Here is a 57,671-nt window from a genome sequence, read left to right as displayed (position 1 = left end):
AAATCAGCATAATCCCATTGACCGAAATGTCGGTCCAACCGCCCTGCAATTCATTAACAAGTGCTGCCGCGCGGGTAGTACCATAACTTTCACCCGCCAAATATTTAGGGGAATTCCAACGTTTATGCTCAATCAACCAGCGACGAATAAACTCGGCAATTGACTGGGCATCTTCTTTCACGCCCCAAAAGTCTGCACCTTTTTTATCGCCTAAAGCGCGACTAAAGCCAGTGCCTACGGGATCGATGAACACGAGATCGGACTCATCGAGCACAGAGTAATCATTTGATTCAATGCGATAAGGTGCTGCACCGTCATCCTTTGCATCCGGCACCACCACACGTTTAGGACCGAATAAGCCCATGTGCAACCAAAGTGAGGCCGAACCCGGACCGCCGTTAAAGATAAAAGTGACTGGGCGTGTACTGCTATCTTTAATATCGTTACGTAAATAGCTAATAGAGAAAATACTCGCCAGCGGCTCGTCTTTATCATCCTTTAAAATAGTCTCGCCACTTATCGCTTGGTAACTGACTTTTTGCCCTTGAATCGTCATCTTATGCTCAGTTTTGACGACTTCAGGGGCAAGCTTGTCGGCTTTATCCTCGGCCTTTTTGGCGGGTTCGGCATAGCTCAGGCTCGAGCAGAATACGATCAACGGCAACAGTAATAATGACCAAAGCGGCCTAGCCGACGCGCGTCGACACGATAGTAAAGGTGTCATCTTATTTCCTTTTATTTTTGTTATAGCGGTAACTATCATCCTGCCCAGCTTACAAAGACTCAACAGCAGGCGCAAAACACAATTGCAACTGAATGCGTCAAAGGACTGCTTAAATGAAATCCCATAAATTCACGCTGATTTAAGCCGTTAACCGCTAAGATAGGCACGAATCTAAGTCTGTATTCCTTAACCTCTATGGTTAATAAAGGCACGCCATTCTCCAGCAGGAAGTTTTATGAGCACTATTACTCTGATCAGTATTATCATTCTTTGTCTATTAATCGGCGCTATCTTGCTGCTGCTTTGGCAAAGACAAAAAGGAAAAACCATACCGCTGGCGGTGATATTTGTACTGGGATTTTTCGCCTCAGGACTCGGTGCGATTATTGGATTTGTACATAAAGGCGAGGATTATCAAGCCTATCAAAAACTGCAATGGCACACCTTAGCACCCGAGCAAATTGCCCCTCTGGTTGCCCAAGGCTATACAGTGTTTGTCGATATCACTTCAGATTGGTGCACCATCTGCCAAACCAATAAAGCCGAAGTCACCCACAGGGAACAAATAGTGAATGCCTTAATGGCAGACAATATTATCCTGATGCAAGGCAACTGGAGTGAGGCCAACAAAACGATTGAAAGCTATATGCGCCATGAAGGTGTTCCAGGTACGCCCTATAATAAAATCTACGGTCCAAGCGCACCCAATGGCATTCTTTTGCCGTCAAAACTCAGTATGAGTGATGTACTGAATGGCCTTGCTGCCGCACAAACGAATCGCAGCTAACGGAAAATAACCAATAAAAAAGGCTGCACAGCAGCCTTTTTGCTCACTTCAAATCTATAAAAGCCAAATTTCTTGAAAGGTGGGTTAGAAATCGCTTCTATAAATTGGCTTACCCATTAAAAACGGTAATTAACACGGCCATAGTAGAAGCCACCGTTGTAATCGAACGGCCCACTTTCATAGTAAACGCCACCAAGTTCGCCTAAGGTTCCGTCTTTCAGCTTTTGCGCTTTTTGGTCGAATAGGTTATTTGCCCCTACCGCCAGCGTTAAGCCATCAAATAACTCATAGCTCACTTCCAAATCTATGGTGACAGCAGCATCGGCCATTTCAGAACCCCAATCAGAGGTATCATCAGCATGAGTCGCATAATACTCACCGAAGTAGTTACCACGCAGTGACATGCTTAATTGATCCCATGACTGCGCCCAGGTCAAGGTTGCACGGTGTGCAGGAATACCATCTTCTAAACGGCGAACCTTGCCTTCATCAGTGGTTTCGGGATCGAATTTATCAACACTGGTATCGGTCCAACCATAGGCAAGACTGAATTTAGCATTACCCGACAGGATTTCCGCATCATAGGAGGCGACGATGTCGATACCTTGAGTGGTAGTATCAAAGTCGTTAGTGTAATAACTCACGCCTTGGATCAACTCTGGGAACTCAACGCCCGCTGCACGCAGTGCATCATAGTCTTTAGCTTCAACATCAATCTTACTCGACTGCGCAATACGACCCTCTACGCCAATGTTGTAATAATCGACCGTTAAGAAAAAGCTTTCGTACTCATAGACAGCACCTAGCGCATAGCTTATTGACTCTTCAGGCTTTAACACTTCCCCGCCATAAAATGCCGCAAGTGGATCGGTGGGTGGCGCAATAAACGTCTGGATCAGTTCACCATCGATAATTGATGTCTGCGTGTTGACGACGTTTTCTTGACCCACGGTTGGCGCACGGAAACCTGTGCTGTGTGACGCGCGGAACGACAACTCATCCGTTGCGGAATACTGCAATGTCAGCTTGTAATTTAACGTATCACCAAAGGTCGAAAAGTCTTCGTAACGCAGTGCTAAACCGAGTAACCAGTCATCACTTAAATAGGCTTCTAGATCAGTATAGATACCGATATTGTGGCGAGAGTTTTTACCCGCAGATTCTGGGCCAAAGCCTTTAAATCCGTGCGCACCAATATTGAAACCTTGGTTTGCATAAGGGCCAGCAATCCACGAGGCTTCATCACCTTGAGATATCTCAAACGACTCATTACGCCATTCAAAACCAGAAGCAAAGCTAATGTCTTCGATGCCGCCTATAGTAATGAAACGCGAGAAGTCTAAGTTAACTGTGGTTTCAACTTGCTCATAGGCACCCGTATCGAAATCAGTCGGTGTGTCTAATCCAAGTGATGGATTTAAAGAATTTTTAAGGCCAAAGCTAGCTTTGTTACTACCGGTACCGGCACTGAAATCATAATTCCACTCGCCGATATCGCCCTTTACACCGGCGAAGAAAGACATGTCTTCAATGGTACCAGTGAACTGCGGCGTATAACCCCCTGGGAATATCTGGTTCATGGCAAAGCAATTGGGATCGGCGACCATCGCCTTGTAAGCATCCGTATCGAGTACGTTGCCGTCACTACCATCAGCATTTTTAGGAATAGGTACGAGTCCACATGTTGATGGATCACCATTTACCGCGCCTACGAGTAAGTTCTGACCACCATCATTGGAATACACGTTGCTCCGATTTTGCGGGTAACGATAATAAAATCCCCCCACAGCATCGCGGGATGACAGGTTACCAAAGGCATAGGCATGCATATTGGCATTAATGTCTAAGCCTGAGTTGATAAACACTGAGTAGTCATCATTGATTTCAGGATTACCCCATACTTGAGCGGGGTCATTAATCGCAGTATTGCCCTGCACAGCTAAGTTAGCCGCATCGGGACGCTGCACACTACGACTGGTTGCATCGGCATTTTTATACTGGAAGCTTAAGTTAACAAAGCCATTATCCGTCAACGGTAAACCAACATCACCTTCGACTGTGGTCGTGGCACCGTCACCCTCGTAATATTCACCTTGGGTCACTGTGATGGAACCACCATCAGAATTATCTTTTAAGACAAAGTTCATGACGCCTGCTATCGCATCAGAGCCATATTGCGCCGCAGCGCCGTCGCGCAGCACTTCGACTTGCTTCAATGCAGAACCAGGAATAACCGAAATATCAGGACCTTGAGCACCATCGTTAATGCCGCCGCCTTGGAATGCAATCACAGCTGCGCGGTGACGACGCTTACCATTGACTAACACTAAGGTACTGTCGGAAGGCAAACCACGTAAGTTAACGGGACGTACTAAGGTTGCCGCATCACTGATGGGTTGAGCGCGCGAGTTAAACGAAGGTACTGAGGTCACCAACATATCAATCATGTCAGTGGAACCATTCTTTTTTAAGTCGTCACTACTAATAATATCAATTGGAACGGGGGAATCACCGATTGAGCGTGGTGCCGCACGTGAACCAACAACTGCAATCTTTTCCACGCCTTCATTTTTAACAGCAGCGTCTTCTTCCTCAGCCATGGCTTGCGGGCTAATGAAGCTACCAGACAAAGCTAATGTAATCGCCAAACTGACTGCACTTAATCCAAACTTCTGCTTCTTTGAGGTCATCATATTCATCCCAACTGCTTATTATTTTTTAGAATACCTGACCTGCTTTATGTGATTATCGTCCCTAAAACCTTGCTACCACGGTCAATACAAAGTTACTTTTTTTACATAACAAGAACATTTTTATAACATAAATAAGACAATATCCAATGTTAAATCAGACTTTTGAATGAATATTAGTCATTTCTCTTTTAGATCAGTTTGTTATAAGTGAATATTTTTTAGGGTTTGTCGTTAGGTAAAATGCACTTTAGGGCGCCAAAATGTAAAACCATAAGTCACCATAAAGTGGGAAATACTCACTAACTCAATCAAAGACACGATATATCGCGACATGCAACTTAAGGTATACTCGGGCAATACCAGCCAAGCTTGAGTACCGCAGATGACAAATAAGATTTCGGTCAATAATCAAAAATCCATCGATAAGCATTTCTTGCCTGAAAATCAGTTACTGCTTAACGCTGTCGGTGAAGGGATTTATGGATTTGATTTAAGCGGGAATGCGGTGTTCATCAATCCCGCGGCTGAACGCATGACAGGTTGGAAAAATGAAGAGTTACTGGGCAAAAATATCCATAACTGTCATCATCACAGCCATGCCGATGGTAGCCATTATCCCCAAGAAGATTGCCCAATTTACAACACATTAAAGGATGGCATTACCCGCGAAATCACCCACGATGTGTTCTGGCGTAAAGATGGGAGTAGCTTTCCCGTGCATTACAGTTCTACGCCCGTTTACCGTGATAATGAACTGATTGGCGTAGTCGCGATATTTCGTGACATTAGTATTCAAAAGCAAACAGAGCAGTCATTACGCCAAGCATTGGCGCAAGTGCAGGCGCTCTCGGAGCGACTTGCCTCGGAGAATCATTACCTACAGGCAGAGCTAGCTGACAAAACGGGTGATGTGGATATTTCGGGTGGCAGTAGCGTGATCCGCCACATGATCCAGCAATTGCATATGGTAGCCAATACCGACAGTACTGTGCTCATTTGTGGTGAAAATGGCACAGGCAAAGAACTTGTAGCCCGTAACTTACACCAACTCAGTCGCCGCAAAGATAAACCTATGATCAGTGTCAACTGCGCCGCGTTTTCGGCATCCTTGTTAGAAAGTGAACTCTTTGGTCACGAGAAAGGCGCATTTACCGGTGCCACCAGCCGCCGTAAAGGTCGCTTCGAACTTGCTCACCAAGGCACGCTGTTCCTCGACGAAGTGGCAGAACTCAGTTTAGAAGCCCAATCAAAACTACTGCGGGTCATCCAAGAGCAATCCTTCGAACGCCTCGGAGGCAGCGAAACCATTCAAGTAGATATTCGCTTGGTCGCCGCCAGTCACCACGACTTACTCAAGCGAGTCGAGCAAGGATTATTTCGGATGGATCTCTATTACCGCTTGAATGTATTCCCAATTCAAGTGCCACCGCTGCGTGCGAGGATCGAAGATATCCCCGAACTCGTCAGCCATATACTGCATAATTTGAATCGTAAGTTAGGTAAAAAAATCCGCGGCGTGAGCCAAAAAGGGTTACAAAAACTGATGGCTTACACATGGCCGGGCAATGTGCGCGAGTTGCAAAATATTCTCGAACGCGAAGCCATTCTTTCCCAAGGCGATATTTTGCAGATCCATGCGATGCCGAGCCATAACCCCTTAGCTCAGGCCCAAGGACAAACCTTAGCAGAAGCGGAAGCCTTGCATATAGAACAAACCCTTAAGCGTTTAAACTGGCGAATATCCGGCCCACTCGGCGCGGCAAATGTTCTAGGCGTTCCCGCAAGTACATTGAGATCGCGGATGAAAAAACTGGGGATCCAACGTCAATCGAGTGAAATATAACTCAAATCACACAACCAAAAAACGCGATATATCACCAATGTGTGATATATCGCGATCAACATCTAACCAAAGTATTAAAATAACCATATATATCATAATGTTGAATCAGTTAAAACTTGGCCTAGCGCTTGCTATAGGGAGGCGAATCTTATTTAAGCCGTTAGGACCCTTTATGCCCAAGAGCGAAGTTACCCCCAATTCTCCAAGTGTGAATAAGAGTGTGAGCGCGAAACCTTCCTCAGTCGAGCTGCACATTCCGATTAAAATCCTCTCCAACGAAACTGCAACAGGGAGCAATACGCCCTCAGGCAACATCCATTTTCGTGAGCAGAAAGGTGATTTTCAGCGCCTGCGAACCATGATGAATAGCCTGCTGATCGTGCTATTTTTCGCCCTACCGTTTATATCCATCGATGGCCGCCAAGCGATATTGTTAGATATCAGCCAGCAACAGTTTTTCTTCTTTGGCATCACGCTCTGGCCACAGGACTTTACCCTACTTGCATGGATTTTTATCGCCGCGGCCTTTAGTCTGTTTTTTATTACCGTATTCTGGGGCCGCGTTTGGTGCGGTTATCTTTGCCCACAAACGGCGTGGACCTTTATCTATGTGTGGATAGAAACGCGCATCGAAGGCAGCAGCAATAAACGCAAACAACTCGACAAAGCGCCCTGGTCTAGCAGCAAATTAGGTAAAAGAAGCACCAAGCATTTACTTTGGGGTCTTGCCGCTCTGCTCACCGGCTGTGGTTTTATCAGCTATTTCATACCTGCCCGCGAACTCTATATCGACATTTTTACGGGCAATGCCAGCTTTTGGGTGACTAGCTGGGTCTGGTTTTTCGCCATTTGTACTTATCTGAATGCGGGCTGGATGCGCGAGCAAATGTGTCTACATTGCTGCCCCTATTCACGTTTCCAAGCGGTAATGTTCGATGCCAACACTAAAACTGTGACCTATGATGCCAAGCGCGGTGAATCCCGCGGCCCACGTAAACGTAAGCAAGAAACCAATCTCAGAGAGAGTAATCTTGGTGATTGTGTTGACTGTAATTTATGTGTCGAAGTGTGCCCAACAGGGATAGATATTCGTAACGGCTTGCAATATGAGTGCATCAACTGCGGTGCCTGTGTCGATGCTTGTAATGAAACCATGTTGAAATTCGATTATAAACCGAACCTTATCGGCTACATGAGTGAGAATGATCTTAAGGGAGTCAGCTACTCCTATTGGCGCTCGCCGCGATTCTTAGGCTATGGCGCAGCGGTCGTGATCATGCTGATAGTGATAGGTTTAGATTTAAATAGCCGCAGCGAGATCCAGCTTAACGTGATCCGAGACCGTCAGAGCCTGTACCGCGAAACGGCTGACAATAAGATTGAAAATACCTATCAGTTGAAGATCCGCAACAAAACGCAGGACACTAAGCAGTATCAACTTGCCGTCGACAGTGAAATGCCCTTTAGTCTAATTGCCGATCCTATTATTACCTTGGCCGCGGGTGAACAGGTGGACTATCCCGTCACTGTATTAGCCGATAAGGATGCCATCCCGTCGGGGCGCAAAATGATCCAATTCTCGGTGACGGATGTGAAACAGCCAAGCCAGCAAGTGAGTCAAGAAACTGGATTCTTCAGTCCCTAGGCTTTTAGCGGTTAATATCGGTAACCGTCTACATTAACCGCTAAATCGGCGCTTGGGGAATCAACCTAAGCGCCGTTCTAAATCAACACTCATCCCCAAAAGACAGATCTCGAATGCTCTCCACTCACGCACTATTAGGCTTTATCGATGATACGATAATTACGCTATCGTTAACGCCTGAGCTTTAGAGTAAAAATACTATTTGTTACATAAAGATACCGATATTGGCGGAGTAATGTTTTTCGCGATAAGCATTGACCTCTAGTGCTAACACCCTCTAATCTAAACACCTGTTTAACTCCAAAATAATAACAACTAATAAACATCATCTTTGAGGTAGTTCAGCATGGCATACGATCAAGACTCTCAACTCAAACTAAACTACTCATCACTGGTCGATCTGATCGAGAAAACCAGCCTGCGTTACGGTGATAAACCCGCCTATGCCTGTCTCGGTAAAACCAGCAGTTTTAACGAGATAGAACGCGATTCTCGTTACTTTGCCGCCTATTTACAAAATACGACCACACTCAAACCGGGCGATCGCATCGCCATTCAATTGCCTAATATCACCCAATTTGTCATCGCGGCCTACGGCGCAATCAGGGCTGGGCTTATCTTAGTTAACACTAATCCCCTATATACCGAGCGTGAGCTCATCCATCAGTTCAATGATTCTGGTGCCAAAGCGATCGTGGTGTTATCCGATCTATTACCGACCTTAGCCAAAGTCATCGACAGCACCAAAATAGAATACGTCATTTCAACCCACCCTTTAGATTTGATCGATCCGCACGTACAGCCTAAGACAGGCCTGAAGAATGTGGAGTTTTGCCAAATTTTAAAACAAGGCGCAGAACTCCCCTTTAGCCGATTTATCTCAAATCTCGACGACCTCTCGGCGTTGCAATATACGGGTGGCACCACTGGATTATCTAAAGGTGCCATGTTGACCCACGGCAATATGCTCGCTAATGCGGCGCAGGTAAAATCCCGCATCGCGAGCGTGATCACCGAAGGAGAAGATATCTTCGTTGCACCGCTACCGATTTACCATATTTATGCGTTTATGGTGAACTTAGTGCTGTATTTCGAGTGTGGCGGCTGCTCGGTATTAATTCCAAATCCACGGGATATTAGCGGCTTAATTAAGACACTCGCCAAATATCCCTTCACTGGATTTGCAGGACTCAATACTCTGTTTGTCGCCCTATGCCATCAACCCGAGTTTAAAGCACTCGATTTTAGCCATTTAAAAATCACCATCTCGGGCGGCACAGCACTGACGGCCGCTGCGGCCAACATTTGGCAACAGACGACAGGCAACATGATCAGTGAAGGTTATGGGCTATCTGAAACTTCGCCGGTAATTTCACTCAATGCACCCGGTTATCAAAAACTAGGCACTATTGGTAAACCTGTGATTGGCACTGAGGTTAAACTCTTAGATGAAAACGACATTGAAGTACCCTTAGGTAAGGCCGGAGAATTAGCCGCACGCGGCCCACAAGTCATGCGGGGATATTGGAATAACCCGCAGGAAACCGCTAATGCTATGACTCAAGAGGGCTTCTTTAAAACCGGCGACATTGCCATAGCAACGGCGGAAGGTTTCCACCAAATAGTTGATCGTAAAAAAGATATGATCATAGTCTCAGGTTTTAATGTCTATCCCAACGAAGTGGAAAACGTCCTAGCGAGCCACCCTAATGTGATCGAATGCGCCGTGGTGGGAGTAAAAGATGAGCACTCGGGCGAAGCGGTTAAAGCCTTTATCGTGCTTAAGGATGATAGCCAAGATCATCAACAGGCAAAAGAGGCCATTCTAACCTATTGCCGCGAGCAATTGACCGCCTATAAATTGCCAAAAGTCATTGAATTTATGACGCAATTACCTAAGAGTACCGTAGGTAAAATTCTGCGCCGCGAGCTAAAAGATAAAGCTTAGAGACCGCACTTAAAGTGCCGTACTTAAAGACAAAGCTGAGTAACAGAGCTTAGCAACAAAAGCACAATAAAAGACCCAGTGACTGAGCTTAAGTGTTTAAGCTAGCGACTGGGTTTTATTTTATCTAAATGGTCTCATTCAAGGCGCTGGCATTGGCCTCTTCGGTTAACAATTGCAGACTGGCAAATTCATGATATAACGCATTGGATTGCATCAACTCCTGATGGCGCCCGCAGGCAACAATCTCACCCTTATCGAACACAAAAATCCTATCGGCATTAATTACCGTCGATAAGCGATGGGCAATAATTAAGGTGGTTTTACCCGCCATCAATACGTCCAGCGCTTGCTTCACTTTCTGCTCGCTCACCGCATCTAAGGCGCTGGTCGCTTCATCGAGTAACAATATGGGTCTGTCGGCTAAAATCGCCCGCGCAATGGCGATCCGCTGTTTTTGCCCACCAGAAAGTCGCACGCCACGCTCACCTAAATAGGTTTGATAACCGTCAGTAAATTCGCTAATAAACTCGTGGGCACGGGCTGCAATACAAGCATCAATCACTTCTTGCTCGGTCGCATCGACACGGCCATAGCGCACGTTTTCAAGTACGCTGGTCGCAAAAATCACTGAGTCCTGTGGCACCAGAGCAAACTGCGCCCGCAACTCCTGCGGCAGAAGATTAGCAATATCAATACCTTCCAGTCGAATACTGCCAGCGCTAGGCACATAAAAGCGTTGCAATAACTGGAACAAGGTACTTTTACCCGCGCCACTTGGCCCGACTAAGGCGACCCGCTCACCCGCAGTAATAGTCATATTGAGCTGTTTTAGCACTAAGGCATCATGCTCTGGATAGGCGAAATTGAGTCCTTCAATCGTTAACTCGCCACTGACCTTGGCGGGCAAACTCACTGGATGAGTTGCAACGGGAATATCCACTTGTGTTTCAGCCAGTTCGATTAAACGTTCGGCGGCGCCAGAAGCCCGCTGAATTTCGCCTATCACTTCGCTAATCGTCGCTACTGCGCCCGCGACCATCACAGCGTAAAACATAAAGGCAGATAACTCACCGCCCGTCATCTTACCCGCCATCACATCGTGGGCACCGACCCAAGTCACCATAGCAATCGCCGCGATACTTAAAAACATCACGGTTGAGATCAACAAGGCACGGTAACGGATCCGGCCACTGGCCGCAGACATGACATCTTCGACGCGGCTATTGAACAAGCTACGGTCTTTATCTTCATGCCCATAGGCTTGTACCGTATGGATTTCATGAAGCGTTTCATCCACATAAGCGCCGAGATCCGCAACCCTATCTTGGCTTTCCCGTGCTAACACACGTACTTTGCGACCAAAAAAGATCACCGGCCCCAGTACTAAGGGCACAGCCAACAACACCAGCAATGTCATCTTGACGCTAGTGATACCCATCATGACTAAACCACCAAGCACAGTTACGCTAGAGCGCAGCGCCATGGAAAGACTCGAACCCACCACAGTTTGTAACAAAGTAGAATCGGCGGTAAAACGGGAGATCACTTCACCGGTGCGCACCTTAGCGTAAAAGGCGGGCGAGAGTTTAAGCAGTTGATTGTAAACCGTGAGACGAATATCGGCGCTGACCCGCTCACCAAGCCAAGTCATCAAATAGAAGCGGCAAAACACCGCTGTGCCACTGACGGCGGTAATTCCGAGCACTAACAGTATGATTTCATTCAGCCGCTGCGCATTATCCCTTACAAAACCTTCATCAACCATTAGGCGCACACCTTGGCCCAATGATAGCCAAGCGAGTGACCCTATCATCAAGCAAATAATCGCCGCAACGACTTTCAGTTTGTAGGGTTTAAGAAAACCAACAATCCAAGGCAATACCGATCTTTGCTGCACCGAGGTCAATTTTGCCTTCGATATATCAGCGCTTGTTGTAGGCGTGACTGGAATTAACTTTTCGGGCAAGGGTTCTGCGCCCGCTTTAATGGGTTCGGAAGATGTAGCGAGTTCGGCTGTCGGCTCGGTCACGGGTGGCATCCTTAAGGTAGGTAAGGCAATTCAAATATAACATCAGCATGAATGGGATCATCAGCAGCCGTTAACCGCGCAGCATGACTTAAAGCATATAAGTGAGATGCTACCTCTTGCAGTGGAATTCAAGGGCTGTGTGGTTTTACTCAAAAGAAAAGCATAAAACAAACCCGCAGCGAGTGCGGGTTTGTTTTATTACAATAGCTTGACGCGGCTTAAGCGACTTGCTTGTTTTCCGGCGTTTTTGGCGTGCCGTGGTGGCCATCGCGCTTCCAATCCACATCTAACAACTCTGCGCCGCTCAGGCTAAATGCTTGGCCAAAACCTTTCACATAAAGACCCTGATGGGGCGCGAGCTTGTATAAGTTAAAATCGGTTAACGCCGCAAGGTTATCGGACATTTCGCCAAAACGTGCCGATAACACACCAACACCTTTACTGAAGGCGGGCGTATCGCGAGGCACTGCCTCGGCAATCGCATCGAAGGTTAAACGCTTGCGGGCAAAAACCGATTTGGCCGCAGTTTCGTCTTCAACTAACATCACAGAGACCTTAGATGAGTGCTTTAAATTATGACCGTGACGGGCTAAGTCACTCACCAAAATATAAAAACCATCATCAGCCAGAGCGAAGGGCGCATAGCTCGCATTCGGCTGGCCATCTGTACCAATGGTGGCTAGTTGTAAGGTCTCGCGCTGCTGTTTAAAGGCTTCGATTTCGGGTAAGAGTTTGTCTCTTAAACGCTGTTCTTGTTCGGTAATTTCAGGCTTCATTTACTGTTTTCCTTAATACTTTTGTTAATGCTGCAATTCAGAGGTGTGATTGCACCGAGGCAAAGGCTGTCGCGAGCGCTTTAAATTGGCGAACTTGCTCAGGAAACAGTGCTCTTTGTTTATCACGGCCTAAATACACTTTGAACACCACCTCACCTTCACTGCCGAAAAAGTTAATCGAATGGCTCTCGCTGCCTCTAAAAGGTCTGCTGATCAAGGCGATGCCGCGCATAGCATCTAATTTGAGATGACCATGCAAACCGTCCCCCTTGCTGTAGAGGTTGTAATAACCGTGGGCGTATTTTCCCTCGGGGAAATCCCCTTTAAATTCAAATACGCTGCCAGATAACATCACAATAGTGGTTAACTTTCCCCATTCGGGTAAGGCTTGCAGTAAGGTATCGAGCTGAGTTAACGGGACAAACACCACTTGTTCGGGCGGCAATGCAGCGACCACTTCAAGCTCGGCAATGCCTAATTCACTGGCGAGCTGTGCTGGCATTAAATCAGCTTGTTGTTCAAATCGTTGTCGCAATTGCGCCTGTTGCTCACTTAGCTGACGTTGCTCAGAGCTTAAATCTGGCGCAACATCGAGCTCAGTATCGAGTGTCATCTTCATTTTACTGTCTCCAGCGGTAGTGACTATTGAGTGGCTTAGAACATATAGCGCGCCGACAACTTCATATTACGACCCGGTTGATACAAGGTTTGCCACGCCTGTTGGTACTTTTCATCGCCGATATTTTCGATTGCGAAATCCACTCTCACACCCGCCATGGCACCCATAGTCGGCTCCCACGCAACATACACATCCCATAGGGTGTAATCGTCGTATTTCGCCACTTTAAAGCCGTCAGGTGTATTCGACTGAGTCGCCACATAAGTGACGCGAGTACCGAGTTTCATGTCGCCTTCCATAATGCCTTGGGATAAATCGACATTGAACTTATTGGCGGGTATATTTTCTATATCATCGCCCGTTTGACGATCTTCGCCATGGGTTTGGCCGTAATTCATCGCTAAACGAGTTTGGCCAATACGGTAACGACCGCTAATTTCAAAACCTGTTAAACGTGCATCTTCAACGTTATTCCATGAGGTCGTTTGCTCGAATCCAGGAATGCCACGCCAAGGATTAGACACTTGCTGCACGATAAAATCGTCCACATCGTTACGGAAAACGTTAAACGTTAGCGCCAGTTCATCATCACCCGCTAACTCACTGAAACGTAAGTCCGCTTTGATTTCTTTATTGCGCGCAGTCTCTGCTTTTAGATCCGAATTCACCGCGAAGGTGTTACATAAACCTTGGGGTAAAAATCCGGGGATTGGCGGGATACAATAATGGGTGCCGCTGGAGAACATTTCCTCTACCGTAGGTGCGCGGAAGGCTTGATCGTAACGTGCGCTTAAGGTCAACCAAGGCTGAGTCTGCCACACCAAGCCAAGCGATGGTGATAACTCATTGTCATCTGAGGATAAATTGAGGTTATTACTGTCATTTTTAAAGCTGTCATAACGCAGACCCGCATCAAGATTTAACGTCTTAGTCAACTCAATATCTGCCCGCGTAAAAGCGCCCCATACTGTGGTTTCGCCATCGATATTATCTGGACGCTGGCCCACTTGGCCCGAATCATCACGCGTCGTTTCTATGGTATCGCGAAAACCATCGACCCCGTAGGTCAACAGAGTATTGCCTAAACGCGAACTGTTATTAAGGTTAATCCCCACAGTGCGGAACTCAGTACTGTCTTGCTGACCTTTCGTAATACGGTCTTCATCGTAGTCGGTACTGTTCCAATACACTTGCATCTTAGTATCCAGATACGGGTTATTAGCAGGATTGAGACTGTAGTTTAGGGTGAGGTTTTTATCGTCAGTCTTGCGGCGCACCAAAGGCACTGAACTACTCACAGCAGCAGAAGGATTGCTCGGTACTAATTCATTGTTTTTGCTGGCTCTTGCAGATAACTCTAACCGTGATGCCTCGTCGGCTTGCCAACCGAATTTAGCTAAACCACTGCTGCCTTGGGATGCACTGTTGTTTAGAGTTTCGTCATTACCAGTTTTTATATTGTTTGAATCGTAATAGGAACCATTGAGTAACCAATCGATGCTGTCTTGTTGACCATAAATAGCGCCACTAGTTTTAGTGCGGGAGCCATTGGTCTCATAACCTTGTTTGAAATAGCCACCAAAGGTCTCGTCTGGTGCTAAAAAATCTTGTGCCGACTTAGTATTCTGCGCTACGACGCCACCGAGGGCACCACTGCCCCACAAGCTACTGGCAGGGCCGCGCAGCACTTCGATGGATTTGAGCAACTCAGGGTCCATAAAGTAGGTACCTCTGTGACCAGAGCTGGTATTTTGTCTTGCGCCGTCAATTGTTTGCAACACACGATCGCCACTTAAACCACGGATTTCAACCCCTTGAGATGACGCTCTTGGGCCATTGGTCAGCGTAATATTCGCCTCATTTTTAAGGGCATTGGCAACTGATGATGCTTGGGCGACCGTAAGTTGCTCTTCATCCACCACTGCCACGCTACGGCTGGTTTCGGAGGCTTTTTCACTGATGCGTGTTGCACTCACCAATACTTCATCAAACTCTGTTGTGACCAGTTTTTTATTCGCATCCTGTTGAACAACGGGCTTAACACTTTCCTCTGCCGCTAACGTAAAACTTAGGGCCGTACCACTCAGTGCTATCGCCATGGCGATCACTAACGGCTTTTTTTTCATCTCTTCATCCTCAAGTGATATTCAGCTGTTTCCGTACAATTTATTACTGAGCCTAGACTCTCTTTCCAGACGCCAATCCTTTCGAGATTGAGCCTCTTCCTGATCGAGCCCAAGGCAATCAGTCCCCATAAAGTAGGATAAATTGTCGGTTTAGCTGCTTTTTTAAGCAGCTCATTCGAGCTATTGCAGGCACTCTACCTGAGATAATAAAATAGATCAAATGCAAATCATTATCATTTGCGATCTTGTTTATATTGAGATATCTTAATTAGGAAAATGGCTTTCATTGGAAAAAGAGGTTGCTGTGACACCAAAACGATATCTTGCCTTTGGCGCGTTAACGGTTGCCATCCAGACGGGTGTTATCGCCTCCCAACCCGCTATGACTATGCAGCAAAGCGCCCAAACATCGAGCGTAAATCAAACATCACTCACTACCAGCGCGAATACAGTCACCCTTAATTTTTCTACCACGACTAGCGCTACAAGCAACACAGGTGCAGAGCCCATCAAGCAAACAGACACCAAAGTAGCCACTGTGAACAGTACAGTGCAAAAAAACAGTACAGCGCAAAAAGTATCAACTGTAGGATCTGTCGATAAGGTGGTTATCCCGAAAACTAAAGCTGATCAACGAATTGACAGCCAAATCGCCAAAAAATCTTCAGCAACAAAACCCACGGCTAACAATCATCCGAATGCGGACCCTTTAGCGACGAACGCTTTAGAACCAAGTGCTTTAAATTCAAGTGCTTTAAATCCAAGCGTTTTAGCACATAAGCGACTCGAACAAGTTGAACAACAAACAGAACCCAAAACTGCACAAATGGATTTAATCACTAACGCCGCCGAAGTTGATGCAAAAGCGACCCCAAATGTGGCCAGTGCAACAGCTGACAGTGCCCAAACTAACATAGTGGAATTAGCCAAACCGCTGTTCGCTGCAGCGCCACCGCAACCGACTTATCCAAAGATAGCGCGTAAAAAAGGGCTAGAAGGAACTGCAACCATAGAAGTGATGTTTAACGAACTTGGTGAGCAACTTGCACTGACGTTAGTAAAAAGCTCAGGGTTCAGTCTGTTAGATCAAGCCGCGTTAGATGCAGTTGAAAACTGGCAATTTGCGGCGCCAGCGCAAAGGCTAGCGAGTCATTATAAGGTCAGAGTGCCTATTCGCTTCGCGCTCAACTAACAGGCCCAATGTTGCCACTGAAAAGTTAGCTCGTGGAATGTTAGCCACCGCACAACTAGCCTGATTTTTGTTTTACTAACTTACATATAAAACTACTTTTTTCAATAGATTGGAGAGGCTTAATGCCCGTAACTGATTTTTCAACCCTACAGACTCAGCTTGGCGTGCTGACTTGGCCCTTGTTGTTATGTGCTTTTTTAGCTTTGATGATCTGCCTTGAACGTAGCGCCTTGTTTTTGCATCAAACTTTGCTATCAATCTGGCCCAAAAAACAGGCCTGGGTAAAAGCATTGCGTCAATCAAGCTCAGCGGCAACCACTGAAAACGTCAGCGCGCTGCTAGCGCAAACCAGCGCACAGCAAGATTTACTCGCCCGTGGCGCGACCTTGTTACTCAAACAAGTCCACCAGCCAAAAGTGCTAAGGGAAGAATTACTCAGTCTGTGGCTCAATAAGCAACAACGCGACTTGCAAGCCGGACTCAAGGTTTTACAAGTGATTGGCATCATTAGTCCACTACTCGGTTTGCTCGGCACAGTATTGGGACTCATCGAAATGTTTGCCCAACTCGGGCAATCACAAGGCCCCGTCACTCCAGCACAACTCAGTGCTGGACTGGGCCTTGCGATGAACACCACAGCTGCCGGACTCATGATCGCCGTGCCCGCCATTACCGCCGCCCATCTTTTTGGGATCTGGGCTCAAGGCCAATGCCTGCGTGCTGGGCATGTGCTCAATCAACTCAATCTCTGGTTAGCGGGTATCGAAGATATTTCAATTGATGCCAATCATTACCATGCATTCACCCGAGTCAGTAAAACCAGCGTCGAGCAAAAATTGGCATCCAAGCCCCATTCTCAAATTGAGCCACAGACATGATAAGTGCAGATAAACCATTCTTATCGCAGGCTGGCATTGCTTCGCCTGAGCAACTTCCGAGCCTAGATTTAACCGCGTTAATCGACATTATTTTTATCGTGCTGGTGTTTTTACTGCTGACGGCAAATAGCCAATTATTGAGTTTGCCGGTAGATGTGCCACAAAGCCCAAGCTCGGCCATCACGGCAATCGACAACAAACAAACAATTGCCATCAATATCATGGCAACAGCGCCTTATTGGGCTATTGATGGCAAAGAGTTTGATGACTTAGCCACTTTTACCACTGCATTTACTGCACATTTTCAGACTATGCCGAAGGCGACGGTTGTCATTGCCGCCGACAAAGCCGCGCCAGTGGAACCTTTGATGCAACTGCTTGCACTGTTACAGACGCAGTCCATCAGTCAGACCCAAATTTTGATGGAGCATTAGCGTATCCGAACCAGCCATTTAAACGAGAAAGCAAAAGTCTGATATCAAAAAACGGCATCTAAGCCTGTGGCGAACAAGTTGTATTAGGAGTTTAACCATGTTGTTTCAAGCAACTAAAATACTAGTAAAAAAAGGTCCCAGAGTTCAGCGTTATCAACATAAGCGCACATATAAGACATTAAAAAATTTGATGTTTTTCACATCAGCACTTACGGCCTTACTATCCTCAAGCGTTTTTAGCGCTGAACTGAGTGCCGAGCCAGAGATAAGACTCGTGAGTGCAGGTACGGGAGTTACAGAACTCGTGCTCGCCCTCGACGCAGGCAATGAGCTAGTCGCCATCGACTCCACCAGCTATGTGCCTGAAAGTTTGAGCCATGTGGCTAAGCTTGGTTATCACAGAATGCTCTCCGCCGAAGGCATTATTGCCCTCTCCCCAACGCTGGTTGTCGGTTCAGATGTGATGGGACCAGAAACCACACTAAAGGTATTAAAACAGGCGAATATCCAAGTTGTGCAATTACCCGCAACAAATGATGAACCACAACTGATGAACAATGTGGATACCTTAGGTCACTTACTCAATCGCCAAGAACATGCGGTTAAATTAAAACAAGATTTACATCAACAACTGCAAAGCTTAGCGGGTAAAAAACAACAAGTGCGCGATGCGGGCTCTCAGCCAAAAATTCTCTTCATGCTATTACAAGAAGGCCGCGGTGCTCGGGTTGGCGGTAAAGGCACAGCCGCAGATACTATTATCGAGCTGTCTGGGGCACAAAATATCGCCGAGTTTGATGGCTACAAAAGCATGTCTCAAGAAGGGATTCTGTCCTTGCAGCCCGACATTATTTTGCTGTCAAAGCGTAGCGATAAACCCACAGATCAAACCAATGCACAAATTGCCCAAGAACTGTTGAAAGAGATGCCACTACTCGCCCATACCCCAGCAGGGGAAAACGGCCATATTCAAACACTAGCACCGCAAGCCCTTCTCGGTGGTTTAGGCATCAGTGCCATAAGCGCCGCGGATACGCTCGCCAGCACATTGCTCAAGCAAAACCATTCACAAACGCAGCGATGAGTACAGTTAGCACTAATTAACCCCAGATAAAAATAGAAAGGATATTTGAGATGTTCCTCAACCGCTGGCTCTGGCCGAGTCTAGTCACACTGTTAGCCCTAAGCGGCTTACTCTCGGTCAGCACTGGCCCCGTTAGCATCAGCTTTATCGACGCCCTAAATGCAGTGCTCAATTGGGCTACCCAGCAAAATATCGGCAATATTGCGCCCCACGAGCAACTGGTAATCAACAATGTGCGCTTACCGCGGACATTACTGGCGTTAGCAGTAGGCGCTACGCTCGCACAGTGCGGCGCGGTAATGCAGGGGCTTTTTCGCAATCCCTTAGCGGATCCCGGTATTATCGGAGTGTCATCCGGCGCAGCACTTGGCGCAGCCATCTGTATCGTGCTGCTACCCAACGCGAATCCATTGATGATCCCCATCAGTGCGTTTGCATCGGGATTAGTGACCACCCTTATCGTCTACCGACTCGCCAGCAGCCCAACAGGTACATCGGTCGTATTATTACTTTTATCGGGTGTTGCCATAGCTGCGCTGGCAGGCGCAGGAATAGGTGTTCTCACATATCTTGCCAACGACATGGCGCTACGTGACTTAACCCTATGGCAAATGGGCTCGATTGCAGGTGCGCAGTGGCTATATGTCAGTCTGTGTCTTGTGACCTTAGCGCTACTGAGTTGGCGATTTCACCAAGATGCGGCGGCACTCAATGCCTTGCTGCTTGGCGAATCCGAAGCACGCCACTTAGGGATAGATGTCGATAGGCTCAAACTTAGGCTTATTTTGCTTTGCGCCTTAGGGGTTGGCGTAAGTGTAGCTGCAACAGGAATTATCGGCTTTATCGGCCTCGTCGTACCGCATTTAGTGCGCATGATGTTAGGGCCAGATCATCGCCAACTGCTGCCCATCAGCGCACTTTTAGGTGCCGCCCTATTATCCTTGGCCGATATCGGCGCCCGCGCCTTCTTACCACCAGCAGAGTTACCCGTTGGATTAGTAACCGCCATCATAGGTGCGCCATTCTTCATCTTCTTACTACTGCAACAACGCAGTAAGCTCATCTAAGCGAGGCGTTATGACTGCCACTTCCTATGCAAAATCAGAATCAAGATCAGATTCAATATTAGCCCCAAGAGCGCATCTAACTCATTCAACCCATGCGCAGTTTGAACGCACCAAGCTCAGCATTAGCAAGCTCGATGTCAGCATTGGGCAGAAAAAGGTGCTCAGCGATATTAATGTGCAATTTAAACCCGGTGCAGTAACCGCCCTACTCGGCCCCAATGGCGCGGGTAAATCGACGCTACTCAAAGCCCTTTGCCAAGAAATCAGCACACCAAGGCAAAGTATCCGTCTAGGCCATAGCCAACTGGCGGATTGGCCTAGGGGCGAGCTGGCAAAATCCTTAGCCGTGCTGCCACAACACGCCAGTCTGACGTTTCCCTTCACAGTATCTGAAGTGGTCGCTATGGGTCTTTACCCCTTAACCATTAGTTATAAAGAGGGTGAAACCTTAGTTGCCGAGCAGCTGGCGCTAGTGGGCTTATCTCATCTGGCTAAGCGCAGTTATCCAACCCTCTCTGGCGGCGAAAAACAACGAGTCCAGCTCGCCCGCGTTTTGACTCAGCTCAGTCAATCGCCGTTCCCACCCATACTATTATTGGATGAACCCACATCGGCATTAGATCTCGCCCAGCAACACAGAGTGCTTGAGTTAGCCCAACACTTAGCTCATCAGCAGGCGTACACTGTGATAGTGGTATTGCATGATCTCAATCAAGCCGCTCGCTATAGCGATCAATTAATCGTATTAAAACAAGGGCGAATCGTAAGCGAAGGCGCGCCAGCTGAAGCCTTGTCGGTCAATACCATTCGGGAAGTATGGGACTATGAACCTGTGTACCTTGCTGCTCCACAGGGCGGGCATCCGCTGATTTTTTAATGAAATGAAGATATTGGCTGTAAGTTTTAATGTCTAATGTGGGTATAATCTGGCAATAACACTTTAGGCTCGCTTTTGACTAACGAATGAGCGAGCAGCTTCGCGGGCATATTGGCTCTTATATTCACGAGCCTATTTTAGCCGCAAGTGCGTTAACTCAAGCCACATTAACTCAAACGGCAACAATTTAGGCAACTTCCAGATGAAACCCACTATCTCGACAGAAACTCAGCAAGAAGCACTGGCCGCAGCCAAAGCCACTCAAAAGCCAGGACAAACTAAAGAGCAAACTAAGCTCATTGCCCAAGGGATTGAAAAAGGCATCGCCGAGTATAAAAAACTGCTTAAAGCTAAAGCCCGTGAGCGGGATAAAGCCCGTAAACAACAGTTGAAAGCAAAAGCTCGCACAGTGAACGACATAGATAATCTAGACGATGCTGACGAGATCATCGACTCCCAGAGTCAGTTCACCCGAGCCACTTGGGTTGCTATCGCTCTACTCGTGCTAAGTTGGGCAGGATTTGCCGCCTATTATGTTATGACGTGATTGCCGAACTCAGAACTTACCGCTTCATGCTGCCGTTTCGTCACTCTCAACAACACCAATCAGATCGGCGATTTCAGTGAGATGGGTATCAACCCATGCACTACTGATTGGGCCCCATGTCACTACGCGGTAATAACCTGCATTGTTACGACTGCCTTCCTGGACAAACTCGACTCGAATACCTATATCCTCAAATGCGGCGATGGCATCCTGTAAGGTGCGGCGCGGCATTCCAGTTAACTTATTGAGTGATAATAGATTATGGCGGTCATCATCCATCAAATGCGCTAAATAAAGCTTACGCAAAAACGCCTTATGCTGCTTCGTAACTTGTTGCGATACCGGCATTGAAGATGACATAGAAAGACCTGCCTAGAGACTGAAGTAATTATCATCAAAACTACTTTATATTCAGGCAATAAGGCAATAGCCAGCACTAAATACTTACGAAAGATGATCAGTTTTTCTGCTAACCTATCTCTCCTAAATCAAGCAAAACAACTTGTCATTATCCCCCAACAACTGTTATTTCTAACAGCACTCATCACCTATGAAGGGACGCTAAAATGAGCCAGACAATCACAGCCGAACAAGTACTGACATTTTGGTTTGAAGAAATTGAGCCAAAGCTTTGGTGGATTAAAGATGTTGAATTTGATGCACAAATCAAACAACGTTTCGGGGATGTATTAGTCCAAGCTAAGCGTGGAGAGCTTTCCCATTGGCGAGTCACGCCCCAAGGCCGATTAGCGGAGATCATAGTGCTCGACCAATTCTCCCGTAATATTTACCGAGATACACCTGCCGCTTTCGAAGCCGATGCCATCGCTTTAGTGCTCGCTCAAGAAGCTGTTGCCCAACAGGTTGATTTAGCACTCAAACCTAAACAAGTCCCCTTTCTCTTTATGCCCTATATGCACAGCGAGTCGGCAATGATCCATCAAGTTGCAGTTAAACTGTTTAATCGTGAAGCGGCGGTAGCCAACTTAACATTTGAACTGCAACATAAGGCAATTATCGACAGATTTGGCCGCTATCCACATAGGAACGCCATCTTAGGCAGAGAATCGACAGCAGAGGAAATCGCCTTTCTGCGCGAACCTGGCTCATCCTTTTAATTCGCCCATTGTTTAGCGTATTTGAATAAATAAAACCGTGCTGAGTTCACAGACACACTACACTTACTCAATAGAGTCATGGAAAGACTGGCGAGTAACAAACACAGCTGTAAGTGTGTACCGCGGAGGTATTGGTAACTTATGACGCAAAATCTAAATAAGCCAAATAGCTCAGTGGCTCGTTGTAACCGCTTTAAATTGATGGGGTTTCTCACCTTATGCGGCGCTCAGCTTTGCCAAGCAGCAGAAATTAAGATAGGTGTCAGCCTGTCTATTCCACCTTATATTATCCAAGAAACCAATAGCGGAATCGAACTCGAATTACTAAACCAAGCCCTCGCTGTTAAAGGCCATACCGCTTCTATCCAATACTTACCACTGGCGCGTACATTCCATGAACTCAGGGAAGGTAAACTCGATGGTATCATCAACATTAAAGATGGCATGCTCGACAACGTCTTTTACTCCAATGTTGCGATAACCTACCAAAACTGCGCTATTAGCCTAGAAGATAATAATTTTACTATCAACAACATAGACGACTTAAATAACAAGCAAGTCGTTTCCTTTCAGCGTGCATCATCGTTATTGGGGGAAGAATTTGCCAAAATGGCTAAGGCTAATAGCGGCTACCAAGAACAAGCAAAGCAAGTGCAGCAGGTTTATATGCTGATGAAGCACAGGGCCGATGTCGTAGTGATGGATAAAAACATCTTCAAATATTACTTAAAGCAGGCTTACCTTGAGGGAAAACTCACTGAGAAAGATTTAAAACAACAGGCCATTTGCCACAAAATATTTCCACCAACAGAATACAAGTTTGCCTTTCTCAGTGAACAAATTCGGGATGATTTTAATGTGGGACTCAAACAAATTACCCAAGATGGTAGCTTAGTGGCCTTGCAGGAAAAGTATCGACGCCTGATGTCCTTCGAGAGTGAAGCTGAGGCGTCGACCAAATTAACAGAACCTAAAATCATTAAAAACGATTCTTACTAGGTCTTATCTAAGCGCTTTATTTCACCACCAGCACAGGGCACTTAGCATACTTAACAATATCTTGTGTGACATGTGGCTTTAAAAAATCCGCTAAACCGCTGCTACCATGACTAGCAATCACCACCATACCCACATCGACGGCTTCCGCTAAAATCTCGTCAATCGCATCACCATGACGCACCACGAGCTTGATATTGAGCCCCTCGGTGAGACCTTGTTGCATTTCCTGCTGTATGCTTTGCATTTTTGCATCGACAAAAGCTTGCAGTTCATTTTCCAATGTGGCGGGAATATCAACCGCAATACCATAGCAATGGGCGCCACGGGCAGGACTTGTCACATGCAACAATCGAATATCGACATGATAAAGATTAGCCATTTCAACCGCATATTTGAGCGCATGGGCTGCGGTGGATGAAAAATCCGTAGGGCATAACACTTCTTGAGTACGCATAAGCTTATCCATCATTTGAGTTTTAATCAGGCTATCTATTAAAGCCAAAATACCACTAATTTATAGTAGTTAGCTATGCTTCTTGCGTACCCATTTCAATTAAATATTCTTTATCAATCAAAAAGAAAGGACGCAATAAGCGTCCTTCAGGTTTATTGAGTCAAGCTACTTACTCAGTTATTTCACCACCAGCACAGGACAAGCCGCACCGTTAGCGACCGCTTCTGCGACATTAGTATGTAAAAAATGCGAAATTCCAGTTCGACCATGGCTCGCTATCACTACCATGCCAATATCTTTACTGTTGGCCTCTTCTAAAATTTGATACACAGGATCGCCGCGGCGGATCAAGGTCGTGACAGGAAGCTCAGTGTTTAACCCGGCTAACAGCGCCTGCATTTTAATTGCGGCCGCGTCCTCCATGCTCTTAGCCAGCTCTTCAGGAGTGATCGATAGAATCATAAAGTTTTCATCACCGATCGGCTGTTCAACTACATGTAAAATTTTGAGTCCTACATGGTATAGATTAGCCATTTCAATGGCATAACTCAGTGCATGGGCCGCAGTTTCCGAAAAATCTGTGGGCCAGAGTATTTGACCGGAACGCATAATCTGTACTCCTTCTATGATGCTAATGGATTACTGAGTAACTAGTCTTTTAACCAAGCAACGGCGTCGCCATTATCAACAAAAAATCTGACTTCAGCAGGCGTAAACCAGTTTGCCAATTTAGCCAACACTTCCTGCAGAGTCGTCTTGCCGACTATGGCTATTTTCTCGAAATGACGAATATGCTTCACCCCAAGTTTCAGATCATCCCAAGCAGCCTGTAATTCCAAGCCATCTAACTCGGTCACATCCACTAAGGCGAAGATATCAGGATCTTTTACGCCCGCCAGTGCCGACTCCAACACTGGCACCATCATTTCGTAGTCTTGATGAGTTAAAGTACCGATGGCCTTAAAGGCAACAAAAAAATCATCATCACCATAGCGTTCAATACCAATCGTAATTCCGTGCTTTAACAATGCCATACATACTCCTTATGTAACAACCCTTGAATTAGTGTAAAAGCTAACGCCTGAATAAGCCGTGATCTTGCTCAAAAATACATCAGATAACTTGCACCATCTCACTAAGCAAGCTAGGATAAACCGACTAATCAGTCGGTACTGATTTAATAAAAGACTCAATCGAGACGATTAGTTAAATAAAGTGCCGAATAAGACTCAGCCTATAATCTCGCTTGGAGCAACCACAATGAATATGGCCACCGAACACCTTAATGCCTCGCCACTGACTCAGTTGCTCCAACGCCAACGCAGCAGTTATTTAGCGGCGCCGAATCCGAATTACGCTACGCGAGTGGAGCAATTAACTCGACTTAAAGCAGCCATACTGCAATTTAAAACGCCTTTAGTCGAAGCCTTAAGCCAAGACTATGGCCATAGATCGATTGATGACAGCCTGATATCAGACATTATGCCAGTCATCAACAACATCAATTACAGTTTGAAAAATCTAAAAAAATGGCTCAAACCCAGCGCTCGCCATGCGGGGTTGTTGCTCGCACCCGCCAAAGTCACTGTGCATTATCAGCCTGTAGGGGTTATCGGCATCATAGTGCCGTGGAACTTCCCCGTCATGCTATCAATTGGCCCGCTAGTGACCGCCATCGCGGCGGGTAATCACGCCATGCTAAAAATGTCCGAATTCACCCCTGCGACTAACCAAGTGATCAAACAACTACTGGCACACGTCTTCGATGAGTCCCACGTGGCAGTTGTAGAAGGTGAAGCCGATGTCGCCGCAGCGTTTTCAGCCCTACCCTTTGATCATTTACTCTTTACCGGCTCGACCACAGTTGGCCGTCATGTGATGCGCGCCGCAGCCAATAATCTCACCCCAGTGACACTCGAATTGGGCGGTAAATCGCCAGTCATTATCGCCCCCGATATGCCGCTTGAGATAGCAGTAGAACGAATGATTTATGGTAAGTGTTTGAATGCCGGACAAATCTGCGTCGCACCGGATTATGTTCTATGTCCAAAATCAAAAGTGGATGAATTTATTGCCGCCTACCGAACTAAATTTAATGCCATGTACGGCGCGATAAACCACAACAAAGACTACGGCAGCATCATTAATACCCGTCAGTTTGACCGCTTGATGACAGTGCTCGACGACGCGAAAGCTAAGGGTGCCCATGTTATTTCGGCGACAGACGAAGCTATCGATAGTCAACATCGTAAACTCGCCACTCAGCTAATCACTCACACCAGTGAAGATATGCTATTGATGCAAGAGGAAATTTTCGGCCCATTGTTACCGATTATTAGCTACGACACCTTAGATGAAGCGATTCAGTACATCAACCACAGAGCAAGACCGCTAGCGCTGTATGTGATGAGTTTCGATGAGCCAACTCAGCAAAAGATCCTCCAGCAGACCCATTCTGGCGGTGTGTGCATTAACGAAACCGTGTTTCATGTCGCCGCTGACGATGCGCCCTTTGGCGGAATCGGCCCGTCGGGAATGGGGCATTACCATGGCAAGGAAGGTTTTTTAACCTTCAGCCACGCTAAAACTGTGCTTAGCCGAGGCCGATTCAACACAGGCAAATTTGTGCACCCGCCCTACGGCACTGTTATCCAGCGCATCTTAATGAAGCTATTTTTGCGCTAGTCATTGGGGGATAAATCTTGAATCAGCCATCAACAACACAAGCCATTAAAACCATGACAGATAAACGCCAAGCCATTCTCGACACTGCCTTAGCGCTCTTTGTCAGCCAAGGATTTCATGGCACGTCCACCGCCTCGATAGCTAAGCAAGCAGGTGTAGCAACGGGCACCTTGTTCCATCATTTCTCTTCCAAGGAAGCCTTGATGGAATCTTTATTTCTAACAATAAAACAAGAGTTTGCCGATGCCTTGCTGCTAAACACTCATAATGGCAGCGATCTTAAACTCAATGCCCTACAGCTATGGCAAAGTGCAATTGATTGGTCGCTGGATAACCCTGTCAAACAGCTGTTTTTTCAGCAATATTCCATGTCGCCCATGATTGCCGCTAAGGTGCGCGATCAGGCGATGAACAGCATCTTAGGCTTTATTAGCGAGCTGATTAAGCAAGGACAAAGAGAGGGATTAATCGCCCACTATCCGCTGGAGCTGATGCTAGAAAACTGCCATGGCCAATATCTAGCGGCAACCCGATTCTTTATCGATAACCCGCACTTAGGCGTGAATAAAACGTACCGCGATGCCAGTTTTGAACTGTTTTGGAAGGCCATGCAAGCAGACTAACATCACACAATACACTACCCACAGCACAGCAAACGCCCACCCACTGTAGAAATTAATCCAATAAAAAACCGAGTCAGTTTAACTGGCTCGGTTTTCTTTTACGTCTTCACACAGATAGTGAATAAGAGATAAAGCAGAGGCCTGCTTTCTGCGATATCTAACTCCAACGTCTAACGTCTAACGTCTAACGTCTAACTTTGACTCAATTCCTGCGCTTTCTCTACTGGCTGGGTGACTTGAGTTGGACTCCAGTAGCCTTGCTTAATGCCCTTATCAATCAGCTCAGCGACCGCTAATTCAATGGCTTGCAACACGCAAAACTGTACTGGCTCGTTAGTGGTAAAACCGATTTCTGCCTCGGCGAGGCGATTTAAACTGGTGTAACGGAACAAGCCAGCGCGCATTTCTTGGGATAAAACACGTTTGCTGGTCGACACCGACATCATCACTTTACCTGTGTGCACATCGACGGCGCGCAAATAAATGGTCACCTGATCTTCACGATACATTTCCGAAGCGCCAATGCCGTAGTATTCGACACCGCTACCGCCTGTGCTGGTGTTAGTCTCATAGCTAATGACGCCACCTTCGAGTAACAATCTGGCGGTGGATAATACGGGCACTTCATCGCCCTTAGTACCGCTCTGTTTATTACTAATTTTGCGCTCGGTCAGCAGGTTTTGTAGCCCTTCACGTTCCACTGGGGTAAACCATTTAGAGTCGAGCAAGGTCTGCATCAACATAGAGGTTGCGCCCTGAGTCACGGCGGTAGAAAACGAACTCACGTTCGCCTGTGGTTTATATTGGCCAGTTTGATCGCGAAAGGAATACACAGCAACTGGAATGGGAAACTTAGGTCCTGGTTGAGTTTGCAGCCCACGCATCACTTCACTCAAGGGGTTAACCTCGGCAGGCGTGATATTCAAATCGGGTTTGGGGATCAAGCTACAGGCCGACATGCTTAACAGTAATAAACTCACTAACACTAGACGGGCCATTAGTTGACTCCTCCGAATGTTGGCATTTCAATCACAGTGACTTCACCGGTTTCAGTATTAGTAATAGTTAGCATCACGCCATTTCCCGTAGAAGCCACTTCAATCCGAAAATCACCTGTATCGTAAACACCATCGGTAATTTCACCATCAGCAACACCGCGGGTGATTGAGTTAATGATATTACGCTCTAGGGATTCTTTAAAACGGGTGACAAAGTCCTTCTCGGTCGAGGTAGATTTATTGTCATTCTGGGCTTGGGCTTTATTTAATAAGAAAGCCCCATTTTGTGGATTGCCGCCAAAACTGGGATTCACTGGCGTATAAATCAATTCAGTGGCTTGGCCACTGCTTGCCACACATAGCGTGACAAGAGCAAGTAACGTCCTGTATGTCATTATTATTATCCTAAAAGTCGTCCGATGTTCCTGAAAAATCACCTGTTATTGCATTGGCTCTGACTTGCGCTAAATAATCAATCGTAAGCAAAATCGCCTGCTCTGCGCTCTCTTTAATCGGATTTGCACGACGACCAAAATGGGTGGTGTAAATCCGAGTCCCGTTTACCTCTAAGGTTAAAACGGTTCCAGCCTGTGGAAACACTGTCTCATATAGAGTGACGTTAAAGCCTTGGGTAAAGGGCAGTTCGCGCCAATAGCTTGAGTAGTAAAAGCCAAAGTCCTTACCAAACCGAGTCAAGGTTCTATCTATTACTAAGCCACTAATTTCAATGTCGTTATCGGCAAGAGTGATAGGGGAAGCCAGCAGCAGGAATGGACATAAAACGTAAGTAAGCAGACGCTGTTTTAACTGTTTCACTTATCCCTCCTTTACCTTTTAATCGAACCTTAAAACCGCCGCTAACCTCCGTTTTAACAACGGGAGTTTTAGCGTCAATTTTCGATAAAGCAGGTTAACAGGGTTAAAGATCTCCCGTCATTATGCGAGGGGGCAAATTAGCCCGAAGAGCTAAGGTAAAATGGCAAAAATAGCCCATTTGGCTAATACGCTAAGAGGCGGTTAAGGCAAGAGTCATAGGGTAAACGAACGGAGCAAGAGGCAAAAAAATGCGACCCTAGGGTCGCATTGCTGTGCTGATACAAAACGTGAGGATTATTGTGGCCCCCATGGTGGTAACCATAGTCATTGTGGCAACCACAGCCGAACCAACAGGCCACCGTCACTGCGATTGTGCATACTAATACTGCCATCATGGGCTTCAATAATTTCACGGCACAGAGGTAAACCAAGCCCTGTACCCGATTGTTTAGTCGAGTAAAACGGCAACAACGCTTGCTCTAAAACTTCGCCTGACATGCCAGAACCGCGATCCTCGATAACAATACTAAAACCCACACCATCCACTAAGGTTTGTTGCCGAATCGACAGGGTGACATCCTCAGGGTTTGAACCCGATTCATGGGCATTTTTTAGCAAGTTGAGAAGCACTTGCTCCAATTGTCCTTGATCGAAATAGCCATCGTTTTCAGGCAAATCATGCGTAAGTTTAAAGGGATAATGCTGGGTTAACTGAGTCGTAAATTGTGTCCAATTGACCTGACGTCGCTGTGGGAGCGGCAACTTAGCAAAGCGGGCATAGTTAAAGATAAATTGACTCAGATGGCCAGTGCGATTCTCTATGGTATCGAAAATCAGCTTAAGTTTTGGATTATCCAGATCTTTAGTCAGTAAACGCCCCGAGTTCACCATAGAGGCGATGGGCGCCACTGAGTTATTGAGTTCATGGCTAATAATGCGGATGACTTTTTTCCATACTGCCACCTCTTGACGATTGAGCTCGCGGGTCATCTGCTTGAGTAATATCAAGTTATGCTGTTGGTTATTCAATAAAAAATGACCACGACTTAAATACCAAGTTTCCACATCATCTTCACCCATGGCGAAGAGTCCGTTCTTTTCATGTTTAAGCGCTAAGGCCAATACTTCGGGCAAATCCACCAGCAATTCATCTAAGCTCAAGCCTTCCATTCTGCCCTTTTTATGGAATAGGTGACGCGCCGCATCATTGGCGTAAATGAGCCGCTGATGATCGTCCAGTAACAACATTACATTGGGAGAACTTTGAATCACCTTATCCAGTAATAACTCCCGCTGGTAAATGTATTGCCTTTCTTGGCGTAATTTAGCAGCGCTATGGTTAAATAACTGCGCTAAGGTTTTGAGCTGACCTTCGCCATGTTCAGGAATACTCACACTAAAATCATTATCGCTAAAGTTCAGCAGACCTATTTCGAGGGAATCCAAGCTACGACCCAGATACCGTGTTAACCAAGCGACACTTAGGCCACACGCGCCACAAGCGAGCAATAACACCAGTAAACCTTCACCTAAAGTTAAACTCGAGACTCGCTCGTTGTCTGCTATTTCAGTGGGTGCCACAGGGGATGCTGGGGCTTTGGGCGGTAAAATCGAGAGCGGTTCTACTCGTAAAGGCTCTGCGATATGGGCGCTAAAATTAAACTGCCCTTCTTTAAGTTGTTCTAACTTGAAGAGTTTTATTTGTAACTGTTCTTGCTTAAGTTGTTCAAGTTTTTGCAGTTCAGCCTTAATCTGCTCAGTCCTCTGGCGCGCTTGCATTGCTGCCGCTAGCTGCAATTGTTCAGTATTTTTAAGGGCAAGCTCAACGGCAGCATTGGTTTTTTCCAGATCAGCAAAGTCGAGTTGTACATTCACATCGGGGATTTCGATTGCCTTAGATGTGGCGACAGCCGAAGTTTCAGGTGAGATATATTTCACCAAGGCAAAACTAAGCAAGACGCCAAACGCGCAGCAAACCATTGAATAAATGATAATTTTAGTTCGGATTAACACTGACATTCCTTAATCAATAGCCTTTCTCTCGCCTAGAAGCTGAAGCTTAGAATCTGTGACCTAGTATCTGAGACTTAGTATCTGTTGCCTAAAAGCTGTTGCCTAAAAGCTGTTGTCTAAAAGCTAAAAACTAGCATCTGCACTTGGCCTATGACTTATCTAAACCAAACTTATCCATGCGCCGATACAGCGCCTGACGACTGAGCCCAAGCGCTTTGGCGACCCGAGCAATCACGCCATGGTGCTGTTTTAGCGCCGCTTCGATATCTTCGCGGCTCACTTCTATCGCCTCATTAGCCGACTGTGTTTGGTCGCGGGCAGAGCTATCAGAAAAAGTGGCATTAGCGGTAATGGAACTTGGCACATAAACGGGCTGAGGATCAGATTGTCTCTGTTCAAAGCTGCGCGGTTCGAACTGTCGCTGATCTAAGCGTCGCGGCGCAGAAGCTGCAGAAATATGGGAAGTCGCAGATCTTGCAGCACTCACGACAGGTGCCAAGCCAAAGTCAGCCTCAGTCAATACATGGCTTTTTGCCAACAATACCGCTCGCTTACAGGCGTTTTCCAGCTCACGCACATTACCCGGCCAGCGATGGTGCAACAACGCCTGCAATGCGGGCTTACTCAAGCTAAAATCGCTACCGATAAAATGCTGTACTAAAGGCAATATATCGTCGGTGCGCTGATTCAGCGGCGATAGCGCCAGTTCAATCACATTTAAGCGGTAAAACAAATCTTCACGAAAACGCCCTTCGGCAATATCTTGGGCCAGATCCGCATTGGTCGCGCTAATCACCCGCACTTTCACTTTTTGAGTTTTATGGCTACCTAAGCGTTCAAATTCACCGGTTTGCAGCACGCGCAGCAGTTTTACTTGGCCAGATAAGGGCAAGTTACCGATTTCATCTAAAAACAGTGTGCCGCCGTCGGCCGCTTCAAAGCGGCCAATACGCGCTTTAGTCGCCCCCGTAAAAGCCCCCGCCTCGGCACCAAACAACTCTGCCTCTAATAAATCCATCGGCAAAGCGCCGACATTGACCTTGATAAAAGGCTTGTTTTTTAAGGGAGAATTAGCATGGAGAATATCGGCAAGCTTGTCTTTACCCGCACCATTAGGGCCAGTGATGAGGACCGACACATCGGAGCGTGCCAGTTGCAAGGCTAAATCAATGCAACGCTGCATCGCGCCACTACCAAAAACAATCCCACAGAGGTCCGCATCGGCGATCGCCACTTGGCGTTGATGATTCACCCGCTCGAGACGATGGTTAGCACGGGAGAGTTTATAAAGCGCGATCAAATTGGTAATGCTATTGAGCACCTTAGCGTCATCCCAAGGTTTGCCCATATAATCGGCAGCGCCCGCTTTGACTAATTCAACAGCCGTTTCGAGCTGAGTCCACGCCGTCATCAAAATAATCGGCAAATCCCCTTGGCGTTCGCGCAGGGCGTAAAACAGCTGCCGACCTTCCTCACCCGAGGTGGTATCTCGGGTAAAGTTCATATCTTGGATCACTAAATCCACATCTTGCGTCGTCAATAACCCAAGGGCGTCCTCTGGGCTATGGCAAATCAGCACCCGATAATCATTGAGTTCTAGCATCAAACCTAGGGCTTGGCAGATGGCATGATTGTCATCGACGATAAGGATAGTATCCATAAGTGTGAGTGTTGTCCTAAGTAAAACTGTTAACCGTAAAGTAACAAAAAGTGCAATAACATCCTATTGTTATCGCACTTTTGTCGCGCTTTTATCGCACCTTGAGTGACATCAAATATTCAGTTATACGCTGCGAGTTGCGGTTGCTGGCGAAATATTTGCCGCTTTACGCGCTGGCAAGTAAACCGCTAACGTGGTGACAATAAACAAACCTGCCACAGTAATTAGTGGGTAGCTTAAGTCCAACATAGGCAAGCTATAGATTTTCATCAACTGTTGGCCTAACTGTATCGCTAACAAGCCGCCAAGCACGCCTCCCGCTAAGCAAATCAAATAATTCTCCACGAGGAAGTAACTGATAATATCGCGTTTTTTCGCACCCAGTGCACGACGGGTACCTATCTGCTTAGTGCGGCGCTGAATATTAAACATCACCATACCAGTTAAACCGAGCGAGGTGATCAGCAGCAGCAACACTACCATCATGATCAACACGGTAATCATCAATTTATGATCGCGGTATGAGCTATCTTTTAACGCCTCGATTGACTTAAAGCCATCGAGAACTCGGTTAGGATTCTCGGCCAGCAACGCTTTTTTTATCGCATCTTTAAGCTCGGCGTGAAACTCAGGTTTGGCCCGAACCATGTAAGAACTGCTGCCATAATCCACATTTTGAATCACACTGTTTTCAAGGCTAGAACTGTCAATCCATGCGCCTTGCAGTTTATCGACAACCCCTATCACAGTGATCTGTGCATCTTTACCCTCGTACAACACTTTGCCAAGTGGTGATTCATCAGGCCAAATCGCTTTCGCTAACGCGCTGGAGATAATCGCTAATCGGCTCGGGCTATCGAGATTGTCCTTAAGTTCATGGGGGTAAAAGTTACGCCCTTCAATCAGCTTAAGGCCTAAGGTCTCAAGGGTGTGATCTGTCCCTAAGTACATGGCAAATTGCGGTGTCGATTTAGCGCTATCCGGATCGGGCCCCAGATTGAAGGTGCTCGACCAGCCGCCACCGCTTAATGGCAACATATTGGTTGAGGTCGCATCAATCACATTGGGTAGCCCACGTAAAATTTGCTGATCAATTTTGTTTTGCGCGGTTTTATCTATCAATGGATCGAAGTTGAACAAGCTAAAGGTCAAGACTTCAGACTCTTCGACTCCCGAAACGCGCTGCATCAGGGCTAAACGCTCCTGAATAATAAAGCTCGCGTTCGCCACAATTGCCACAGACAAAATAATCTGAATAAGCAGTAAGACAGGACCGCTTTTACTGCGCAACAAACTGCTGAGAATAGGTTTAATATGTAACATAATAAGTCCCTTACTGGCTTTTCAGATAAACGCTAGGTTTAGTCCGGCACACAACCCACGCGGGATACAAGCCAGCCAACAAGGCTGTGCCTACCGCAATACTAGGAGTGATAATCCACATACTCGCCGATAAATGGGTTAACCCCTTCGAGACCTCAAACTGTGCCGATAAGCCGTAAAGTGACGCGTAGGCCCAAGCGAGTCCCAGTAAGCCGCCTAATAAACCAATCATGCCTACTTCCACCATATATTGAGCGAAGATTTGGGCACGGCTAGCACCGATTGCGCGGCGTACCCCAACTTCAGGCGCTCGCTTGAGGAACTTAGTGAGCATTAAACCTAATATATTGACTAAACAAACACTTAAAAATAGTGCGCTCAAGCCAACCAAGATTTTATTATCTTCAGGAACGACATGATTGTATTCAAGCCAAGTTGCCACATCGGAGACTTTGACTGAGTCAGCGGCAGATTTATTATCCGTAAAACGGCCTAGGGCTTTTTGCTCCGCCACATAATTGCTGAGCCAAGAACGGTAACTGGCTACTGCGTCTTTATTTGGTAACTCAACCCAATACAGCAGCCACACTTTTTCAGAGTTAAGGCGATCGCTGTAACTATTCATCGTCTCAAACTTCCAACCCGAGGTGTTACCCCATACATCAAACTCTTCGATAGGTGTCAGCGAAAACGGTACAAAAATTTGTTCCGTGTCGTTAAAGGCGCCGTTAGTGGGATCATAATATTTAGGCTTAGGATCCCAAGCATCAATCACCCCAACCACTTGATAAGGTTTACGATTAAGATAGATAACTTTGCCAACACTGTTTTGGCCCGCAAACAGCTTTTGATTGAGTTTATCGTTAATCACCACTTGATAAGCAGGTTCAGTGTCAACGGATTTATCCCACACATTGCCGTACAAAAATGGCACGTCAAACAGCTTAAAAAAGTCGCTATCTGTCACTCGAATGCTTTCTAAAATAGGCGCGAAATTGACATCCTCAGTTTGCAGCGCCATCCCAGTGCGAAACATCGCCACTTGGCGTATAGGTAAGGTATTGTTGCGCAAATTCATCGCATCTTGATAAGTCACTAACGAGTTAAGCTCATCCCAAGAATCGGGACCTTGGCTCCAAAGCTGTACCGCATTTAACTCATCTGAGCGTTCACCCGCGGGATTAAACGACATCATCTTGTAGACGTTTAACGTGGTGATTGTGATGCCAATACCTATCGAAATCGCCAACACCATCAACAGCGACAGCACTGGGGTTTTCTTAATGCTGCGCCAGGCTAAATCAACATAATAAAAAAACATAATGCGTATCCTTAGTCAGCGTTGGCGACAAGTTTATCTAATGGGTGCGAAGCTGCAGTTTGCACACTGCCATGGGGCTGATACATAGTAAAATCACACACTTGACCATCGACGATTTGAATATTGCGCTGGGCACGGCGAGCGAGTTCAGGGTCGTGGGTCACCATGATAATAGTCGTGCCCGCTTGATTGATATTTTCAAGTAATTCCATCACTTGGCGCGCCATTAGGCTGTCGAGGTTACCCGTTGGTTCATCGGCGAGCAGAAAACGCGGTTCACCGGCTAATGCGCGGGCAATCGCCACCCTTTGTTGCTGTCCGCCCGAAAGCTGAGTGGGAAAATGCTTGAGTCGTGAGGCTAAACCCACTTGTTCTAATGCTTGTTGTACGCGGCGTTGGCGTTCCTTGGCATTAAAACCACGGTAGCGCAGCGGCACTTCAATATTCTCAGCCAAGTTAAGGTCGGGAATTAAGTTAAAACCTTGGAAGATAAAGCCGATTTTCTCGTTACGAATGGCGGCGCTCTTGTTATCGCTCAGGTTAGACACGTTAATCCCATCGAGAAAATAGTCACCGTGGGTAAAACCTTCAAGCAAACCCGCGATATTTAAAAACGTGGTTTTACCTGAGCCAGAAGGACCCGTTACCGCAACAAACTCGCCTTCATTTACTTCGAGGTTAAAATCGCGCAGGGCGTGGGTTTCCACTAAATCCGTTTTAAAAACCTTGCTCACACTCTTCATTGATAACATGTTAATTTCCTTAAAATAATCAAATCAATTTTACGCCCTGACGCTGCATCTAAACGACGTGATGCATGGCAGCGTCATCAGCCGAAAAATGGCTCAACGACAGATTCTACAAGCCACACAAAAACGCCCAATATAAGGTCGGCACTTTCGAGTGAAACCTCACCCACTTGGCGAACCTCCTCCAATGGATTGGTCCATTCCAAGATATTCAGTCCAAGGAAAAACCAGCTATTGGCTTCACCGATACTCAACTCCACCGCGACCACCAGTAGCAGTAAGGCCAACACGCCAAACATTTTTGATGACATCAACACACTGAAATCAAATTGTTTATCACGCATATTCGGCTCCTATTCTTGTCCATGTCGCAGCAGGTTTCGTCATTCACCTTGATCGCTGCGCCGTTATATTCATCAGATTGGTTATTTAGTAATTTACGAATATCGGTCATCAATGAATCCTGACCTGTTCTGCTTGATTAAAAGGTTCGACACTGGATATCACCCACTCATCTCCGGCTTTACCGCCTTCGAGCACTTCGACTTGGCTCATGCTGGTACTGCCTAGTTTGATCGCGCGGCGGCTGGCTAGATCGCCCTCGATTTGGTACACCTCATCGCCACCGCCGCTAGTCATAAAGGCGCCGCGTTTCACCATCAACACATCGGGTCTGTGCTCTAACAAGACTCGGGCGGAGATTCGTTGGTTCTGACGCAGTTTCAAGCTGTTATCTTGAACGAACTGCACTCTTGCGGTCACTTCACGGTTACGTACTTCGGGGGAAATGGACGATAACTTGCCCATTAACTTCACGCTGCCGAAACTGAGCTCAACTTCCATCCCTAAACCCAAATCGTCGGCGTAGGACTCTGGCACAGCAAGTTCGGCCTCATAGGCGCTTAAATCCACAACGGTTAGAATCGGTTGGTTAGCACTAAGGCGGGTTTTCTGCTCTGTGATCCAGTTGCCGATAATGCCGCCCACGGGCGCTCTGATATTCAAGGCTTCAACTTGGCGTTCGAGTTCATGCACGGCAAGGGTTTGGCGCTCGACCTCTAAGGCTTTATTTTTAATTTCGAAGGTGAGCGTGTCTTTTGTTAGCGCCACTTCCTGCTCGGCATGGGCAAATTTAAGCTTAGCCTTGTGTAAATCGTCCTTACCTTTCTCGTAATCGATTTCACTGATCAGCTTATTTGTAATTAATAACTCACCCCGGCGGCGTTCCCTGTCTGCGGCTTCTAAATCCACCGCGGCCATGTCTAAGGTTTGATTCACTTGCAGTTGATCGCGTCTCGCGTCCAACTTGGCACGCTCTAAAGCACTCTGCATTCCTGCCAAAATCGATTTAGCCTGCTCTAGCTGATTGGTTAATCTTGGGCTATCAAGCTTAGCAACCACATCGCCTTTATTAACGCTATCGCCAGGATTACTCAGCAGAGTGACTGTGCCTTCCTCAGTGCTATACAAAATAGGCGCATTCGCCGCCACGATTTTACCTGTGGTCGCTACATCGCGAGTTAAGGTTCCAACAAAGAGTGTTGCCGTGGTGATGTCGCTGCGGCTTAAGGATTTGCTCACGTTATCTGCGCCCAAGCTCGCCCACACTAAGGCGCTGACCAATAAGGCGCAACCGCCGATCAACAGAGGTAACTTAAGACGTTTAGTGGTCGATGGCACAAGTACAGTATCTTGGCCGCTAGTATCTTTAATCATGGCTTTACTCGCTTCCCTGTCGGAATCATCAGTGCCGAAGCGCAATCAACGGACACTATTGGAAATCTATACCACAGAGAAAGCAAAGCCTATGCCAAACCAGTAAAAACATTATCATTCAAAATGTTAACTTGAGATCACTGATAAAAGTGTCCGCGGACACTGGAAGTTAAATCGAAAAGTGTCCGCAGCAGATTAAGCAAAAGTGTCCGATGTTAAAAACGATGACCTAGTGCGAGCCATGCAGCTAAGCGCTTCAATTACATGTCCTAACAGATTTATTGGCCGAAACCACCGAGTTTCCCTTTACAGTAAAATCCTTGCCACATAAGATCCTGCCACCCTCGCAGCAAAAACGATCAAAAGACCAAACCCTATGACCACAATAACAATCACTCGCCCAGACGACTGGCATATTCATTTAAGAGACGGCGCCCAACTTAAAGATACAGTGCGCGACATCAGCCGCTATATGGGCCGTGCCATCGTTATGCCAAACTTAGTGCCACCCGCTATCGATACCGAAACCGCACTGACTTATTACGACCGTATTAAAGCGCAGGTGCCAGCAGGCTCACGGTTCGAACCTTTGATGGTGTTGTATTTAACCGACAAAACCAGCCCAGATGAAATTCGTAAAGCCAAAGCTTCGGATAAAATTGTCGCCGCTAAGCTCTACCCTGCAGGCGCGACGACCAACTCGGATTCCGGCGTAACCGATTTGAAGAACATCTACCCCGCCCTCGAAGCCATGCAAGAAGTCGGCATGCTGTTTTTAGTGCACGGTGAAGTCACGGATTCATCGATTGATATTTTCGACCGCGAGCGCGTTTTTATCGAAAATATCCTCAGCAAAATCGTCGCAGATTTCCCAGACCTAAAAATCGTGCTTGAACATATCACCACTAAAGATGCGGTCGATTTTGTCACTCAAGCGTCTGATAATGTGGCTGCGACCATCACAGCGCATCACTTACTGTATAACCGCAACCATATGCTGGCGGGCGGTATTCGCCCACATTTTTACTGCCTACCGATTTTAAAACGCAATACCCACCAGCAAGCGTTATTAGCGGCTGCGGCAAGCGGCAGCAAGAAGTTCTTCCTCGGCACAGATTCGGCGCCCCACGCTAAGGATAAAAAAGAAGCCGCCTGTGGCTGCGCGGGTTCGTACGCAGCCCACGCCGCCATTGAGCTGTATGCCGAAGCCTTCGAATCGGTGAATGCGCTGGATAAACTCGAAGCATTTGCCAGCTTCAATGGCCCAGATTTTTACAATCTGCCACGTAACGCCGACACGATAACGCTAGTGAAAACCCCATGGGATGTCCCTGCAACTTACCCGCTGGGCGACACTAACGTAGTGCCGATTCGTGCAGGCGAAGCCATTGATTGGCAAGTTGAGTAAGCCTTAAGTCTTTAACATCAGGTCGCCTACGGGCGACCTTTTTTACACCCTAGGTTCATTTTGATTTTCAATCCAACTTATTACCTTTTAAGAGAAAATATGTATGCAAACAAGGATGTTATTCTGGGTTTTATCCTCAAGCCTATTGTTGGCTTCCACGCTCCCCTTACCGACCTTTGCGGCCAATGAACTGACGGGGATCTGGCAGGGACAATTAGGCAAAAGCAAGGTCAGAGTCTGCTTTAATCAATATGGAACAGGCAGTTATTACTATCAACGCTACTTAACGCCGATAAGGCTCGAGCAGCAAGATGAACTGTGGAAAGAAGAAGGCAGCACGGGAAACTGGCAGTTTGATACTGTCACGCCACAAAAACTGAGCGGCCATTGGTTTAAAGATAGCGCGAGTAAATCGTTACCCGTGCAACTTGAGCGAGCAATCAGCCCTGATGATGTAGAAGATTGCGGCGCCGATGCCTATAACCTGCCACTAGAAACAAGGCCAAAACTCAGCCGAGGGAAATGGCAAACCTATGAAAATATTGAGTATCGCCCGCTGATGTTCGGTACAGAAGTAGGGATCGAATTCAAAGGCCCACAAACGGGGATCTTGGCAATTAATCAATGGCTTGAACATAAGCTCACCGATGAAGTCCAACTAGCACAAACCTTTGACACTCGCCGCAGAATGCTGGCACAAATGGGCAGTTTTGTGACTGACGAAACCTTTGCCGAGCCGATTTTTATTAATCAGCATTGGCTCAGTGTGCGCCTATATCGCTGGGCCGCAGGTTATGGCGCTAATGGCATCAGCCAAGAATTTGTCAGCTTCTCCCTTAGCGATGGCAAACCTTTCCACCCGTGGCAATGGTTTCTCGCCGATACCAAACCGCAAAGCATGCTAGATAGTATGAGCCATCCCTTACCGCAAGCATTAAGGGAAAAATTGTTTGCAGGTAAAGAGTTAGATCCAGAATGTCCCTCATCAGACGGCTCGGGATATTATCAGCTCACCCTTGAGGCAAAGACCATCAAATTCTGGGAAACACCCCGCGGCGATGGATGCGAACAGGAGTTTGTCCTGAGTCCGCAGGAAGCAATGCCTTTCGCCACCCAATGGGGACAGACACAGCTTAAGCTGTTGTAATAAAAACATTAGGATAGTGAATATGACGGAAGCCACAGGCATCGGTGCAAGTGCCAGAACTAAAGCCAAAGCAATAGAAAGCTCACCCGAAGCGCTGGTTCAAGCTCAGCTTGAAGCCTATAACCAGCGCGATCTCGCCACTTTTGTCGCCCAGTTTAGTGATGATGTGTGCATCTATCGTCCACCCGCAACAGCGCCCGTCATCCAAGGTAAAGCCGCTTTTAGTGACTTCTATCAGAATGAGCGCTTTAATCTGCCCAATCTCCATGCCGAAATAGTCAGCCGTATGGTGGTGGGCAATAAAGTCGTCGATCACGAACGCATCAGCGGGATTAGGGATGAACCCTTTGAGGTGATGGTGGTGTTTGAAGTTAATGATGGGTTGATTCAAACCATGTGGAGTTTTGCAACCAACTAATTGGTTGGTTAATAATCAAGCTCCGCTTGACCAACGTCGTGGGGCTTCACCCCACACCCGACCAAAAGGGAAAAAGCGCCTATTCCCCTTTTGGAAATCCCCCGGCGTCCCTAGCGAAGTTACATGCATTGGATACTGGCTTCGTGCTTATTCGAAAATCGCTAACGCTTCCGATGGGGCGTCCCTTCCCCCCGAAAGCTACGCAGACGTCCTGTCTGCGTCACGCTATTTCCTTCAACGCCCTTCAGCAACTTCGCAGGGAATTAGCGTATTCCTGTAGCTAAGATATTGACTGTTCATCTAAATAGCTAACCTTTAGTTAAGTTAATCAATAACAGGAGGTTCCTCATCATTATAATATTTTAATGTTGTAGTAATTTTTTGAACGTTACTAAAAAATCTTGCAGGGTACGCTGTAGGGAAATATTGCTCAATTAAAAGTTCTGTTTTAGAAAGAAGCGCTTCGAAGTTTTCACTGATTAGCTCTTCATTTACATCAATTAAAGTGCGAGATCTTGATAAACCGGATATTTGACTCATTAATACAGCAGAAAAAACTCGATTAGCATGAGTCAATATACCATATCTCTTTTTATCTGAATGATAATCTGTATTAGCAAGTTTTACCTTGATCATATTTTCGATGAACCTATGATGCTTTACAACATTAATAAGTTTTAAACCACTAACTGACGAATTAAAGACTGACTTATATTGATTCCCTTCCAAATTCTCAAAGAATTTCCCTCTACCACTCTTCAATATTGCTAGAGTAGTTGGATTTTTAGAAAAACATGCCAAACCATCTAAGGCTTCATCCATATCAATCACATTAGAGTTATTTAAAACATCTTCACTATCACTTCTCAACAGTTGGTATGTATATCCCTCAATGATGAGTTCATCCCTCAAACGTAACTGTTCATGATGTTGTGAAGCGAAATCCCGACCTAACACTCTATTCTGGTGATTGTTAGCTCTGGTAATTAAATTAACAATATCTTCATCCGCACCATCGGGAATAAGAATAAATCTAACTTGAACCTTTATTTCAACTAACCGTTCAGGATTCGACAACCCAATAATTCCAATATTACTGACAGTTTGAGCACCGTTAATAACACTTACTTCTTGGAAGTTAAATCGACCATGAGATCTATCTCTATCACTATTGCGACGGTGTGGGCTAATGCCTCTAACTAAAACTGTTACACCATTATTATAGTACCAAAAGTTTTCTGGACTATTTAATGCTGTATCCTTAATTGATTCATTAACTTCAGACCTAGCAAGCAAGTTGCGTATATTTTTTGTAAATAACTTTGAAGAATGCTCTATCCACCACTCACTGATTTGATCGCCACTAACTACTCCATAAAATGCTTGAAGTGGAGATTCAACCTTCCCATAATTTTCAAGTTCTACATCTTTTAAATCTACACTTGCAGAATGCTGAATCCTCATCCACTCCATAATGTCTTCAGCTGAAACTAAATGAACTTGAAATGGCAGCTCGTTATCTGCTATTTCGTCAGGAACAACAGCAGCAATATTTAACTCTTCTTGCCATTTTTTCATATCATTTAAAATTATAGAGGCAGCACCACGCTTACCGGTATGCGCCATAACGAACTTAAAAGTATAATCAATAGAGTCTAATGCTTTTATTATATCAACACTAGCAGTTTGCAATATGGTATCGAATCTATGGAATTCGTACTGTTGAAGATATTCACACGCACTTTTAAATCTTAAGAAATCACTCACAGACCAAGTTGCATTGCCTGCCTGGTTAAATTTAGACTGGACAACAATAACTATTTTTTCATTATGGTTAACATATACTGCATCAATACCACCATCACCAGAACTATCGCAAACCGAAGTAGCTGCAGTTATATCGTCAGTATCACCAAGGTGAGATACACAAAAAGCAGCAATTGCTCTGCTCGCCATTTTCACATTGTAATCAGGGATAGTTGGTTCGCATTCCCGCTTATGGATATTATTTTCATACCTCTCTCTCAATGTATTACCAATACGTTGCGCAGTTACTGCTGCAGTAGCTGGAGCAGGAGCGCTATTATCCTCTGGTGACAATGTTTGTACTAATGCCAAAACAATTTCCTTTTGTAGATATATATTTAATATATGAAAGATATTACTAAATACAAATTAACACAACCAATTATAAGAAAGTTTACTAATATAAATTAAAATTATGGCAAGCATATATCAACTAGTAAAAATTCACTCATAATTCTGCAGATCCATCCCCTCGGAGTTGCCGCAGGGTGAATAGGCAAATTGCGTGAGTCCAGCCATGGATGGCTGGCTAGCTTTCGCAGGTGCAGGATGCATCCTTCGGAAGCGATAGCAAAATTGCCTATGAGCACAAGGGGCTTTCAACTCCGTTGGGGGCGTCATGGAGCATCCAAGGAGGATAGGACGAGCAGTCCTTCTTGGTCGGGTGTGGGGTGAAGCCCCACGACTTTGATTTTTCTAAGTGAAATGCATATATCACATGGATTTCAGAGAATTGATAACGCCCTCCACAACATGGAATTTAAGGCGATAGAAAAGGTATTGAAAGACAACCAAAAGTCATAGAGATCAAATCCTAATGCTGAAAGCCTTTAGCATTAGGATTTAAATTTTTAGCACAGCAAGCGGCAGATAATAGATGTCGCGGCAGCTAGCTAGAGTGGCATTTGATACTCAATCATGCCGGACTTTTGGCCAATCCAATCATAGAGTTTTTGCGCTGTGTGATTCGTCTCATGTGTATGCCAATACAAGCGCGCACAGTCTCGCTCATTTGCCGCTTGCTGAACAAACTCAATCAGTTGCTTACCGACAAGCTTGCCCCTCGCCGCTGGGGCGACAAACAGATCTTCAAGGTAGCAATACTCAGTTTCCGCCCAAGTGGAACGATGAAACACAAAGTGCACAAAGCCAAGCAGGTTTTCGCCCTCCCTCGCAACCGCGCAATAAAGCGGTTCTTGACGATCAAAAAACCGATGCCAAGTGGTTTGAGTGATCGCTTCCGAAAGTGCCACTTTGTAAAAAGTCTGGTAATCACGCCAGTGTGGTAACCAGAGTGAAAAGTCTGTTTCTTTAACCTGTTCAATGGTTACAGTGAGTGGTGAATTTGACATAGGCTTGCTCCTTGGGATCCGTTTATTGGTCATTCATTTAACAGAACTCACTCACAGCCTTAGATAACAAAAATTAAAAAGCCTGAAAGAAAATCCCGAAGGCGCTGAAGATAGCGACAAACCATGAGAGGGATCGTAGGGTGCCTTTATTGGCAAGGTATAGGATGTGATACACAAAGCGGGCGGCGACATGGGTGATTGCCAGCCACTCAGTGGTGGGGTTCACTTTGCCCGTAGCGATAACCACTAATACCGCCAGACCAAACACTAACAGGGATTCGAAGGCATTTTGATGCCCTGCCAAGGCGCGAGCACCAAAACCGGTTAGCTGTGCTTGCTGGGCGCGAGGATGATTATTGTCATAACCGCCAGCCTTGGCCATCGCCCAAGCGACGGGGCCTTTCGCCAGATACGGCAATAACATGGCGACAAATAGGCAAATAAGTAAAGTATTCATAGGTTAAGCTTCCTTAGATTGTTGTTCGAGTTCTGCTGTTTTAGTTCTGCTGCTACTGCGATTGTAAGTACTGCTGTTTAAGTTCGACTGTTACGAGTTCTGCTACGTGAACTCTAGTTAAAAGTGTATGGGTCAGCGGTGTTATTTCACTATATACATGCCTTCACTTGCGGGGCGACTGAATTTAAAACCAAACTTTTCATAGAGTTCAGGCACATCGGCCATCAAGGTAATATACGCGCCTTCAAAAGCCTCACGGTCAAGATAGGCCATAATGTGCTGCATAATCAGCCGTCCTAAGCCTTTGCCTTGGTGCTCGGGATCGACCGCGATATCGACAATTTCAAAGTTCAGTGCGCCGTCGCCAACCACACGTCCCATACCTACAGTTTGATCGGCAAGCTTTATCTGCACGCCATATAAACTCCTAGGTAAGGCCTTAATAGCGCCCGCCAATGGCCGAGGACTTAACCCCGAGATTTGCCGTAAACGGATAAAATCATTAGCTGAGGCAACGTCTTCAAGCACTTGATACATGATATTCCCTATTATTTTTATTCTGTCACTTGCTTAAGTAACTTGCTTCTGTCACTAGGCTTTCAATCACTTAGCGCTCAATCATCTCAAGATTAAAGCCTTCATCCAGAGTCGGCGGCTGAAAATAACCGCTCACATGCCAGAACATCGCCTCGGTATCGAACATAGCCCGCTCAGGGTGGCTTTGTCTGCGTTTATCGAGTTGGCTCAAACAAAGCGCATCGCTGTGGTTAAGGTAAATAAGTTTATGGGCGGCGCCGCAATCGGTAAAAATGCTTCGAAACCACAGGCGTTGATTAACCGTATTCGCAGGAAAGTCCATCACCACAGACACTCCCGAACAGAGCAGTGCCTGCACATGCTTTTTAAGCAAGGGCTTAAGACGAGCGGAATACTTCAGGTAAGTATCAAAATCGTTAATCTCATCGGGATATAGCGCAGCAAGCCATTCATCTTCTGAGATTAAAATACAGTTTTCGGCCTCGGCAAGTTGCCGCGATAGCGTTGATTTACCTGCACCCATTTTGCCACAGAGGAATATCAACGTGCCTTTACCGGCTTCTTGCCCTAACGCATTCTGCTTTATCATTTTCACTCCTTGATTACACATCTTTTATCTCAACTAACGATTTCATCTGGCGAGGATACAAACTAACGACAGTACAGAGCATCACATAAAGCATGAACAACCAACAAGGCTTAGGGCGGATTTGAAGTAATAAATTCCCATTCAATTAATGACTATGCTGTGTTTCCACAGCAGGCGTTTTTATTTAACGCGCTTTGTCCAAGGCATCACATAGGGCTTGAACGCCGAGTAAGGCTCTGGGGGTTGCGCGGTGTAATAAATCGGCATTGAGTTGATAAATATGCTGATTTTTAACGGCGGGAATTTCGGGCCATTGATTCCAATCGACACCTTTAACATTGCCTTCCTCTTGGCTTTGCAAAATCACCTCGGGCAAGGTCAGCAACACATTTTCTAAACTCACCTGCGGGTAATCACTGGCGGCATCGTAAAACACATTTTGGCCATGGCACACACTGATGATCTGTTGGATCCAACTGTTTTTAGAAACCGTCATCAGGGGCGTCGACCAGAGTTGATAAAATACCTTAGGCTCTGATTTTTTAGCATTTTCAACCCGCAATCGGATAAGCTCAGCGCGATACGCGGCGGCGGCCTTGCTTGCTTCTTCAACATGCCCCGTAAGTTGGCCTAACTCTTCCAGTTCCTTGGCGACGCCTTCTAAGGTTTTGGGATCGCTACCATAAAGGTTAAAGCCTAACGTCCTAAGCTGGTTGATGTCTTCGGCTTTATTGCCCGAATCCCACACCACAATTAGATCGGGATTAAGCTCCATCACCCGTTCCATTTGAATGCCGTAGTAACCCCCAATACGCGGGATTTTTTTTGCAGCCTCGGGATAATCCGCGTAATCGGTAGTCGCGACTATCTTGTCACCTGCACCAATGGCGTAGAGCATTTCTACCGCGTGGGGCGAGAGCGCAATAATGCGTTTAGCGGGATTGGCCAACACGCTGTGGGGAACTAACAAGCAGAGCCCAAAAAAGAGTCCAGCTAAGTGTCGCTTAATCATGATATGCCTTAATTTTTAAAGAATTAAACTAGCTGCTCTGGCCAGCCATAGTGTTCGATATAGGTTTGTAGATTCTTGGGGCGATAGCTAGGATCTTGATCCCAGCGGGCCTTGACCGAATGATGCAAAAGCACTGGGACTTGCTCAGGGTCGAGTGGCCGCAAATATTCCTGCTTTATCCGATAAAAGCTGCGCCTCGAATCATGCAAGGTGGCTAACGGACTCGGATGCACACTCGCGGCTAAGTGTGGCTCTAAGCTTAAATCAAATTTCTGCGCCTCAGATATCATCCACAGCAGTGCATTGTCCGACAGCAATGCGCCGTCTTTATCGGGTTTATAACTGCCGCCAATATTGCTATGGGCACCGGCAAACCACACCTGCTGCATGTCCATATTGTCACGCAGTTGCCAGATGGTGGGCTCAAAATCGCTGCGGTGTTCGTCTATGGCTAAGGCATGGCGGGCAACGCGCACATTGCGGCCGATTTTAGTGTCGTAAAACTCATCTTTATCTTCGAACAAACCTAAAAACGAGATAGGGATCCCCATAGCGCCAACGGTATCCCACACGCCAACAAACTTGATTTCCCGCGATTCATGGCTGTATCTAGCTCTAAATTCGAGGGATTTTTCGCCGTCAGGGGCAAAGGGCGCACTGCTTTTTTTATAATGGTCGAAGGCTTGCTGAATCAATGCCGCATCGGGGCGTTTGAGTATGCCGCAGTTATTAATCAAGCCGCACAGGCAACGCACTGTGTAAGCACCACGGCTAAAGCCAAAGAGGTAAATCTCGTCGCCGGGGGAATAGTTTTGCACTATATAGCGATACCCATCCATGATGTTTTTATGCAAACCGCGCCCTGTTGCGCCGCCCATGGCTTCATCGTAATAGGAACCGACACCCCAATCGTAAAATACCTGCTGGGGTTTACCATCAGCCGCTATCGGGCTGATAGCCCGCGCGAGGCGCAGCACATTGGTAGGGAAATCGACCTTAAGATCTTTCTCGGGCCGATTCCAAGTGCCATCGGCACAAATCACGATACGCTTATTCATAGGATCATCCTTGAGAACACTTTGAACGTTGAACGGTAAGTGACTAACGGCTAGTAGTGGCTAAAGGCCTAGCTGCCAGCCAATAACAGATAGTCACTTATGCGCCTACTTTTACCAAGTTCGATTAGTAATCAAAACCTTGCTGTGCCTTGATACCCGCTTCAAAGGCATGTTTCAACGGCTGCACTTCGCTGACCGTATCGGCAAGCTCGATAATCGCCCGATGACAAGCGCGGCCAGTGATAATCACATGCTGCATCGGTGGACGATTCTTAAGTGCATTGAGCACGCGTTCCACATCCAGATAGTGATAGCTCACCATGTAGGTCAGCTCATCCAGCATCAAGCAGTCAATCGACTCATCTTGCAGCAGCTTTTCGGCGGCTTCCCATGCGAGCACGGCAGCGGCAGTATCCTTTTCTTTATCTTGGGTTTCCCAGGTAAAACCTGTGCCCATCACATGAAACTCAACCCCGGCACCTTCGAGTAAGTTGCGCTCACCGCACTCCCAAGTGCCTTTGATAAATTGCACTACCGCGGCTTTTTTACCGTGACCGACGGCGCGGGCGACCGTGCCAAAACCTGAGGTCGACTTGCCTTTACCGTTACCAGTTAATACCAGCAAAATACCCTTTTCTTCTTGGGCGGCGGCAATTTTAGCATCTACACCGGCTTTCACTTTTTGTTGGCGAGCCTTGTGGCGTTCGGCCTTGATTTGCGCTTGTTCATTGTCGTTCTGTGCTGTCATGGTCTTCTCTTCACTCTGCTGCTAAAAATGTCTGCTTTTATAAATAGTTAGTTTTTAAATACCGCTCTCACAATATCCGTTCTTTGCCGAATTCAACGCTGAACTGCAGCATCTAAAATAGTCTGTAATTTTTGCATGTCGAGATGTTCGGCTAGTACATCGGCTAAACGCTCGAGTTGCTGCTCACGTATTTGATTGATATCTATCGTCTTAGCATCGTTTAATCCCGCCCAGCGCAAAATCAGCTGACAGGCATCAGGGCTATCAAATAGCCCATGTAAATAAGTACCTAAGATTTGCCCGTCATCGCTTTGCAGGCCATCGGCAAAACTCATCGCTGGCGCTGTTAAGGATGTCGATTCTGGGATTAACTGCAAGGGCGCATTCGTTTGTTCAAGCCTAGGGATAAGATAACGTGATTCGCCGCAGTGGATTTCATAGCCCTTCACTGCAACTGTTTGCCCAAGTAACCTTAACTCACCGCTCACCCGCCGTAACTGTTTATCGGCTTTAAGTTCCGTGCTCAATGGCAAGTAGCCAAGCCCTGCGGTGTCGCCCGCACTGTCTTCAATGCCTAAGGGATCGGCAATGCTTTGACCTAACATTTGGTAACCGCCGCAAATGCCGAGCACTTTGCCGCCGTAACGCAGGTGTGTGGCAATATCTTTATCCCAACCTTGCTGGCGTAAAAAGGCCAAATCGGCGCGCACATTCTTACTGCCGGGCAAGATCAATATATCGGCGGCGGGCAGATGAGTGGCGTGACTCGCGGCTTGGGTTTGCAACGACACATAATCAAAATCGATATCGGGATGCAGCCGCAGCGGATCAAAATCCGTGTGATTACTGATCCTTGGGTACACTAATACCCGCACTTTTAAGCGGCTGTTCACGCCTTTGATCGGCGAGCTTATCAGCGCATCTTCGGCATCGAGATGTAAATCATGCAGATAAGGCAACACGCCTAAAACAGGCTTGTTCGTATAAGCTTCAAGCCAATCGAGGCCAGATTGCAACAGGCTAATATCACCACGGAAACGGTTGATCACAAAGCCCTTTACCCGCGCCTGTTCAGACTCAGATAATAGCGCCAGCGTTCCGACCAAATGGGCAAATACGCCGCCCTTATCGATATCGGCAATGATGATCACGGGGCAATCTACGGCTTCGGCAAATCCCATGTTGGCAATATCGCCCTCGCGCAGATTGATCTCCGCTGGACTGCCCGCGCCTTCCACCACTATGGTTTGATACTGGGCACTTAATCGCTCGAAGGATTCCAGCACAGCGTCGAGCGCCATTGCCTTGTAATCCTTAGATTTAGGCCCAAAAAAGGCCGAGGCTTCGAGTGTTGTCAGGGCTTTGCCATGAACGATAATTTGCGCGCCCGTGTCCGAGCTTGGTTTAAGCAGTATGGGATTAAAATCGGTATGGGGCTCAAGATAACAGGCCGCGGCTTGCAACGCCTGTGCGCGGCCAATCTCGCCGCCATCAATAGTGACTGCACTATTAAGCGCCATATTTTGCGGCTTAAAGGGCGCAACCTTTACGCCCTGACGAGCGAGCAAACGACAAATGCCTGCGACTAAGGTGCTTTTACCTGCATCGGATGTTGTGCCCTGCACCATCAAGACTTTTGCGCGACGAAGCGAATTAACCGCAGGTCTATTCACTGCGGGATTCACCGCAAGATTAGCAGCAGAATGAATAGCTAAAGCGTCAGCGGTATCGAGTGCATTGGCACAGCCTGTGTTGTCTGTGTTTGAAGAAGGCATAAGGTTAAAAACTTATTTTAGTTTGCAGGGACAAAGATAAAAACTCAGCCTGAATATCACTTAACTGATTTAGATTACAGTGGTTTTAGTGCTAAGGGTAAACCCGCAACCACTAAGGTGACATTGTCAGCCAAAGCGGCTACAGCTTGGTTTAACCAGCCCGCTTCATCAACAAATTGTCGGCTCAACTCACCTAAGGGCACGATACCAGAGCCGACTTCGTTACTGATCAACACCACCACACCTTCAAGCTCGGCAAGGGAATCCACAAACGCGGTTTTCTCTGCCTGCCAACTCGCCAGAGCTTCATCGTTAGAGGCTTGGCTGGTAGAGGTGATAAAGTCTGCCCCACTCCACTCGGTAGGCGCGGGTTCATCATCAACCTTGGCGTTGGATGCGAGTAATTGATTGGTTAACCAAAGAGTTAAACAGTCTACTAAAATCACTCGCCCAGGTTTTGCTAACTGTTTTAACAGTGCAGTGAGGGCGAGCGACTCTTCAAACAATTGCCATTCGATACCATCGTCCGTTCGTCCCGCTTGATGCTTGGCGATACGTGTCGCCATTTCATCATCTAGCGCCTGCGCCGTCGCCACATAGCAGGCATCGAAGCCAAGCGCAGTGTACTGACGCACTAAGGCTTCGCCGTAACGACTCTTACCGCTACGGGCGCCGCCTAGGACGAGGTGGATCACAGTATGTTACCCACAACGAGCAATACAAAATAACACACGATTTCAGATATTTGCTGCGCCGCGCCTAAGGTATCACCCGTGTAACCGCCAATCTGGCGTCTAAAGATCACTATGATCAAACGGCGCAGTCCTATCATCACCAATAGCAATGACAATGCCGCTAACCCCTTGAGGAATAACAGTACTAATACGCCGCTGGCGATCAGGATAAGCAGCTCATTAATGCCTTGATGTTGCGATAGCGGCTTAGACTTACTGGTTTCGTCATCGCGGACATATTTTTCACTAAAGATGATACTGGCTGATACCACGCGGCTGACTGTGTGGGCGACGATAAGTGCAGAACCAGCCACCACAGGATCGTACAGTGCTAACTCAACTAGCAACTGCCATTTCAGCAGCAGGGCCAAGATCAACGCCAGTGCACCATAACTGCCAAGGCGCGAGTCTTTCATGATCCGCAGCTTGTCTTCCGCCGTCCAACCACCGCCAAAACCGTCGAAGGTATCGGCTAGGCCATCCTCGTGAAATCCGCCCGTGAGCAAGACGCCGACCAACATAGCTAACAGCACAGAGACACCGGCGGGGAGCCAGTTTTGCGTCAGCCAAAACACTATGGCACTCAACAGGCCGACCAAAAGACCGACGAGACCGAAATAACGGCTGGCCTTATTCAACTTATCGCTATCGACTTCGACCCACTTAGGCATAGGAATGCGGGTAAAATAGCCCATGGCAACTAAAAATAAATCTATCTCTTTGTGCCAGCTTTCGCGTTCTGACATAAAGTATCCTTAGTGAATTAACACTTGCTACAAGGTTTAAGATTAAAACGGTTGGCTAAAAAGTTATTATTTTAAATAAGTAAAATAAGCGACTTAGCAGCGCACATCATACAACAGCCTCAATCCCCGCATCACTAAAACTCGCCATTTGATTGTAAAAATTTACTGAGGCTTGAATAAGCGGCAACGCCAAAGCTGCGCCCGTGCCTTCGCCTAATCTTAGCCCGAGGGATAATAAAGGTTTCGCCTGCAAAAACTCTAACATCCGCTGATGGCCTTGCTCGTCTGACTGGTGGGCAAAAATCAAATAATCACGCACATTAGGGGCGATTTGCACCGCAACTAATGCCGCAGCTGTCGCGATAAAACCGTCCACAACCACCAGCATTTTGCGCTCGGCGGCAGCTAACATCGCGCCCGTCATCTGCACAATTTCAAAGCCACCTAGGCAAGCTAACACTGATTTTGGCCCATTTAAGGCGCTTTGATGCAGCAATAACGCCAGTTCAATCAGCATGAGTTTACGTTCTAAGGTTTCGCTATTAATGCCCGTGCCACGGCCGACACAATCAATCACGTCGAGTTGCATGATAGCCGCCATAATAGCCGCAGCAGATGAGGTATTAGCAATACCCATTTCGCCAAAGGCGACTAAGTTACAACCGGCTTGATGGTGACGCTCAATCAAATCGCGCGCCATCGCAAAGCCTTTATCGACGGTTTCCAGCGCCATTGCGGGCTCTAAATGAATCGCCCCTGTGCCCGCGCCAAGACGTTGATCGATAATGCCTTCAACCCCTTCGACTGGGGTTAAAATGCCGCAATCGATCACTTCGAGCTTAAAGCCCACCTGCCGACAAAAAACGTTAATCGCCGCGCCGCCATGGGCAAAGTTTTGCACCATTTGGCGCGTAACTTCGCTAGGGGCAATCGACACGCCTTCAGCGGCAATACCATGGTCACCCGCAAACACTAACATGGTCGGATGAACGATTTTCAGCACAGTATTTTGTGGCTGATCCGTTTGTTGCAAATCAGTCGCTTGCACGCGGGCAATCTGTAAGGCTAAGGATTCGAGCTGACCTAAGGCGCCGGGCGGCTTAGTCTTAAGATCTATTTTCTGCTGGATCAATGGATCCTGCGCTTTGCTAACTGGGCTGATTTGAAAAGACACGGCTGACTGAGACATCCACACTCCACTTATAATCTTAAATAACCACAACGCATCCTGCGTCTATGACTAACATGTCCAATTTTGCATTTCCAATCGCGGGGCAGATATCAACAGAAATGATGATTATCTCGCCAGTTTGCGCTTGCTAGATGACTCTAGGATTACGGCATGACTCTAGGTTTACGCCATGACTCTGCGTTTACGCAAAATCAGCAAAAAGAACATGCTACCTATGGCCGCCGTGATAATGCCCACGGGCAACTCTTGATTGCCAAGTAAACAGCGCGCCAGTACATCAATCCACACCATAAATAATCCGCCCACCAGCGCCGTTAAAATAATCGGCTGACGGCCGGGAAACAGCATGCGCACTGTGTGGGGGATCATCAAACCGACAAAGCCAATCCCGCCGCAGGTGGCAACCAAAATCGCGGTAATCAAGGAGCAGAGCAACAGCATATTGAGTCGCAACTTAGGCACATTCACCCCTAAGGTATGCGCCGTTTCATCCCCCGCTTGCAACGCCATGATCTGCCGTTTCATGCCTAAAATAATGAACAAACTCGCGCCAATCACCAGTGTCGGCAGCACTAATAAGGACCAACTGGCCTTAGCAAAACTGCCTAAACTCCAAAACAACACAGAAGCCGTCGCCTGCGGACTGGCGAAATACAACAACAAACTTGTTAACGCGCCAAACATAAAAGAGGTCGCCACGCCTGAGAGCAACATGCGCTCCACTTGGCTATTGAGCCCAAGGCCAGACAAGGCCAGCACTATCAGTACCGACAAACTGGCGCCAATAAAAGCGCCGAAGGGCAAGCTAAACCAAAGCAAACCCGACAAGGCACCCGAGCCACTAAAAATCCCCGAGTTTGCCGCCATGCCCGCATTATCAAAAAATCCAGAGCCTGTGAATATCGTCAACATCACCACAGCGCCAAAGGACGCGCCGGAACTAATACCAAACAGATAAGGGTCGGCCAGCGGATTGCGGGTCACAGTTTGCAGCACACTGCCCGCCAAGGACAAGCCCGCACCCGCCACAAAGGCGAGCAAAATACGCGGCAGCCTGAGCTCCATCACGATGCGCTCTGTCATGCCATTGGCTTGAGTGAGGTTGGCCATTTTATTGATAAACACTTGGATAACATCGATAAAACTGATGTTCGCCGCGCCAAAACTTGTGGCGGCAATGGGGGTTATCAAAGTGATTATGCCTAATGCGACCAGCATCAGTTGTTGTCTCGTCAAAGGTGTCACCATACGCCCCAAATGTGAGATGAAATGCTATTTACTCCCTGAATCATCCGCCCTCGCCTCGCTCAGCCATGTGGTGCGTTAAGTCATGGTAACCATAAAAGTAGCTGATCAAGGGCTTTTTATGTTGTGGATGGGTCGATACCTTAGCGCACACGCCAAACACATCGCCAATTCGCGCCTCGGTTAATACTTCAGTTGGCGTGCCCATAGCGCTGACTTCACCGTTATGGATCAACAACAAACTGTCGCACAGGGCGCTGGCTAAATTGAGATCGTGAATAGAGGCAATCACGCTGATGCCAAGGCTACGCACCAATTCGAGGATTTGGATTTGATAACGCACATCGAGGTGGTTGGTTGGCTCATCAAGGATTAATAGCTGCGGCTGCTGCACTATGGCACGGGCGATTAAGGCACGCTGCTTTTCACCGCCAGATAAGTGCTCGTACTGTTGATGCATCTTATGGCTCAGGCCGACTTTCTCTAGAGCCTTGGCTATGCGCTCGCCGTCACAGCTCGAATTGGTATCGAACATGCCCTTATGCGGTGTTAAGCCCATGCTGACCAATTGCTCTGTGGTGAGGTCAAAATAGTGCGGCGTGTCTTGCTGCACTACGGCAACTCGGCAAGCAAACGCCTTGGGCGATAAACGCTCAATATCTTGATCAAACAGGGTAATTTTGCCCTGAGTCGGGCGAACAAAGCGATATAAACAGCGCAGCAAGCTAGACTTACCCGCACCGTTTGGACCAATCAAACCCAGCATCTGCCCGGTAGGCAGCGCAAAGTTAATATTGGAAAGAATGGTTTTGCCATCGATACACCAGCTTAGCTGGCTGACATCAAGCGCGACCGTTTGGCTCGCTGATGGGCGAGTGTCGCTGTCATTCAAGGTATGGCTCGTTTGGATGGCAGAGAGTTTCACCAAAGTGGTGCTCCTAGCGAGTCCAAACCTGAATTAAAAAAGGTTATGCACATTGTCATCGGCTCCCTCGAGTCACCCGCTCGAGAACTAAGGCTGCACGCAGCGATAACAGAAATAGGCAGGTCTCCTGACTCGTCACTTTTTGTATTAAAAACAATATAAAAAGTCACTCACAGTTGCGGGCACAGTTCGGGCTGACTGACAAGCAGCTCCCCGATTCCCTATTATGTTGAGATTGATTTCAAGCCTTTGCAGTGTAAGCTGGCAATCGTTGCCACAGAACATACTCGCACCACTCAAAACTCCCAACACCTATTTCTGTGACGTCATCCGATACGCTATCGCAAGCCTTGCAAGGCCGCGTGCTTAGGGGGACGCCAGGAAAACGCATTATCCTATATTTACCTTAATAGGCAATCGACAATCACGCTGGTAAGACAAGAAAAATCTTCACCTTAGGCCGATGCATATCACTCGCAGCGTCCGCTCGGCCAATCTAAACGCCAGTAACAAACGCCGTGCTCATCCTGCAGCACAGTAATGCTCACCACGGCCGCCACGGGTAAATCGAGTTGACTGAAAAATCCCACCGCCCGTTCAACCCCAAGGGCGCGCGCCATTAGGTGACGGATCACCCCGCCGTGGGTCACCACCCATACCTTGGCAGCCAGCTCACCCGTACTCAAGCCCTTACCCACGCTAGCGCCCGTAACCTGCTCGGCGTTATCTGAGTCGATAATCAACCGTTTAAACTCGGCGGCGAGTATCTGGTCAATCGTCCCATTCACCCGCGACTCGAAACTAGCCATAGTTTCCCCATTGGGCGGCGGTGTTTGCCAAGGGTTTTGCCAATAGGCCGCTAAATGTTCGCCCGCTTGTTGATACAGTTCATCGAGCCGACGACCGTCCCAATCGCCAAAGTCGATTTCTTGTAAACCCGATAAAAGCTGCGCCTGCAATGGCCTTGACTCAGATACCAGCGCCGCCGTCGAATGCAGCTTGGCGGCAAAGGCTTGGGCAAATTCGGCGCAGCGGCGTGAGGTCGAGCTATAAATCGCGCTACACACGCTGGCCTGTGACTCAACTGCTGCCGACATTTGCTGCCAGCCCTTTTCGCTTAGAGGCACATCCACACGGCCGCGTAAAATGGCGCCGCCTTCACACTCGCCGTGGCGCAACAATAACAATCGAACTTGTTTCATATATGCCTTTTAAAAATCTTAGGATCTAGAATCTAGGTGCTAGGAACCAAAGCCTAGAGCCTAGAGCCTAGAACCTAGATTCTAATGCCTTTGACTTTCATCTTGCCCTGACAATCATAAGTCGCGTATTATGGACGTCTATACGTTTAAATGTCCAAAAGCATTTTATAAAAACAAGTATCCAAAAACAAATGTCGATAGACCAGAATAAAATGCTCTTTGCATAACAAGGGTCGATGCTTGGACTTAACTTAGCTGTATTTAAGGTAATTATTTATGACGATACCCTCAACCAAAGCCGGCCAGATATTAGCAGACATTCGCAAACAGCTTGCAGAGCGCATTCTGATCTTAGACGGTGCCATGGGCACTATGATCCAAGGCTACAAACTGGAAGAAGAGGACTATCGCGGCGAGCGCTTTAAAGATTGGCACACGGATGTCAAAGGTAACAACGATTTATTGGTGTTGTCGCAACCCCACATCATCAAACAAATTCACACCGACTACTTAAACGCCGGTGCCGACATCATTGAAACCAACACCTTTAACGCCACCACCATCGCCATGGCCGACTACGACATGCAGTCGCTGTCCGCCGAAATTAACTTAGCCGGCGCACGCCTCGCCCGTGAAGCCTGTGATGAAGTCTTTGCTGCCACAGGCATTCCACGCTACGTCGCCGGTGTGTTAGGCCCCACTAACCGTACGTGTTCAATTAGCCCTGATGTGAACGACCCAGGCTATCGCAACGTCAGCTTCGATGAGTTAGTGACTGCTTACAAAGAATCCACTAAGGCACTGATTGAAGGCGGCGCGGATATCATTATGGTCGAGACCATATTCGATACCTTAAATGCCAAGGCCGCGCTGTTTGCGATTGAATCCGTATTCGATGACTTATTCGGTCAGCATTCGAGTGACCTCTTACCTATCATGATTTCGGGCACCATTACCGATGCCTCTGGCCGCACACTGACTGGCCAAACGACCGAAGCTTTTTACAATTCCCTACGCCATATCAAGCCCTTATCTATCGGCCTTAACTGTGCACTTGGGCCAAAAGAGCTGCGCCCATACGTCGAAGAATTATCCCGCATCAGTGAGTGTTATGTGTCGGCGCATCCAAATGCGGGTTTGCCGAACGAGTTTGGCGGTTACGATGAAACCCCAGAAGACATGGCAAACGTGATTGAAGATTGGGCGCGCGAAGGCATGCTCAATATTATCGGCGGTTGTTGTGGTAGTACGCCTGAACATATCCGCGTTATTCGTGAAGCGGTCGATAGACATAACCCGCGCGTGTTGCCCGATATTCCCGTAGCCTGCCGCCTTGCCGGTTTGGAACCACTGACTATCGATGCCAATACCCTGTTCGTTAACGTGGGCGAACGCACCAACGTCACAGGCTCGGCCAAGTTTTTAAAGCTGATCAAAGAAGGCAAGTTTGAGCAGGCGCTCGATGTCGCCCGCGAGCAGGTTGAAAGCGGCGCACAGATCATCGACATCAACATGGACGAAGGCATGCTCGATGGCGTGGAGATCATGCACAAGTTTTTAAACTTGATTGCCTCTG

Annotated in this window: 55 protein-coding genes and 1 riboswitch (2 of these 56 only partly in view); of the genes, 19 read left to right on the top strand and 36 right to left on the bottom strand. The window is 47.1% G+C overall.

The genetic code is table 11. The features are described from left to right. Window positions 1-724, bottom strand: partial view of a S10 family peptidase gene (locus AYJ58_RS07880; RefSeq protein ID WP_106649671.1) — the 5' end (the start) only. It extends 818 nt beyond the left edge of the window; the window shows 724 of its 1,542 coding nt (coding positions 1-724); the start codon lies at window positions 722-724; its stop codon lies off the left edge, out of view. A 235-nt stretch (window positions 725-959) separates the two neighbouring features. Between AYJ58_RS07880 and AYJ58_RS07875 the strand changes: the two genes are divergently transcribed. Beyond that, window positions 960-1,511 carry a thioredoxin family protein gene (locus AYJ58_RS07875; RefSeq protein WP_106649670.1) on the top strand — a complete coding sequence of 184 codons (552 nt, stop codon included), beginning with the start codon at window positions 960-962 and terminating at the stop codon, window positions 1,509-1,511. Between the two features lie 116 nt (window positions 1,512-1,627). Here AYJ58_RS07875 and AYJ58_RS07870 read toward each other — a convergent pair whose 3' ends face one another. Both AYJ58_RS07870 and AYJ58_RS21870 read right to left on the bottom strand, forming a co-directional pair. After that, window positions 1,628-4,204: a TonB-dependent receptor plug domain-containing protein gene (locus AYJ58_RS07870; RefSeq protein WP_106651779.1), complete on the bottom strand. Its 2,577-nt coding sequence runs from the start codon at window positions 4,202-4,204 to the stop codon at window positions 1,628-1,630. A 231-nt stretch (window positions 4,205-4,435) separates the two neighbouring features. Then, entirely contained in the window at window positions 4,436-4,609 is a 174-nt protein-coding gene (locus AYJ58_RS21870) for a hypothetical protein (RefSeq protein ID WP_157825770.1), read from the bottom strand. On the opposite strand from AYJ58_RS21870, the gene AYJ58_RS07865 reads away from it, so the two are divergent. From AYJ58_RS07865 to AYJ58_RS07855, 3 genes are all read left to right on the top strand, one after another. Further along, window positions 4,587-6,047 carry a sigma-54 interaction domain-containing protein gene (locus AYJ58_RS07865; RefSeq protein WP_106649669.1) on the top strand — a complete coding sequence of 487 codons (1,461 nt, stop codon included), beginning with the start codon at window positions 4,587-4,589 and terminating at the stop codon, window positions 6,045-6,047. The genes AYJ58_RS21870 and AYJ58_RS07865 overlap by 23 nt on opposite strands. Window positions 6,048-6,219: 172 nt before the next feature. Then, window positions 6,220-7,692, top strand: coding sequence for a cytochrome c oxidase accessory protein CcoG (ccoG, locus tag AYJ58_RS07860; RefSeq protein WP_106649668.1), 1,473 nt, complete (start codon window positions 6,220-6,222; stop codon window positions 7,690-7,692). A 346-nt stretch (window positions 7,693-8,038) separates the two neighbouring features. Further along, a complete protein-coding gene (locus AYJ58_RS07855; protein WP_106649667.1) occupies window positions 8,039-9,640 on the top strand; it encodes an AMP-binding protein in 1,602 nt (533 codons plus the stop codon). A 124-nt stretch (window positions 9,641-9,764) separates the two neighbouring features. Here the strand turns inward: AYJ58_RS07855 and AYJ58_RS07850 are convergent, their stop codons facing one another. The 4 genes from AYJ58_RS07850 to AYJ58_RS07835 all read right to left on the bottom strand — a co-directional run bounded on the left by AYJ58_RS07850 (window position 9,765) and on the right by AYJ58_RS07835 (window position 15,190). Further along, window positions 9,765-11,669, bottom strand: a complete 1,905-nt coding sequence (locus tag AYJ58_RS07850) for an ABC transporter transmembrane domain-containing protein (RefSeq protein WP_198555633.1) — start codon at window positions 11,667-11,669, stop codon at window positions 9,765-9,767. 218 nt (window positions 11,670-11,887) lie between these two features. After that, window positions 11,888-12,445 (bottom strand): heme utilization protein HutZ, encoded by a 558-nt coding sequence (hutZ, locus tag AYJ58_RS07845; protein ID WP_028761546.1) that lies wholly within the window; start codon window positions 12,443-12,445, stop codon window positions 11,888-11,890. A 37-nt stretch (window positions 12,446-12,482) separates the two neighbouring features. Then, window positions 12,483-13,064 carry a heme utilization cystosolic carrier protein HutX gene (hutX, locus tag AYJ58_RS07840; protein WP_198555630.1) on the bottom strand — a complete coding sequence of 194 codons (582 nt, stop codon included), beginning with the start codon at window positions 13,062-13,064 and terminating at the stop codon, window positions 12,483-12,485. Between the two features lie 35 nt (window positions 13,065-13,099). After that, complete coding sequence (locus AYJ58_RS07835) at window positions 13,100-15,190, bottom strand: TonB-dependent hemoglobin/transferrin/lactoferrin family receptor (RefSeq protein WP_106649666.1); 2,091 nt, start codon at window positions 15,188-15,190, stop codon at window positions 13,100-13,102. Window positions 15,191-15,494: 304 nt separating this feature from the next. Between AYJ58_RS07835 and AYJ58_RS07830 the strand changes: the two genes are divergently transcribed. From AYJ58_RS07830 to AYJ58_RS07800, 7 genes are all read left to right on the top strand, one after another. After that, window positions 15,495-16,382: an energy transducer TonB gene (locus tag AYJ58_RS07830; RefSeq protein WP_106651776.1), complete on the top strand. Its 888-nt coding sequence runs from the start codon at window positions 15,495-15,497 to the stop codon at window positions 16,380-16,382. Between the two features lie 122 nt (window positions 16,383-16,504). After that, window positions 16,505-17,260, top strand: a complete 756-nt coding sequence (locus AYJ58_RS07825; protein WP_106649665.1) for a MotA/TolQ/ExbB proton channel family protein — start codon at window positions 16,505-16,507, stop codon at window positions 17,258-17,260. Beyond that, window positions 17,257-17,694 (top strand): ExbD/TolR family protein, encoded by a 438-nt coding sequence (locus tag AYJ58_RS07820; RefSeq protein ID WP_106649664.1) that lies wholly within the window; start codon window positions 17,257-17,259, stop codon window positions 17,692-17,694. Before AYJ58_RS07825 ends, AYJ58_RS07820 begins: the two co-directional genes overlap by 4 nt. A gap of 190 nt (window positions 17,695-17,884) precedes the next feature. Continuing rightward, window positions 17,885-18,778: an ABC transporter substrate-binding protein gene (locus AYJ58_RS07815; protein ID WP_411569211.1), complete on the top strand. Its 894-nt coding sequence runs from the start codon at window positions 17,885-17,887 to the stop codon at window positions 18,776-18,778. 50 nt (window positions 18,779-18,828) lie between these two features. Beyond that, window positions 18,829-19,845, top strand: a complete 1,017-nt coding sequence (locus AYJ58_RS07810) for a FecCD family ABC transporter permease (protein WP_106649662.1) — start codon at window positions 18,829-18,831, stop codon at window positions 19,843-19,845. A gap of 10 nt (window positions 19,846-19,855) precedes the next feature. Further along, the gene (locus AYJ58_RS07805; protein ID WP_198555628.1) at window positions 19,856-20,722 is read left to right on the top strand and encodes a heme ABC transporter ATP-binding protein; all 867 of its coding nucleotides are present in this window, start codon (window positions 19,856-19,858) and stop codon (window positions 20,720-20,722) included. Between the two features lie 202 nt (window positions 20,723-20,924). After that, window positions 20,925-21,269: a DUF2956 domain-containing protein gene (locus AYJ58_RS07800; RefSeq protein ID WP_106649661.1), complete on the top strand. Its 345-nt coding sequence runs from the start codon at window positions 20,925-20,927 to the stop codon at window positions 21,267-21,269. A gap of 24 nt (window positions 21,270-21,293) precedes the next feature. On the opposite strand, the gene AYJ58_RS07795 is transcribed toward AYJ58_RS07800, so the two are convergent. Further along, window positions 21,294-21,629 carry a winged helix-turn-helix domain-containing protein gene (locus AYJ58_RS07795; protein WP_106649660.1) on the bottom strand — a complete coding sequence of 112 codons (336 nt, stop codon included), beginning with the start codon at window positions 21,627-21,629 and terminating at the stop codon, window positions 21,294-21,296. Between the two features lie 206 nt (window positions 21,630-21,835). On the opposite strand from AYJ58_RS07795, the gene AYJ58_RS07790 reads away from it, so the two are divergent. Together AYJ58_RS07790 and AYJ58_RS07785 are read left to right on the top strand one after the other, a co-directional pair. Next, window positions 21,836-22,387 carry a DUF924 family protein gene (locus AYJ58_RS07790; protein WP_106649659.1) on the top strand — a complete coding sequence of 184 codons (552 nt, stop codon included), beginning with the start codon at window positions 21,836-21,838 and terminating at the stop codon, window positions 22,385-22,387. A gap of 141 nt (window positions 22,388-22,528) precedes the next feature. Continuing rightward, window positions 22,529-23,386: a substrate-binding periplasmic protein gene (locus AYJ58_RS07785; RefSeq protein WP_106649658.1), complete on the top strand. Its 858-nt coding sequence runs from the start codon at window positions 22,529-22,531 to the stop codon at window positions 23,384-23,386. A gap of 16 nt (window positions 23,387-23,402) precedes the next feature. Here AYJ58_RS07785 and AYJ58_RS07780 read toward each other — a convergent pair whose 3' ends face one another. The 3 genes from AYJ58_RS07780 to AYJ58_RS07770 form a co-directional block, all read right to left on the bottom strand. After that, complete coding sequence (locus AYJ58_RS07780; RefSeq protein WP_106649657.1) at window positions 23,403-23,840, bottom strand: universal stress protein; 438 nt, start codon at window positions 23,838-23,840, stop codon at window positions 23,403-23,405. Window positions 23,841-24,017: 177 nt separating this feature from the next. Beyond that, complete coding sequence (locus AYJ58_RS07775; protein WP_063883743.1) at window positions 24,018-24,449, bottom strand: universal stress protein; 432 nt, start codon at window positions 24,447-24,449, stop codon at window positions 24,018-24,020. A gap of 41 nt (window positions 24,450-24,490) precedes the next feature. Next, window positions 24,491-24,874, bottom strand: a complete 384-nt coding sequence (locus tag AYJ58_RS07770; protein ID WP_063883744.1) for an STAS/SEC14 domain-containing protein — start codon at window positions 24,872-24,874, stop codon at window positions 24,491-24,493. 226 nt (window positions 24,875-25,100) lie between these two features. Between AYJ58_RS07770 and AYJ58_RS07765 the strand changes: the two genes are divergently transcribed. Together AYJ58_RS07765 and AYJ58_RS07760 are read left to right on the top strand one after the other, a co-directional pair. After that, a complete protein-coding gene (locus AYJ58_RS07765) occupies window positions 25,101-26,525 on the top strand; it encodes a coniferyl aldehyde dehydrogenase (protein WP_063883745.1) in 1,425 nt (474 codons plus the stop codon). A 17-nt stretch (window positions 26,526-26,542) separates the two neighbouring features. Further along, on the top strand, window positions 26,543-27,148 hold the full coding sequence (locus AYJ58_RS07760) for a TetR/AcrR family transcriptional regulator (protein ID WP_198555626.1): 606 nt from the start codon (window positions 26,543-26,545) through the stop codon (window positions 27,146-27,148). A 191-nt stretch (window positions 27,149-27,339) separates the two neighbouring features. Here the strand turns inward: AYJ58_RS07760 and AYJ58_RS07755 are convergent, their stop codons facing one another. From AYJ58_RS07755 to AYJ58_RS07710, 10 genes are all read right to left on the bottom strand, one after another. Next, complete coding sequence (locus tag AYJ58_RS07755) at window positions 27,340-28,146, bottom strand: CsgG/HfaB family protein (protein ID WP_106649656.1); 807 nt, start codon at window positions 28,144-28,146, stop codon at window positions 27,340-27,342. Further along, complete coding sequence (locus AYJ58_RS07750; RefSeq protein WP_106649655.1) at window positions 28,146-28,541, bottom strand: curli assembly protein CsgF; 396 nt, start codon at window positions 28,539-28,541, stop codon at window positions 28,146-28,148. Before AYJ58_RS07750 ends, AYJ58_RS07755 begins: the two co-directional genes overlap by 1 nt. A gap of 10 nt (window positions 28,542-28,551) precedes the next feature. Continuing rightward, window positions 28,552-28,962 (bottom strand): curli production assembly/transport protein CsgE, encoded by a 411-nt coding sequence (locus tag AYJ58_RS07745; RefSeq protein WP_106649654.1) that lies wholly within the window; start codon window positions 28,960-28,962, stop codon window positions 28,552-28,554. Between the two features lie 324 nt (window positions 28,963-29,286). Next, the gene (locus AYJ58_RS07740) at window positions 29,287-30,975 is read right to left on the bottom strand and encodes a sensor histidine kinase (RefSeq protein ID WP_106649653.1); all 1,689 of its coding nucleotides are present in this window, start codon (window positions 30,973-30,975) and stop codon (window positions 29,287-29,289) included. Window positions 30,976-31,123: 148 nt separating this feature from the next. Further along, complete coding sequence (locus AYJ58_RS07735; RefSeq protein ID WP_106649652.1) at window positions 31,124-32,635, bottom strand: sigma-54-dependent transcriptional regulator; 1,512 nt, start codon at window positions 32,633-32,635, stop codon at window positions 31,124-31,126. 123 nt (window positions 32,636-32,758) lie between these two features. Further along, on the bottom strand, window positions 32,759-33,958 hold the full coding sequence (locus AYJ58_RS07730) for an FtsX-like permease family protein (protein WP_106649651.1): 1,200 nt from the start codon (window positions 33,956-33,958) through the stop codon (window positions 32,759-32,761). Between the two features lie 10 nt (window positions 33,959-33,968). After that, a complete protein-coding gene (locus AYJ58_RS07725; RefSeq protein WP_106649650.1) occupies window positions 33,969-35,279 on the bottom strand; it encodes an ABC transporter permease in 1,311 nt (436 codons plus the stop codon). Between the two features lie 11 nt (window positions 35,280-35,290). Continuing rightward, complete coding sequence (locus AYJ58_RS07720; RefSeq protein ID WP_006085861.1) at window positions 35,291-36,031, bottom strand: ABC transporter ATP-binding protein; 741 nt, start codon at window positions 36,029-36,031, stop codon at window positions 35,291-35,293. A 77-nt stretch (window positions 36,032-36,108) separates the two neighbouring features. After that, on the bottom strand, window positions 36,109-36,372 hold the full coding sequence (locus AYJ58_RS07715) for a hypothetical protein (protein WP_006085862.1): 264 nt from the start codon (window positions 36,370-36,372) through the stop codon (window positions 36,109-36,111). A gap of 109 nt (window positions 36,373-36,481) precedes the next feature. Continuing rightward, the gene (locus AYJ58_RS07710; protein ID WP_106649649.1) at window positions 36,482-37,744 is read right to left on the bottom strand and encodes an efflux RND transporter periplasmic adaptor subunit; all 1,263 of its coding nucleotides are present in this window, start codon (window positions 37,742-37,744) and stop codon (window positions 36,482-36,484) included. Between the two features lie 376 nt (window positions 37,745-38,120). On the opposite strand from AYJ58_RS07710, the gene pyrC reads away from it, so the two are divergent. The 3 genes from pyrC (at window position 38,121) to AYJ58_RS07695 (ending at window position 40,717) form a co-directional block, all read left to right on the top strand. Then, window positions 38,121-39,152, top strand: coding sequence for a dihydroorotase (pyrC, locus tag AYJ58_RS07705; protein ID WP_106649648.1), 1,032 nt, complete (start codon window positions 38,121-38,123; stop codon window positions 39,150-39,152). A 103-nt stretch (window positions 39,153-39,255) separates the two neighbouring features. Next, entirely contained in the window at window positions 39,256-40,299 is a 1,044-nt protein-coding gene (locus AYJ58_RS07700; protein WP_106649647.1) for a hypothetical protein, read from the top strand. 22 nt (window positions 40,300-40,321) lie between these two features. Continuing rightward, complete coding sequence (locus AYJ58_RS07695) at window positions 40,322-40,717, top strand: nuclear transport factor 2 family protein (protein ID WP_198555624.1); 396 nt, start codon at window positions 40,322-40,324, stop codon at window positions 40,715-40,717. Window positions 40,718-41,041: 324 nt separating this feature from the next. Here AYJ58_RS07695 and AYJ58_RS07690 read toward each other — a convergent pair whose 3' ends face one another. From AYJ58_RS07690 to AYJ58_RS07620, 15 genes are all read right to left on the bottom strand, one after another. Continuing rightward, window positions 41,042-42,835 (bottom strand): AIPR family protein, encoded by a 1,794-nt coding sequence (locus AYJ58_RS07690; RefSeq protein WP_106649646.1) that lies wholly within the window; start codon window positions 42,833-42,835, stop codon window positions 41,042-41,044. 581 nt (window positions 42,836-43,416) lie between these two features. After that, on the bottom strand, window positions 43,417-43,875 hold the full coding sequence (locus tag AYJ58_RS07685) for a GNAT family N-acetyltransferase (protein ID WP_106649645.1): 459 nt from the start codon (window positions 43,873-43,875) through the stop codon (window positions 43,417-43,419). A gap of 73 nt (window positions 43,876-43,948) precedes the next feature. Continuing rightward, window positions 43,949-44,332 (bottom strand): MAPEG family protein, encoded by a 384-nt coding sequence (locus tag AYJ58_RS07680; RefSeq protein ID WP_011847592.1) that lies wholly within the window; start codon window positions 44,330-44,332, stop codon window positions 43,949-43,951. A gap of 141 nt (window positions 44,333-44,473) precedes the next feature. After that, window positions 44,474-44,869 carry a GNAT family N-acetyltransferase gene (locus tag AYJ58_RS07675; protein WP_006085872.1) on the bottom strand — a complete coding sequence of 132 codons (396 nt, stop codon included), beginning with the start codon at window positions 44,867-44,869 and terminating at the stop codon, window positions 44,474-44,476. A gap of 70 nt (window positions 44,870-44,939) precedes the next feature. Then, a complete protein-coding gene (locus tag AYJ58_RS07670; protein WP_106649644.1) occupies window positions 44,940-45,458 on the bottom strand; it encodes an AAA family ATPase in 519 nt (172 codons plus the stop codon). A 184-nt stretch (window positions 45,459-45,642) separates the two neighbouring features. Next, window positions 45,643-46,470 (bottom strand): cobalamin-binding protein, encoded by an 828-nt coding sequence (locus AYJ58_RS07665; protein WP_106649643.1) that lies wholly within the window; start codon window positions 46,468-46,470, stop codon window positions 45,643-45,645. A gap of 23 nt (window positions 46,471-46,493) precedes the next feature. Continuing rightward, window positions 46,494-47,528, bottom strand: coding sequence for a DUF2235 domain-containing protein (locus AYJ58_RS07660; RefSeq protein ID WP_106649642.1), 1,035 nt, complete (start codon window positions 47,526-47,528; stop codon window positions 46,494-46,496). Window positions 47,529-47,652: 124 nt separating this feature from the next. Next, entirely contained in the window at window positions 47,653-48,276 is a 624-nt protein-coding gene (cobO, locus tag AYJ58_RS07655; protein WP_006082831.1) for a cob(I)yrinic acid a,c-diamide adenosyltransferase, read from the bottom strand. Between the two features lie 92 nt (window positions 48,277-48,368). Further along, window positions 48,369-50,051 (bottom strand): cobyric acid synthase, encoded by a 1,683-nt coding sequence (locus tag AYJ58_RS07650; protein ID WP_198555622.1) that lies wholly within the window; start codon window positions 50,049-50,051, stop codon window positions 48,369-48,371. A gap of 74 nt (window positions 50,052-50,125) precedes the next feature. Continuing rightward, on the bottom strand, window positions 50,126-50,746 hold the full coding sequence (gene cobU, locus AYJ58_RS07645; protein WP_106649641.1) for a bifunctional adenosylcobinamide kinase/adenosylcobinamide-phosphate guanylyltransferase: 621 nt from the start codon (window positions 50,744-50,746) through the stop codon (window positions 50,126-50,128). Further along, window positions 50,743-51,531: an adenosylcobinamide-GDP ribazoletransferase gene (locus tag AYJ58_RS07640; protein WP_106649640.1), complete on the bottom strand. Its 789-nt coding sequence runs from the start codon at window positions 51,529-51,531 to the stop codon at window positions 50,743-50,745. Before AYJ58_RS07640 ends, cobU begins: the two co-directional genes overlap by 4 nt. 106 nt (window positions 51,532-51,637) lie before the next feature. Further along, window positions 51,638-52,720, bottom strand: a complete 1,083-nt coding sequence (cobT, locus tag AYJ58_RS07635) for a nicotinate-nucleotide--dimethylbenzimidazole phosphoribosyltransferase (RefSeq protein ID WP_106649639.1) — start codon at window positions 52,718-52,720, stop codon at window positions 51,638-51,640. A gap of 165 nt (window positions 52,721-52,885) precedes the next feature. Next, window positions 52,886-53,971: a FecCD family ABC transporter permease gene (locus AYJ58_RS07630; RefSeq protein WP_106649638.1), complete on the bottom strand. Its 1,086-nt coding sequence runs from the start codon at window positions 53,969-53,971 to the stop codon at window positions 52,886-52,888. Window positions 53,972-54,011: 40 nt separating this feature from the next. Beyond that, entirely contained in the window at window positions 54,012-54,893 is an 882-nt protein-coding gene (locus tag AYJ58_RS07625; protein ID WP_106651771.1) for an ABC transporter ATP-binding protein, read from the bottom strand. A 100-nt stretch (window positions 54,894-54,993) separates the two neighbouring features. Beyond that, window positions 54,994-55,159: riboswitch (cobalamin riboswitch) on the bottom strand. Between the two features lie 204 nt (window positions 55,160-55,363). Next, window positions 55,364-56,095 carry a histidine phosphatase family protein gene (locus AYJ58_RS07620; RefSeq protein ID WP_106649637.1) on the bottom strand — a complete coding sequence of 244 codons (732 nt, stop codon included), beginning with the start codon at window positions 56,093-56,095 and terminating at the stop codon, window positions 55,364-55,366. A 276-nt stretch (window positions 56,096-56,371) separates the two neighbouring features. Between AYJ58_RS07620 and metH the strand changes: the two genes are divergently transcribed. Beyond that, window positions 56,372-57,671, top strand: the 5' portion of a protein-coding gene (metH, locus tag AYJ58_RS07615) for a methionine synthase (protein ID WP_106649636.1). 2,435 nt of this gene lie beyond the right edge of the window; the window shows 1,300 of its 3,735 coding nt (coding positions 1-1,300); its start codon is at window positions 56,372-56,374; its stop codon lies off the right edge, out of view.

Source organism: Shewanella sp. Pdp11 (assembly GCF_002838165.1).
GTDB classification, from domain to species: Bacteria; Pseudomonadota; Gammaproteobacteria; order Enterobacterales; family Shewanellaceae; genus Shewanella; species Shewanella hafniensis.
Note: the sequence above shows the minus strand (reverse complement) of the source record. Positions and strands in the feature narration are given on the sequence as shown.

What these genes read in the sequence shown, in the direction of transcription:
- AYJ58_RS07680 (WP_011847592.1), bottom strand. Translation starts at nt 44,332, where the DNA reads ATGAATACTTTACTTATTTGCCTATTTGTCGCCATGTTATTGCCGTAT.
- AYJ58_RS07685 (WP_106649645.1), bottom strand. Translation starts at nt 43,875, where the DNA reads ATGTCAAATTCACCACTCACTGTAACCATTGAACAGGTTAAAGAAACA.
- cobO (WP_006082831.1), bottom strand. Translation starts at nt 48,276, where the DNA reads ATGACAGCACAGAACGACAATGAACAAGCGCAAATCAAGGCCGAACGC.
- AYJ58_RS07835 (WP_106649666.1), bottom strand. Translation starts at nt 15,190, where the DNA reads ATGAAAAAAAAGCCGTTAGTGATCGCCATGGCGATAGCACTGAGTGGT.
- AYJ58_RS07735 (WP_106649652.1), bottom strand. Translation starts at nt 32,635, where the DNA reads ATGGATACTATCCTTATCGTCGATGACAATCATGCCATCTGCCAAGCC.
- AYJ58_RS07780 (WP_106649657.1), bottom strand. Translation starts at nt 23,840, where the DNA reads ATGCGTACTCAAGAAGTGTTATGCCCTACGGATTTTTCATCCACCGCA.
- AYJ58_RS07710 (WP_106649649.1), bottom strand. Translation starts at nt 37,744, where the DNA reads ATGATTAAAGATACTAGCGGCCAAGATACTGTACTTGTGCCATCGACC.
- AYJ58_RS07755 (WP_106649656.1), bottom strand. Translation starts at nt 28,146, where the DNA reads ATGGCCCGTCTAGTGTTAGTGAGTTTATTACTGTTAAGCATGTCGGCC.
- AYJ58_RS07695 (WP_198555624.1), top strand. Translation starts at nt 40,322, where the DNA reads ATGACGGAAGCCACAGGCATCGGTGCAAGTGCCAGAACTAAAGCCAAA.
- AYJ58_RS07865 (WP_106649669.1), top strand. Translation starts at nt 4,587, where the DNA reads ATGACAAATAAGATTTCGGTCAATAATCAAAAATCCATCGATAAGCAT.
- AYJ58_RS07720 (WP_006085861.1), bottom strand. Translation starts at nt 36,031, where the DNA reads ATGTTATCAATGAAGAGTGTGAGCAAGGTTTTTAAAACGGATTTAGTG.
- ccoG (WP_106649668.1), top strand. Translation starts at nt 6,220, where the DNA reads ATGCCCAAGAGCGAAGTTACCCCCAATTCTCCAAGTGTGAATAAGAGT.
- hutZ (WP_028761546.1), bottom strand. Translation starts at nt 12,445, where the DNA reads ATGAAGCCTGAAATTACCGAACAAGAACAGCGTTTAAGAGACAAACTC.
- AYJ58_RS07725 (WP_106649650.1), bottom strand. Translation starts at nt 35,279, where the DNA reads ATGTTTTTTTATTATGTTGATTTAGCCTGGCGCAGCATTAAGAAAACC.
- pyrC (WP_106649648.1), top strand. Translation starts at nt 38,121, where the DNA reads ATGACCACAATAACAATCACTCGCCCAGACGACTGGCATATTCATTTA.
- AYJ58_RS07650 (WP_198555622.1), bottom strand. Translation starts at nt 50,051, where the DNA reads ATGCCTTCTTCAAACACAGACAACACAGGCTGTGCCAATGCACTCGAT.
- AYJ58_RS07700 (WP_106649647.1), top strand. Translation starts at nt 39,256, where the DNA reads ATGCAAACAAGGATGTTATTCTGGGTTTTATCCTCAAGCCTATTGTTG.
- AYJ58_RS07765 (WP_063883745.1), top strand. Translation starts at nt 25,101, where the DNA reads ATGAATATGGCCACCGAACACCTTAATGCCTCGCCACTGACTCAGTTG.
- cobT (WP_106649639.1), bottom strand. Translation starts at nt 52,720, where the DNA reads ATGTCTCAGTCAGCCGTGTCTTTTCAAATCAGCCCAGTTAGCAAAGCG.
- AYJ58_RS07815 (WP_411569211.1), top strand. Translation starts at nt 17,885, where the DNA reads ATGTTTTTCACATCAGCACTTACGGCCTTACTATCCTCAAGCGTTTTT.
- AYJ58_RS07715 (WP_006085862.1), bottom strand. Translation starts at nt 36,372, where the DNA reads ATGCGTGATAAACAATTTGATTTCAGTGTGTTGATGTCATCAAAAATG.
- AYJ58_RS07800 (WP_106649661.1), top strand. Translation starts at nt 20,925, where the DNA reads ATGAAACCCACTATCTCGACAGAAACTCAGCAAGAAGCACTGGCCGCA.
- AYJ58_RS07825 (WP_106649665.1), top strand. Translation starts at nt 16,505, where the DNA reads ATGCCCGTAACTGATTTTTCAACCCTACAGACTCAGCTTGGCGTGCTG.
- AYJ58_RS07675 (WP_006085872.1), bottom strand. Translation starts at nt 44,869, where the DNA reads ATGTATCAAGTGCTTGAAGACGTTGCCTCAGCTAATGATTTTATCCGT.
- AYJ58_RS07855 (WP_106649667.1), top strand. Translation starts at nt 8,039, where the DNA reads ATGGCATACGATCAAGACTCTCAACTCAAACTAAACTACTCATCACTG.
- AYJ58_RS07790 (WP_106649659.1), top strand. Translation starts at nt 21,836, where the DNA reads ATGAGCCAGACAATCACAGCCGAACAAGTACTGACATTTTGGTTTGAA.
- AYJ58_RS07775 (WP_063883743.1), bottom strand. Translation starts at nt 24,449, where the DNA reads ATGCGTTCCGGTCAAATACTCTGGCCCACAGATTTTTCGGAAACTGCG.
- AYJ58_RS07640 (WP_106649640.1), bottom strand. Translation starts at nt 51,531, where the DNA reads ATGTCAGAACGCGAAAGCTGGCACAAAGAGATAGATTTATTTTTAGTT.
- AYJ58_RS07870 (WP_106651779.1), bottom strand. Translation starts at nt 4,204, where the DNA reads ATGATGACCTCAAAGAAGCAGAAGTTTGGATTAAGTGCAGTCAGTTTG.
- AYJ58_RS07670 (WP_106649644.1), bottom strand. Translation starts at nt 45,458, where the DNA reads ATGATAAAGCAGAATGCGTTAGGGCAAGAAGCCGGTAAAGGCACGTTG.
- AYJ58_RS07750 (WP_106649655.1), bottom strand. Translation starts at nt 28,541, where the DNA reads ATGACATACAGGACGTTACTTGCTCTTGTCACGCTATGTGTGGCAAGC.
- AYJ58_RS07620 (WP_106649637.1), bottom strand. Translation starts at nt 56,095, where the DNA reads ATGAAACAAGTTCGATTGTTATTGTTGCGCCACGGCGAGTGTGAAGGC.
- AYJ58_RS07660 (WP_106649642.1), bottom strand. Translation starts at nt 47,528, where the DNA reads ATGAATAAGCGTATCGTGATTTGTGCCGATGGCACTTGGAATCGGCCC.
- hutX (WP_198555630.1), bottom strand. Translation starts at nt 13,064, where the DNA reads ATGAAGATGACACTCGATACTGAGCTCGATGTTGCGCCAGATTTAAGC.
- AYJ58_RS07810 (WP_106649662.1), top strand. Translation starts at nt 18,829, where the DNA reads ATGTTCCTCAACCGCTGGCTCTGGCCGAGTCTAGTCACACTGTTAGCC.
- AYJ58_RS07665 (WP_106649643.1), bottom strand. Translation starts at nt 46,470, where the DNA reads ATGATTAAGCGACACTTAGCTGGACTCTTTTTTGGGCTCTGCTTGTTA.
- AYJ58_RS07770 (WP_063883744.1), bottom strand. Translation starts at nt 24,874, where the DNA reads ATGGCATTGTTAAAGCACGGAATTACGATTGGTATTGAACGCTATGGT.
- AYJ58_RS07785 (WP_106649658.1), top strand. Translation starts at nt 22,529, where the DNA reads ATGACGCAAAATCTAAATAAGCCAAATAGCTCAGTGGCTCGTTGTAAC.
- AYJ58_RS07795 (WP_106649660.1), bottom strand. Translation starts at nt 21,629, where the DNA reads ATGTCATCTTCAATGCCGGTATCGCAACAAGTTACGAAGCAGCATAAG.
- AYJ58_RS07875 (WP_106649670.1), top strand. Translation starts at nt 960, where the DNA reads ATGAGCACTATTACTCTGATCAGTATTATCATTCTTTGTCTATTAATC.
- AYJ58_RS07730 (WP_106649651.1), bottom strand. Translation starts at nt 33,958, where the DNA reads ATGTTACATATTAAACCTATTCTCAGCAGTTTGTTGCGCAGTAAAAGC.
- AYJ58_RS07630 (WP_106649638.1), bottom strand. Translation starts at nt 53,971, where the DNA reads ATGGTGACACCTTTGACGAGACAACAACTGATGCTGGTCGCATTAGGC.
- AYJ58_RS07805 (WP_198555628.1), top strand. Translation starts at nt 19,856, where the DNA reads ATGACTGCCACTTCCTATGCAAAATCAGAATCAAGATCAGATTCAATA.
- AYJ58_RS07820 (WP_106649664.1), top strand. Translation starts at nt 17,257, where the DNA reads ATGATAAGTGCAGATAAACCATTCTTATCGCAGGCTGGCATTGCTTCG.